The sequence below is a fragment of the Streptomyces sp. NPDC018029 genome, assembly GCF_044327655.1.
GTDB lineage: Bacteria > Actinomycetota > Actinomycetes > Streptomycetales > Streptomycetaceae > Streptomyces.
The window spans coordinates 396,700-453,108 of sequence record NZ_JBIRFV010000006.1 but is presented as its reverse complement, the minus strand read 5'-3'; the positions used below and the strand labels follow the sequence as shown (position 1 = coordinate 453,108).

The window sequence follows — 56,409 nt, the reverse complement described above, 5'->3', positions numbered from 1 at the left end:
TCCACGACTGCAGCACTCCCACCTCAACACGCCCTCGTGCCGCCCCGTAACCCACCCTCAAGCCAACCGCTCCCCCTGTGCCCGTGCCCCTCTTTTTTTTGTCCGGCGGCACCGAACCGGGCTGCCAGACAATCCCGCGGCCACTGAACTCGGAAGCAGCTGCGCACACGCCGGTCCCGGCGGCAGCTGCGGCTCCGCACCGCGCCCCGCCGTCAGACATGCGGCGGTCGGCGTCTTCACCGGCAGGGCCCGCGTGTGCCGACTCCATCCATCAGAAAGGACCAAGCAATGTCCTTGTGGACCAAGAGTGCCGCTCTGGCCGCCGGCGCAACGCTCGGCACCGTCCTCGCGCTGTCGGCCACCCCGGCCTCGGCGGACGCCGCCGGAGGCGTCGTGCACGGCGTCGGGACGTGGCGCGACGACTGGTCGGACGAAGGCCCTATCTCCGCCAACTCCTACGCCTACAGCAATACGGCCGCGATGTGGCAGGCGATCCTGTGGGCCGACAAGTCCCTCAAACCCAACGGCAAGCCCATGGACCTCTCCGACATCGACTGCCGCTTCGGAGAACAGACCACCTACACCACCAAGCGGTGGCAGAACCGGTACGGCGGAAACCTCGAAGTCGACGGCATCGTGGGCCCGGCCACGCTGACCGAGGCCATCGACAAGGTCGATTGGAACGGTGGAGGCGAGTACGAGCTCGTGTACACGGGGACGTACGGCCCCTCGTGGACCGACGAGCGCACAGGGCGGTACGTGAGCTTCGTGCGGGCCGCCGACGGCCGCTGGGGCATGTACCTCGGCAACGAGCTCAAGACCCTCTGGTACAAGGACGCCACGTTCAGCCAGTGCACGTGACCTGGCAGGCGCGGAGCGCCCTACGGCCGCGGCGGTTTGCGAGGCGATCCCGGAGGCCGCCGGGACAATGAGGAACGATGAGTGTCAACAGGCGCCGCCTGCTCGGCGGTTCGCTCGCAGCAGCCGTCGCGGGCTCGCTCGGCCCGTTGGCCGGCCAGTCCCACGCAAGGGCTCACGTCCGGCCCGGCACAGCCGACGGGCCCGCCACCGACGCCGCCGGAGCCCAAGCCGCCTTCGACCTCGCCCTGCTGGACGTCAACCGCGACAGTGTCGACATCTTCAGCAGCGGCACCCAGTTCACCGACGCCGACCGCAAATGGGGGATCCAGTCTCGCGCAGGCGACGTCCTGGAGTGCCGGCCCCGGGTCATCCCCCACGAGAATCCCGGGTACCCGCACTGTGTCGAGTACCTCGACGGCACCGGCGCCTTCGTCGTGGCCGGTTCGCGCGGCGTCATCCACCTCTTCGTGTCGGACGGCGTCCACCTGCGCTCCATCAGGCAGGTGGGCAGGCCGTATCCCCACCCCAAGGCGCACAGCGTCCTGGGGGACCCGACGATCCAGCGGCTGTGGGCATTCGGCGGCAAGGAACTCGTCCTCTATCGGGTCACCGGTCAGTACGCCGACACTCGGCTGGTCCGGGAGCGCACGTTCTGGGACAGGTTCGAGAACGGCCACGATCTGTGTAGTCACAACGGGTTGCCCGCCAGCCGCTGGCCGGGGCTGTCGGCAGGCGGGGCGCGGTGTGGGCAGCCGCGGCGACTGCGCTGGAGGCCACACGGTCACGACCGGGCCACTGACAATGGCCTGCGTATGCGCCCACCGGGGCGGCGAACGGCTCCCCGGTTCCGCCGGGCGGTCCCCGGCGCCGGAAAACGCCCTGCGGTGAGTGTGAGCGTCGCGGGGACGGGCAGGCGTCGGGTGCAGGGGTGACAACCTGACGGGCGCCGCCGATGGTCAGTGGGCGGCGCCACCTGTGAGCTGAGTGGCCGCTCCTTCGTGGGACAGGGAGCGGCCACTCACGCGGTTCACCCGGCTACCGGGCGTCGCATATCTGGTCACGTCGGGGCAGCTTGCCCGTGGCCAGGTAGTCGTTCACCTGCCCGTCCACGCAGGCGTTGCCGTAGTCACCATAGACACCGTGCTGGTTGGCCCCGGGCACGGTGATCAGCCGGGAGCGCGACCACTGCTTCCGCGCCTGCCGCGCCCCGGAGTAGGTGGTCCTGGTGTCACCCGTGGCGTTGACCAGCAGTGCGGGCACGTCGTTGTCGACCACGGTCGGCGCCTCGGCGGGGCGGTCCCAGAACTCGCACGCCGTGATGTTGTGCGTCAGGGGACTCGCGAAGGGAGCCGTGGCCCGGTCGGCCTGAATGTCGCGCCAGTAGCTCTCGGTCCCACGCCGGGTCGCGACATCCCCGCAGAGGATGGCCGCCTGGACACTGCCCTGGTGCGACCCGGCCTTGGTCGTCATCGACGCCAGCGTCCCCGCCAGCCAGGGCTTCGGCGTCACGCGCTCACGGTCGGCCGCCCGCGCGAGGGTGCGGGTCGCGCTGGCCAGCTCGGCCCGGGCCGCGTCGAGATCGCTCCCGAGGCCCCCGAAGAAGACGACCGGCAGGAAGTGCTCGTCGACGCGGAACGTCCCGACCCGCAGGGGCTTCTCAGCCGCGGCCTCCTCGATCCGGCCCACCGTGGCCAGCACGGCCTTCGGGGTGCGGCCGAGGCCGTACGTCTCGTGGCGCGCCGCGGTCCAGGCCGCCCAGTCGCGCAGGGCCCGTTCATTGGCCGCGGTGGAGTCCTCCAAGAGCGTCTGGCTGTATCTGGCGGGGTCGATGACTCCGTCGAGCACCATGCGGTCGGTGCGGCCGGGGAAGAGCTCGGTGAAGACCTGGCCGAGGTAACTGCCGTAGGAGTAACCGAAGTACGAGATCCGTTTCTCGCCCAGCGCAGCCCTGACGACATCCATGTCACGCGCGGTGTTACGGGTGGTGACGTACGGCAGCACATCACTGTTGGTGCGCCGGCACCGCTCGGCGAGCTCACGCTCACGGGTGACCGACCGCTTGAACCCCGCCCGGTCCCGGCCTGCGGAGAAGACCATCGAACCGACGTCCCAACCGCAGTCCAACGGCGTGGACCGGCCGACGAACCGCGGATCCATGCCGATCAGGTCGAACTTCCCGGCGGTCTTCCCCATGAACCCGGCCATGCCGGGCGGCATTTCGATGCTCGGCCCGCCGGGGCCGCCGTTGTTGAGCAGCATCGTGCCGACGCGGTGCGCGGGATCGGTGGCGCGCAGGCGGGAGATGGCGACGGTGATGGTCCGGCCGCCGGGATCGGAGTAGTCGAGCGGCACGGTGATGTCGGCACACCGGGCACCCGCGGCGTCGAGCTTCTTGCCTACGGTGTCATCGGGGCCGAGAGCGCAGTCCTGCCAGTCGACAGCTTGATCGTAGAACCGGCCGAGAGGCCCGGCCGTGGACGAGGTCCTGGACGAGGTCGTGGACGAGGCCGCGGCGGGCAGCGTCCCCGCTCCGACGGCCAGCATCGCCGCGGCGGCGACGACACCCCGTAAACACACGTTGATTCTCATGCACCGCACGCTAGGCGCGGCGCCACCTCCGGCTCACTGCGGTCCGCCCCCGAATCGTCCCTGGGGCCAGCCCCACCCCACAGAGCTACCTCCCCAGCTCCGCTCGGACGGTCCGCCAGTCAGACCGAGCGTGACATTCACGGCCGTGGCCTGACCAGCCGCCGCGTCCCACTCACGCCGCGTAGGCCCTTGCTATGAGCTCCTCCACCAGAGCGCTCTTGGACGCCGAGTAGGCCGCCCTGCCCTCGCTGTCGGCTGTGAACCGCTGGGCCAAGGCCACCTTCAACGCGTTGTAGCGCTGGACTTCAGCGGGCCGCTGCCTTAGGTAGTCACGGAGTAGCACGTGATCAAGGTGGGGCTTTGTGCCCGCGACCACGGCGTACAGATGGTGTTCGAAACCTGCAGGTGGGCTTTGGAACGCCTCCCGTCCCTGTATCCCGAGGTCGCCTTCGTGCTGGTAGCCCTGCCCCGCGAGCCGAAAGATCAACTCGGGCATGGCCGCTACCTCGGACACCACGATATCGAGGTCGATGATCGGCTTGGCAGCACACCCCGGTACGGCCGTACTGCCGACGTGCTCGATGGACAAAGCCAGACCCGCGACATGAGGAGCCAGCATCTGCCGTAGATCCTCGAACCGCTCGGGCCATTGGGGGGCATAACCGCTGACCACGATCCTGTCCGTCACGCCGGCAGTCTCTCAGGGGCGCCGGATCCCCATCGCATTCCTTGGAGATCTGTGGCCAGCGTCTACCGGGCGGCTGCCGGGCGGCTGGTCACTCCATGCGGTGGGCGCTGAGTGCCGTCACCAGCGGGCAACAAGAGTCTCCCTTTTGCCCCGATTCCGGTAAAGCCATGTTGCGCCCGGCGCGACGGCCCCGGCCAGATAGCTGACGATGGGCTCCCGCTGTGTTGCGCTGTCCAGTTCGCCGAGCAGCTCCAAGGCATCGGACAGGGGGAAGAAGGCGGCTTGTTCGATGTCGTCGTCCTGCGGAGCGAGGTCCCCCGACCACTGTTCGACCTCGAAGGCCGCGGCCAATGCCGAGGGGTGCTGCTCGGAGTCGACGTGCACGAGGAAAGCCGTCCGCGCCGGATCACCGATCAGCAGCCCGGTCTCCTCCTGCAGCTCACGCCGGAGAGCTTCGTGCAGGAGCTCGCCGTCCTCGACTCCGCCACCGGGCAACGACCAGAGCAGCGCGCCGTCAGCACTGAGGCTCTCTCGCACGAGCAGAATCTCGTTGCCTCGGCGGACGATGCCGATGACCAACTGCACACGAGGTATGGCGGCCTTCGTATCTTCACCTGTCATGCCGCTGACCGTACGTGATCGGCTTGACCACTCGCCGAGCCCAGGACGCTACCGACGTCGCACCGACCGGCCCACCGGCCCCTCCGGGCTCTTCTGCCCCGGAGCCTTCGGCGCTCACCAGTGACCGCTCACATCTGCTGTCCGTTCCAGGTTCTGGCCCAACTTTCTGTGGAGCTGTTGGATCATGCCCGCATGGACTTCGACCTTGCCCCACCAATCGGCGTTGGCCCGTTGCGGATCGGTATGACTCGGCAATCGGCCAACACGGCGCTGGACTCTCTCCGTGACCTCTGCACGGTCTCGGAGTCCGACCGGCCGGGTCAGCACATCTTCCGTCCCAGTGGACTGATGATCAGCATCCACTGCACGCGGGACATGCTCCAAGCCGTCGAGCTCGGGAGGCCGTCGACTGAGACGGACCGCGTCATCTTCCAGGGCCTGGACGTGTTCGCGATCCCGGCCCGTGAACTGGTGCGACGCATGGGCGAGTACACCTCGATCGAGGCAGACCCCGACGACCCAGCGTCGTTCATCGCCTCTGACCTGCTCCTGAGCTTCTGGCGCCCGTTCGCAGCCGACGACGAGCCGGAGGAAGAGCAGGGCTACTTCTTCAGCTCAGTCCTGCTGGCACGGCCCGGCTACTACGACACCCCTGTACAGGCTGCGGACCGACTCCAGCAGAGCGCGTAACGGCACCATCCTCCGGGGCTCGCGCTGCCGCCCCCGCGATGCGATCGACGGCCTCCCAGTCCCTACGGGTGAGGTCGTAGGGCGCGGCGGCGGCCAGGTGTGGCTGGGTATGGCCGTCGGCGTACGAGGGCCTGCCGAAGAGGTCACCGAATCCCCGGTCAGGGGTGGCGGATACCGGATTCCAGCAGCGCCGCGCCCAGCGGGGTCAGGGTGTGCCGGGTGGCCTTGCCGTCGCGGCCGGAGGTGATCAGGCCGACCTTGCGGAGCACGGTCGCGTGCTGGCTGGCGGAGCTGGCGGACACCCGTACCCGACGGGCCAAGTCCGTGGTGCTGCAACCGTCTGCCACCGCTTCGAGCACCGCTGCCCGGGTGCGTCCCAGCAACTCCTCCAGCGGCCTGCCCGCCGTATCACCGATGCTCCACAGGCCCGCGCCTGGCAGCTCGGCGCCAAAGGCCGGCAGGGCAAGGACCGGTGCCTGTGCCGAGTCCCCGGGACAGGTCAGCACTTCAGCCTGTTGCAAGGAGAACACGGCCGAGGAGATGACCAGGCCGCGCCCGCCCAAGTGGACATCCGCCTCGCGGCGATGGCGGACTTCGAGCACCGGCGGCCGCCAGCGCACCAGGGACGGATCGAGCGACTCCAGCATCCGCTCGGTCCCGCCCTCGCCCATCGCGCGCACATGGCCTTCTCGCACAGAGGTGAGGAATGAGCGCATCCGCGGCCAGTACGGCGCCATGGTCACCACGTGGCACGTCCGCAGCGACGCGGCCACCTGGAGCCGGGCCTCGCGGTCGCCGTCCGCCAGATTCCGGGCCCAGTTGCGGTGCGTGGGCTGGATACGTAGGTTCTCCAACTCCGCCCGCAGCAGGGCCCGCGGAGCCGCCAGGAAATTCTCCACTGCCTCGTCGAGGTCCGCCGTGTTTCCCATCAAGCTCATCGCGTCGACCACCGGTCCGTGTGCCGGCATCAACGCGGCCAACGGCCCTGCATGTTCGCCCACTCGACCGCCGACCGCGGCCCGCCATCGTAAGAACGGCGCCAGGGCCGGAGCATCCGTGCTTTCCCGAAGCAGCCTCACACTGTCGAACGTCTCCGCCGCCACCCCGAGGGAGACGGCTACCCGGGTCCGTGCAAGGTCCTCCGCAGTGAAATGAATGCGTTTCACAGCCCCCCGTCCTCCGCACCGCGCCTTCTTAGACCTCTCCAGTCTCCCCAATGGCCTTGACACCGATGCGACGGCCGGGCCTCCTCCGCACGACGCCATACCTCGTCCTCACCGGGCGGGGCCATCCTTTCAGCGGAGCCTGAAACAATGGCAACGGCCATCCGGGCCGTGCCACGGTGACAGCCGCCTGCCCCTCACAGGGGGCCAGGATGAAACCGGAAAGGAAACAAGCGATGCTCCGGAAACTCCCGATCACCGCGGCGGCGCTGGGACTGGCTCTCTCGGGCCTCCTGCTGATGCCGACATCGGCACAAGCGTTGGAGCGGCCCACAGCAGCCGCCGAGCCGCACTGTGGCTACAACGACAACTTCAACGGTCAGGCGGTGTGGAGGAACTGCGGAAACTTCAATCACCTGATCGAGACGTGGGCGCTGGGCGCCAGCAAGAGCCACCAGTGTGTAGCGGCCTACTCCACCTACAGTCTGGGGCCGACCTGGTTCATCAGCAGTTCCAAGTACGCCGGTGGGGAAGGCTGCAGGCCGTAACGCCCTCAGGCCCGCGCGGCCACGCCCGCACACAACCCCCAACCCCCTGCGGCCGCCCTCGTCCTCGCTCTTGGCACGGCCTCGGCGCAGCCCACATCGGCCGCCCCGGCAGCCGGATGGGACCGCTGCCCCAACGGTTCCTTCTGCGTCTTCGACGGGAGCAACGGAACCGGGACGATCGCCTGGTTCCGCTCCGGATCCCCGGACCTGCGAGGCCAGTCCATGGACAACCGGACCTCCTCGTACTGGAACCGCAACGGGGACCAGTGGGCCCTGTATGACGGATACAACTACGGCTCGGGCTGCTTCACCGTCCATGCCGGTGCGCGGGCCAACCTGCCCTCAAGGTAGGCCGGCTGGGCGGTGCCGGTGGTCGCCGGGCCTGGTGTCAGCTCAGGCCGCTATGGCCGCGGTCAGCGCGTCCTGCAGCAGGAATGCCGCCAGCGTGGCGAAGGTGACTGCGGCGACGACGTTCACCGTTACGGCCGTGCGGTGGCCCCGCACCAGTCCCTGGCCCAGCCGGCCGGCGCACAGGCCGATCGTGGTGTCCCAGATGAAACCCATCACCAGGAAAATCAGGCCGAGCGCCAGCAGTTGAAGCCACAGCGGACCGTGTCCGGGGCTGGTGAACCGCGGCAGGAACGCGGCGAAGAACAGCACGGTCTTCGGGTTCAGCAGATTCGTCAGGGCAGCCTGGCGCAGGACCTGACGCTCGGGCGGCACCCCAGGAGCCTCCGTCGGCGGCTTCCTGGCCGAGCGGGTCGTGGACACCGCGAGCCATCCCAGGTAGAGGCCGCCGATCAGTTCCACCCCGATCAGCGCGCCGGGCGTCGAGCGCAGCAGGACGGCCAGGCCGAGCGCAGCGGCCGTCACGTGCACGACCATGCCCAGCGCCATTCCCGTGGCGGAGACCAGACCGGCCCGCGGGCCCCGTTCCAGTGCCACGGCCATGATGTACGCGGCGTCGGGCCCTGGGGCAACGGTGATGATCGCGACCGCCGCCAGATAGGCCGGCAGCAGTGTGAGGTCCAGCATGACATCCTCCCGGGCCCGGATGAAGTGACGCTCAACAGCTCGCTCGGTAACGCTTAACAGCTCTTCATTACGTTACCCGTCCGGTGCGGCCACGGCAACGCATAAAGGGCCGGCAACGCGTTACGCTGGGATGTATGGCGGAACGTACGGCGGTCACCTTCACGGAAATTCCCCTCCAGACGCTGACGGGCCTCGTCAACGGCTGGGGCACGCTGCCACGCGAGGGAGACGGCCGGGGGGACGCTCCGCACCGGCCCGTCTCCGATATCGCGCCACACCTCGGCCTTCCCCCGCGAGTGAGCGCCGGGCTGACCCCAGAGGCACTCGCCCACGCGGCGGACCACCTGCACCCGGCCTTCTCCGCCCAGGACGCCGAGGCGTGCGCACGGCATCTGACGCGTCTGCTGGCGGACGGCGGCGTCCGCCCCGTCGTGGGGATCGGGGACGGTGGCGCGCTGCGGGCCGTATGGAGCGTTGACGATGCCGATCACGCCTTGGTGGCGGCAGCCGCGATCACTCTGCGTCAGTACCTCGCCGCCCACGGCTTTGCCCGCATCGGCGTGTGCACCGCCGGGAACTGCGCCGACGTCTACCTCGACCAGTCCCCCGGCGGCCGGCGCCGGTTCTGCTCGGTGACCTGCCAGAACCGAACCCGCGTCGCAGCCTTCCGCAGCCGCAAGGCAGCCTCCACCTGAGTGTGGAGGTCACCTTCCGTCGTCTCTCCGCACCGCCCGCCTGCAGGCAGGCCCGCTGCACCCTGCGGGAGCAGGTTCCTGAAGAGGCCGTTCTTCTCCACTGGTTGAAGTAGTGGTAGACCGTGTTCCAGGGCCGGTGGTCGTGCGGAAAGGTAGCGCCGCGGCATGCCGGTGCGGGCCACATGGAGGACCTCGTCCAGGAGGTCGTGGCGGAGGGAGTGGCCGAGGTTGTGGCCGCGGAGCGGCGGAGCTTGTCGTCGCACCAGCTCCTCAGGAGTGCCTCGGCCAGCGCCCATCGGATGTCGGACAGATCGTTGGGATAACGACGGGATGCGCTCAAACCGGTAGAGAGGATCTCCCCTGGGGGAGCGGGCGGCAGCGCATATAAGGGGGAAAGAGCGTGCTGCGGGTTCACTTCACTGTCGAGGACTTGGCGCAGGTACGGGTCATGCCGTTGGGGCCGCTCGCAGAGACGGAGCTGAGCTTACGGACCGTGCAGCGGTGTGGCCGTCCAGCGTTGTTCGGTGGGTGGCATGCGCGTACAGGTCCGCGAGTCAGCGCCGACGGGAGGGCAACGGCACGGTTTCTCAGCCCCCTTGTCGCGGGATTCGTGGATCTGTTCACCCTGGTGGGCGCGGCGGGCCGTATGGACGAGGGGGCGGAGCGGCTGGTGAGTGCGCCGCACCGGCGGCTGCGGGCGGAATTCTCGGTGCATCCACGCAGGGCGGCGTGGAGGCCATCGTGGCTGACCGAAGCGATGGATGCCGACCCGCGGGCGGTGCGAAGGCTGGCCGCAGCGCTGCAGGACTACCACCGCGTCGCGGTGGCCCCGTACTGGGCGCGTATGGATCAGTACCTGCAGGGTGAGGTGGCCCGGCGTGGGCGGGTCATGGCGCAGGGCGGGGTGGGGGCACTGCTGGACAGCCTGCGGCCGATGGCTCTGTGGAAGCCCCCCGTCCTGGAGCTCCCGGGCTATCGGCGACTGGTTCACTCCGGAACCGACTTCCACCTGGCGGGCCGTCAACTCATCCTGGCTCCGTCGGTGTTCTGCGGGCCGGTTCCTCAAGTGTTCGCCCGCCGCCCGCAAGCAGAAACGATCATCATTGTGTATCCGGCTCTGCGCGACCCGGTCGACGCGGCAGCCATATGGGCTCCCCTCGACACCCGCCAGGGCGATGCTCCGGTGCCGCCGGCTCTGTCCGCCCTCCTCGGCCGTACCAGGGCGGTCGTGCTGTGCGTCATAGCCGACCACCCCGCCTGCACGACCACCCAGCTCGCGCAGTGGGCGGGCATATCACCGGCCAGCGCCAGCGAGCACGCCACCACTCTGCGCAGCGCCGGCCTGACCACGCTCACCCGGGAACGGAAAGCTGCCCTCCATACCCTGACCCATCTCGGCCTCACGCTGCTGAGCACCAACGGTTCGCCCCGGCCAACGTCTGAACGCCGGACGCCCCACCCCAGGTGATCCAGCCGGCCAGACCTCTGCGAGTTCCCCGGAGCCTACTGACACCGGTTGCCCGTCCGCGGACGGGCAACCGAACCGCAACGGAACCGTCGCTTATAGCCACACCCTCGGCCCACATATCCGGGGGCTCTTCTTCACGCAGACGATGTAGGAGGTCACGCGGTTGGCGGAAGTCCCCGCCCGCTCGGAACCGCAGCCGGAAGCGCTGCCGTTGGGGTCGCTGATCTCGTTCTCGGTGCCGTCCGCCCGCCGATATACGGTCTGGAACCCTGCGCCGTCCGCGTAAAGGTCACAGGCGTATGCCCACGTGTTACTGCTGTAGATGCCCCCACGCCCACACACAAACGCGCTTGCCGGTCCACACGACCGCAGCTGGTACTCGCTGTCAGCCAGAGCGCTCGGCGCCGCCCAGAGCGTGAACCCCATCATGCCGGCGACGCCGGCCCCGACTACCGCTGTCCTCTTGGCCTGCCTCTTCCGTGCTCTGGTCTCGTTCTTCACGGCGGTCTCCTTGGGTCGTCCAACCGGATTCCAGCGCGCCATCCGCACCGCACACGACCTCTTCCTGTGCGAGCGCCTCCGGCCGTAGGCCAACGGCGCGGTCGCCGCGAGGGAGGAGCAGCGCGTGGCTGTGCCAGCAGACTCTCCTGACGAATCGGTGGAGTCACCTCGTTTCGGGCCGGCCCGAAACGACCACCAGCAATCTCGGTACCGTCCGCCAGCCGTTCTACCTGTCCCCGCGGGACTGCCACAGAGCCTTCCCGGGCTCCTCCGGCTCCAGGGGGGCGGGTGGCGTGCTGCTGAGCTGCCTCTAAGCGCTCGCGCTACCCGTCGTGAAGGATCTGCCAGACCGACGAAGTGCGCTGCCGGGCCTGCGCGTCATGACGTGTGCACGGTCAACGAGTAGCATGCGGAAGCTTCTGCTTGCTCCAGGTTCGTCCGACGGAGAGGGAGAGTCATGCGCAAGCCCCTAATGGTGATGGTTGTGGCCGTGATGGCGGCCATCGGTCACACCGCGCCGGCGCAAGCGTCCGTGAATACCGTGGACATGCCCTTCGGCATGGCCTACGGCAACAGCACCACATCCGGAACGATTCACTTCACCGACGGGTACACCGCCAGCGTGTCCGGCGCCGTCCACGCAGCCAGCGGCCTCCGCCAGGTCTGCGCCCAGGGGGTGAATGGCAGCCTGACGTCGGGCCGCCCCCTCTGCAGCCCATACGCGTTCGAGGGCGGGCCGAACCAGACCATCAGCGGATCGCTGCGGATCCCGGTCGCGGGCGGCGTCCAGCGGGTCTACATCACGATGTACGACGAGTACAACGTCCCGTTGGCGCGGGAGTTCTGTACCCGCAACGGCTGTACGCGAGAACGCTGAGCCGACTGCCTCCCCCGCCGTCCTCGTCGACCCGCTCGCCCGAACCGGCCAGGAACGCCCACACCTCGGCCGCCTCCCTCGCCGGTCTCCCCCGCGAGCGCCGGGCCCACCTGCTCGTCGACCGCGCCATCGGGGAGAAGCAGGCCGGGCAACGCGGGGACGCCATCGACACGCTCCTGGAGCCGGAGGAACTCGCCCCTGAGGAGGGGGCGTGCCGACCCGCACCAGGTACCTCGTGGAGGATCTAGGCCTGTTGGGAGCCGGCAGTACCGACGGTCGCTTGCGCGGTCTCGCTGATCGCTTTGCCCTGCGCGGGTGACCAAGACACGCACCCTGTACCTGATCGGCTGCGCGGCCCCACCGGCCCGTCACCTCGATGTCCCGATCCGCGCTGCGCAGCAGGCTGGTTGGGACGTCTGCCTGATCCTCACGCCCTCCGCCCACCGGTGGCTCACCGAGGATGCCGAGGGCGAGATCCAAGCCCTGGAAGAGCTGACTGACCATCCCGCCGTCCAAGAGCACGTCGACTTCTTGCGTGAGGCCGGTGTCACCGTGCTGCTCGGCGAGGGAGGCTTCACCCCGCACAAGCCTAAACAGAGCGACCTGAACGCCTATCCGTGGCAGGTCGCACTCGAGGCACTCCCGCCCGGACGACTGACCTCCCTCACACCATCGCCGCGCCCGGCCGCACCTGTGCGGCGGGGCGCGGTGCAGGGGTGAGTTCCGCGGCGCATGATCAGTCCTCGGCGCTCAGAACCCGTCTTTGGACTCTTTGGCGGGGCCCGTGAGGTGAGTGCGCGTCTTTGTATCCGTCTGGGGATTTAGAGCCTGTCGGGTCAGTTCTCGTCAGCCTGTCCGGCGGCAGGGGTCAGCCGGTGTAGGCCCAGGACCACAACGCGAAGCCGGTGGCAACCGGGCATGCCACAACACCTGCCAGGAATAGGCGGCTTGCCCATGACCGACGACGAACACCGGGGGCGAACATCAGGGCGGTCAAGGCCGTGGCAGCACCGGCGACGATCACCACGTACTGCAGGAGCAGGGCGCCGACGTCCGCGCCCTCCGCCGCACCCCAGAGCGCGACCAAACCCACAAGCAGCGTGATCCAGGCCAGCGATGCCAGAGTAAGCGCCCACAGCACACCTGCCGCCACGGCAAGGCCCGTGTGCCCGGGGCGAGGTGCGGCCTGAGCAGAGCCGTACAAGCGCGTGTAGGTGCCGGGGTTCATCGTTGATTCCTTCCGTGATCGGTATGCACGATCCTCGCCCCGCACGCCCTGCCGGGGCATGGGCGCGGATACTCGTCTGCACCGTGGCTCGTACTCAGCTGGCGCAACCCGGCTCCCGACGCCTGAATCAGGTTCGGCACAGCCCTCACCATCGACCGCCTCCGGCTCGGCCGCCTCGTCGCCTGCAACAGCGCCCCCGCCGAGGCAGAAGAACGAGAACGGCCGAGGCAGCCGAGCCGCGCCACGCTGTCGCCCGCCGAGCGCAGCCCCTCGTACCATGCGAGGACCACCTGTACACGGTCGCCGTGTTCGAGGCCAGAGACTCGAAGCTGTGCATGGGGGGCACGCGGACTTCAGCGAGCATGACCCGGAGCTGCACGCCGACGGTCAGGACGACCCGACCGAGGTGGTGGACCTGGACGAGGCGGTGTAGCCGGCGGCGCTGGACGCGTTCGCTGAGCTGCTGCGCCCGGAGGAGGGTGCGCGGCACGTCGTCGACCTGGAAGGCCGGACCAGTGTCGGCCTGGCGCCACGTCGGCCATCTGCGATTCAGGGACCGACGGCACTCTGTAGCCATACCGGAGCCGACGGCCGCGCGGAAGGGTACAAGTACCGCTATGGCGCGGGAGCGGATCCGGTGACCGGCGGTCGTCGACCGGGCCCGAGAGATCGTGGAGAGTTACGAGGGTGGCGTCACGCTGCGCCAAGTGATGTACCGCCTGGAGTACGCCCAGAACCCCTTCCCGTCCCTACATGGCAGGTGCGCCCCGTTGGTGACGTCGTGGGCCCGTGTCGTTGTGGCTGTGTTGCCGGCCGGTGGCCGGGGGGAATCGGTTGAGATCGAGGTTGAGGAGTGCGGGGCGGTGTGTGAGCCGGCCTGATCTGCGGTGGGCGGTATGCCTGGCTGTCGATGCCGGGTGGACGGCTGTGGGATGACCGCACGGATGCCTCGGCGCGGCAGGCGGCTGCGGATGGCAGGTGACGCATACGCGCGGTCGGCCAGAACGGCCAGGGGCCGGGCCCGTGGCCTTCGCGGGCCGGCGTGGGGCAGGCGTGGGGCAGGCGGATGCGGGATATCACCGTCTCGAAAGACGAGTGTCGGCGTACTCACGCAAGTGCTCAGCAAGTACAGATGGATGTGGTCTTGCTGGGAAGCCAGCCGGTGGTCGCCGAAGCCGCGTGAAGTGATCTGCGCCTGCCGCGCGCATTTCTCTTGCGCGCAGAGTGAGAGGACGGGGAATGGTCACACGCAGAGGATTCATCGACGGGGCTTCGGCGGCCGGTGGGGCAGCGCTGTTCGGCGTCCCCTCGTCGGCCTTGGCCGCCAAGGCTGAAGAGCGGACCGGGACGGACACTGAGGTGAAGGCTCGTGACGCGATCCGAGAGGTCAATGCGGGGATGCGCGCGCATTATGCCGCACTCAAGTCCGCAATGATCCGTCGTCTGAGTCCCGTGATCGTGGTCCAAAACGATGCCACCGGCGGCACGTTCACTCTTGTCCATGGCGGAAACCCGCAGCAGTCCGTCAGGCCGGTGCCCGAGCTGTTCGAGCTGGCGAAGTCGATCAGCCACGTACCCCAGGGGATTTTCTCGATCCTTGCCGCGTACCTGAGCCACAGGGTGCCCAACCTCCCCAACGCCTGTCGCATCGACCCCCACGACCTGGACCTGGTCGCCTTTGCAGGGCCGCGGTCAGCCGGCTGGACCGGCCCGCTCCAGAGCTACGCTGCCACGCTCACCACCGCACGTCGGCAGCTGGGAAAGGCCAACCTGCCACATCAACTGGAGGTCTCTTGCGGGAAGATCCTCGACGAAGCGCTCCAATTCATCCGTGACTGCGTCAGCAGCGGAACCTTCGACATGGCCTCGCTCCAGGAGTTCTCGGCCAAGACCTACCCGAGCATCCGCACGAACATGACGTATGCGGCTGCTGCGCAGATCTCGGGTGTGGAAGGGCTCATGCGCACGTGGCGGGGCCTGATCGGAGAAAAGGCATGGGAGGACCTGTACACCGTCGTACTGTCGATCTGGACGACGTCCGAGCTGAACCAGGCGTCGATCATCATCAGGCGATGCATGAACCCGGCGAAGGTCGCCACACATCTGATCGACCTGCCGACCGCTGAAGTTCCCCGCGACCCCGTCTTCGTCGCTCTGGACAACCTCGCCCGGATCGTTCAGGACAACGTCTCGGCCGAGATGGTCCTTTCCACCGATCCGGTGATCGCGGACGCCTTCAAGGGCAAAGAGGACCTGCTCTCCGTCGAAATCCTGGATCAGCTCGGAGCAGAGACCGGGGCGTCCACACCCGCTGCTCCCTGGGCGGCGTCCGCCTGCCCAGTCGGTAAGTAGAAGACGCAACCTGCCGTGTGACGGATGCTCGGTGGATCAGCTCCAGTGGCCTGCCCGCTCGTGTTGGCCACCCGGTCGCCCACCCGCCGCCACGGGCGCAGCCGTCCGAGCCCACCTCCAAGGCCGAAGTCCGCGCCTTCACCGCGCTCTCCGCCGACCCGAAGAGGGGTCAGGAGATATCCGGAACGGATCCGAAGCTGTGGCGGTATGACGACGAGATGGAAGACGTCCACGTCATCTACTACGCGACTGCTCTACAACGATCAATGACAGCCCCGACGTCTCCCGAAGCCGACCTCAGCTACGGCATCGCACGTGTCCGATACGCCTAGTTCCCGCCGAGTTCCCCTACGCCTACTCCCCCAATGCCGCCCGCCTCCTCGCGCATGACGGGCGCCGCTCCCATGAACCGTGAACCGTGAGCCGGCGTGCAAAATCCCGGGCCGCCTTGTCGCCCGCAAGGCCCTGGAGTCAGCGCGGGCCACCGCGTGCCAGGGGTGCGGATCAGGTCAATCGATCGTCCACTCTTGACGGTTGCTTGACTGTCTCTTTACGTTCGTTGCGGAGGGGTGATCATCAACGACCGCCCCTCCGCACTTACGCGCAAGTTCCCGCCCCCTCCAGGGGTTTCACCATGGAGCAGCTCATCAAGCGCATGACGGAGGAGACTGCGTGACGCACATCGACTGCCGCCAACTTCGGCCAGACCCGAAGGACGGCCGCATCAGCGCCGCGCCGAAGAGCGACCGGGACCCGGCCGACGCGGCCGACGCGGCCGATACGCTCGACGCAGTCGTCGTCGGGGCCGGCCTCTCCGGCCTCTACCAGCTCCACCGACTGCGGCAGCTCGGCCTGGCGGCGGTAATCCTGGAGGCCGGTGCGGACCTCGGCGGAACCTGGTATTGGAACCGGTACCCCGGCGCCCGCTGCGACATCGAGAGCCTCTCCTACTCCTACTCCTTCTCCCCGGAGCTGGACCAGGAATGGGAGTGGAGCGAACGGTACGCCTCCCAGCCGGAGATCCTGCGCTACATCCACCACGTCGCGGACCGGTTCGACCTGCGCCGGGACATCGTGCTCCGCACCCGGGTCACCCGCGCCGCGTACGACGAGGACCGTCACCTGTGGCAGCTCTACACGGACACCGGACGGGCCGTCACCACCCGCTTCCTCATCCTGGCGACGGGCTGCATGTCGACTCCCCAAGCCCCCCGGATACCCGGCGCCGGCAGTTTCGCGGGCGCGATCCACCACACCGCCCGGTGGCCGCGCGAGGAGGTCTCCTTCACCGGCAAGCGGATCGCCGTGATCGGCACCGGGTCTTCGGGCGTCCAGGTCATCCCCGCGATCGCCCAGGAGGCGGCCGCGCTGACCGTCCTCCAGCGCACCCCGGCCTATGTACTGCCGGCCCACAACCGTCCCCTGCACCCCGCCGAGCTGTCCGAGTTCAAGGTCACCTACCCGGAGTTCCGGCAGGCTCAGCGGCGTTCCCGGGGCGGGACTGTCTTCGAGCCCCCGACCCGATCGGCCCTGGAAGCGGACGAGTTGGAGCGTACGGCCGCGTACGAGGCCGCCTGGGACACGGGCTTCCTCAACGGCATGCTGCGCACCTACACCGACATCCTGACCGACGAGAAGGCCAACGAGACCGCGGCGGAGTTCGTACGGTCCAAGATCCGTTCGATCGTGGCCGACCCCGTGACGGCCGAACTGCTCTGCCCACGCTTCCCGTTCGCGACCAAGCGGCCTTGCCTGGGCACCGACTATTACGCCACCTACAACCTGCCGCACGTCTCGCTGGTGGACCTGCGTACCACCCCGATCGAGCGGATCACTCCCCGGGGCATCCGCACCTCGGACAGAGAGCACGAACTCGACATGATCGTCCTCGCCACCGGCTTCGACGCCCTGACCGGCTCCCAGCTCGCCATCGACATCGTGGGCAAGGGCGGTGCGACGCTCCAAAAGCGGTGGGCGGACGGTCCCCGGAATTACCTTGGGCTCGTCTCGGCCGACTTTCCCAACCTCTTCACCATCCTGGGCCCGCTCAGCCCGTCCGTGCTCACCAACATCGCGGTGGCCCTGGAACAGCAGATCGACTGGATCACCGACTGCATCGCCCACCTGCGACACAACGGCCTCACGGAGATCGACGCAACTGCGCAGGCCGAGGCGCACTGGGTCGCAAGCACGGCGGAACTCGCCGGCCGCACGCTCTACCCGTCGGTCGACTCCTGGTACACGGGCGCGAACATCCCGGGCAAACCCCACACCTTCCTCGCCTACACGGGCGGCCTGGACCGATACCGAAAGGAATGCGACGCCGCGGCCCGCGACGGCTACACGGGCTTTACCCTGTCTGCTGCACATTGAGCGACGTCGACGGTCGATGAGACGCGGCGCCGCGACGGGGTATGCGTAAGCATGACTGCCCCCCACCAGCCGTCATCCCCACCCGCAGCGGGGAACGGACACGCGACCGCGGCGTGGCTTACGGGGTTGCGCCCCTAGCGCAAGCAATCAGTGACAGACCTAAGCACCGATAAGCCTCCCCACGCCCCACCGTGCCAGGGCTGCGCAGGCTTTCGCCCCGACGGCTCCCTCGGCATCCCCGGCACGCGACTTGGAACCTCCCGCAAACCGTGAAGTGCTGGGGCTGCGGTCGCTGCAAGCTCGGACGTCGGCCGGTCTCGGAAGTCAGGCGGTCGATCGCGGCGTGGACGTCGGTACGGCTCGGCAGCGGGCGGGTTTCTCCCAGGTCAGCGAGTAGCGGCGCAGCACATGGCGGCAGTAGCGCACGTCAGGCAGTAGCTGCCGGGCAGCAGCCCGCACCTGCCCGTAGCTCATCTGCGGGTCGGCGACCGGCATGCCCTGCGGGCCACGCGCGCGACGCAGTACCTTCGTGATCCGCACGATCGGGGCAGCCGCGATCAACGCCGCCCACTCCGTCACGCTCGCCTCGCGGGCCAGACCGACCACCACCAGCGTGCCGCCAGGCCGCAGCAGCTCACGCATGCGGACGAGTGCCGCCTCGAAGTCCATGTGATGGATTGTGGTCACCGAGCAGACGAAGTCGTACTCCGCACGGGGAAGTTCCGCGGTGAGGAAGTCTCCCTCGACGAAGGTGAGTCGCGGATCGCCGACAGCGGATTCGCGCGCACAGGCGATCATGTCCGGCGACTTGTCGATCCCGGTGACGTGTTTCGCCCGCCCGGCAAGCTTCCGTGCCAGCAGCCCGTCCCCGCAGCCAACGTCCAGGGCGTCGCCGCACCCCTCGGGTACAGACCGGAGGATGCCCGGGTGCCGGGCAACGTTGGTGTTCCAGTACGGCTCTGCGGCGGGCTGGCGCATCGGATCAGTGTAGAGGCCGGTCATGGCCTGCCGAGTTCACACCGACGGATTCGCTGCCCCATGGGGAGTCGTGACCGCAGGGGTGGGGAACTGCACACCCTTACCTCCAGCTACACGTACACCGAGGCGCTCGAGCCCACCGACCTGGCCGCCCTCTTCGCTGCATATGTCGATGACTTCACCAAACGGCGCAACTGCACCCATGTGACTTTCCCTGACGCCAGGGACTTCGCCGCCCCCTGACACCGTCCACGGACAGGGCACCCCTTCCGCACCGGCTCGGCTGGGCGAGCACCCCGCTACGAATACGTGACGGATATCAGCACTCAGGGACGACAACTCGCCGGCGCGGAGATCATGTACCGCGGGCGCATCCCGACCTTCTCCTCGCCGCGGACCTGGTGCCACCTGGCGCCCGCCCCGCGGCCCGGCCGCCGTATCGCGGCCAGTAATGCCCCCTGTGCTGGATAACGTTGAACTGAGCGACGCCATAGCGGACTTAGCAGTTCTCTTTGAACGCTGGTCGTTAGGCAGAGACGGCTGGACGATCTGCGGTGTGGGGTCCGGCGGGGCGGTCCGGCGGCATCGCCGGGGAGTGTGGTGACCCGTTGCCGGTTGATGGCAGCGGCCCCGGTGTTCTGCTCAAGTCGGTGCAGGCCGCGGCGGTGGCGGAGGGTAAACCGGGCACACTCACCGCCATCGCAGCAACCCTCCCATGCCACCGCCGAATGGCCAAGTGATGGCGTCTTAGCAGGTCAGCCGACGTTCGGCGCTTTCGTAGGTGGCGAGGTTGTAGTCGACGCTCACGACAGTCTTGTAGGTGTAGGTGCCGGAACCTGTGCAGGTCCACCACGCCATCTGGGTACCGCTCTTAAGCGCGGTCCAGTCCACTTCCTCCCAGCCGTACCAGCGGTGACGCTGCAGGGAGATGGTGGCATTCGTGCAGCCGCTGCGGGTCTTGCCAGCCTTACCGATGATCTCGCTGATGCCCTTGTAGGGGGCCGAGATGCTGTAGCAGTTCCGGTCCCAGTCCGAGGCGGCGGCCGGAGTGGCCGGCATCAACAGCGTGGCTGCGCAGGCCAGTGCCACGGCGACGGATGACTTTCCGGCGATTCCGAGAGTGCTCATGACAAATGTTCCCGTCTGCGAAAACGTGCGGGGTGCAAGATCCGGGAACACTCTTTCACCGGGGTCGAGACAAGATCAAGCCAGAGCCTGGGGGCCGTCAAACTCATGCGTACTGCGGCGACTTGGCGTCCTGCATCGACGCCTCGCCGCGAACTGCCGCTCGCTCGTATGCGCCGCCAGGTCCGCCACCGCCCGCCGCGAACCGAGCCGCCGCGCTGCTGAGGCTGGTGCCTGGTACAGAGCGAGGGGCCATGCCGACTCTCGCACGGGCTCCTCGCGTCATGGGCAAGGCTGAACGCCCCACTTCAGAGTTCAACGACAGCTACTTCGCGGGTCTCGTCGGTCGCGTCGAGGAGACCAGGGAGCGGATGTGTGTCATCGACGGCGGCAAGCCGACGAGTGTGCCCCGGCCCGCGGCGGAGCTCGCCGAGCTGGAACACTTCGCCCAACGGGCCCCCGGCGGCACGCGGCACCGGCCCAGATCCGGTGTGGGGCAGGGGCACCCGTTCGGCCCGGACCAGCAGGGCCCGTACATCCTGTACGTGCACGCTGACGGGGGGGCGGATGACCTTCGTGCGAGACCGGGTGGTCGCGGCCGAACTGAGGTCCGTGGCGGAACTCGACTGGCTCGAGGACAGGGCGCGCACGGCCCGCCAGAGCTACATGCCCCCGAAACAGGCGGCCGCGTTCGAGGAGTTCCTCGCCCGCCAGGGCCCGGGCCTGGTGGCCCAAGACCGGGCCCTGGCATCGGGCATGGACGGATGCCGGGGAGGAGTACATGACGACCGGGTCCGGGCTGGTAGGGCGGGGCTCGGTGGGGCGGGTGGTGGCTGTGTGGGATGCGCGGCGGAGGGGCCGCCGGTCTCCGTGTATTGTCCGCCACGCTTGTGGCACGAGAGGGGCGAAGCCCCGCAGATCCTAGGCTCTTGCCGGCAGGGTGCACCCGGCTGCTTTGTGTGCGTGACTTGCGGCGCTGACCGTCAGGTCGATAAGGCTTTTCCGCGCCTGAGCCTCAGTTAATTCTCCGCGCTGTTTGAGATCTACCACCACACTGAGGTTGTAGCTTCCACCAGGAATTTCCCCTTCGGGTACGCAAGGAACAAAAGCTGCAGCCTTGTCAGCAGATGCCGCTCCTCGGATGCCCGCCTCGAAGCGGGTCACACGCCCCTCCTCGCTGACGTCTCCCTCGAATACCGTGCTCTCCCATGTCTTGCGCGGTTCGGCCATCATCATGCGCGCCCTGGCGCTGAGGAGCAGGTTGTCGTCATCACGGACGAAGCAACTGGTCGAGAAGCTGTCGCTGGCTTCCGCCGAGCGGCTCCCCACGGGACCTTCATCGAATGAATAAGCAGACTGACCTGGGAGCACCCTGTTCAACGCGGAAATGGCCGGTTTCGACTGCAGCAAATTACAGGCCTCAGCAGATCGGACGGTGCCGGAATCGTCTGACTGGGATGCACTCGCTAGGTAGACGATGCCTGCAGCAAGGCCCACTGTGATGGCGAGAGCGCCGGGAACGAGATATCGCTTGGGGATGGTGATCACGTACTCGAGCTTTCAGCAGCGACAGGCAATGATCAGGGATACCACCCCGCCGTTCATCCGCGGCCCCCTCTCCTCCGCACCAAGTGTGACCGCAGGCGTGCAGTCGGCGTGCACGCGAGCGAGTTCGGCAGGCAACTGCTCGGGGGCCGGCGGTTCGTTGTCCTGGCCGATGTCGAGCATCGCGTCACGCAGGCGACCGACGAGGACTTGCCCCACCGGGACGCTGGCTGGGATCTCGCGGCGGCATTTCCATCGGAGCGGGCGGCTACCTGACCGCAACCCAAACTGCTGAGTCCGAGTCCCAGCGACACAACACGGTCGTACCCCGGAGGTCGACCCCGGCAAGTAGCCATTGCCCTTCATTCCAGAGGAGTCGAGGTGTCGGGTAGTCGTCGACTTCCGGGGTGGGAGCTTGGTGGAGGTCGAGCAGTTGCGCAATGGCTTCTGCCGGGAGATCGGCATGGACCACTACAGTCCATCCCTGTTCACTGCGCAGCTCAACTGCGCGCATCGGCTCCGTTCCACGGCCCGATGGGCTGGGCAGCTCTCGGTTGAGGAAGCGGCGTAACGCCCCCTCTTGTCGCCTCATCGATCGCACCCGCAAGTCGCGTGCCAAAGTGCGAGGCGACTGCCTGCAAGAAGGGTGCTGCAGCCATCCCAACCAGGATGCTGGTAAGTAACTCGTCGCGTCCCGCTTGGTAAACCCGGCCACCGCCCGAGACGGATGCGGTCAACCGCACTTCTCCCGCAAACCCGTTTCGTTTCTCCTCCGGCATTGCCCTCCCCTCCGCCAACTCAGTCTGGCAGCAATCCCGTTGACTCGCTCCTCGAACCACCATGAACGACAGAAACGACAGAGGTGACCGGTGCCGATCCATCCAGGCATGGTGGAAGACCTCGCCGAGGGTGGTTCGAGTGGACGCTCGCCGTGGCCCGGCCCGGTGGGCGGCGGGGCGCCGCCCACCGGGCAGTGCTGGTTCAGCGGGTGGTGTAGCCGCCGTTGAGGAAAATGGTCTGGCCGTTGGCCCACCAGCCGTCGGTGAGCAGATGCGTCACCCAGGGCACGATGTCCTCGATCTTGGTGAGGTCACCGTTCATCGCGGACGACTTGTGGTAGGCGATGGAGTCGTCGTCCTCGGCGGGGTAGAAGAACGAGGTGTCCATCGGTCCCGGGGCGATGTTGTTGACCGCGATGTTGCGGCCGAACAGTTCCTTCGACAGGGCGCGGGTGAAGTGCTCGACCGGGGCTTTGCTGCCCGCGTAGGTGGAGTACAGGCCGGTGTACGCGGCCAGCAGCGAGGTGACAATGGTGATGATCTTCCCGCCGTCCTCGATGCGGCGGGCTGCCTCGCGCATGACGAAGAACGCGGCCTTGGAGTTGACCGCGAACATCCGGTCGTACTCCTCCTCCGTGATGTCGGTGAGCGGCTTCTTCAGCACCATGCCGGCGGTGTTGATGCTGTAGTCGAGCTTCCCGAACCGGTTCACGACGTCGTCGAAGACCCGCTCCACCTCGGAGACCTGGGTCAGGTCGCCCTGGATCGCGAACGCCTCACCCGGGCCGGCGTTGATCTCCTCCACGACGGCCTCGGCCTTGGCCCGGGAGGAGTCGCTGTTGTAGTGCACCGCGACCCGGGCGCCCTGCGCTCCGAGGGTGGTGCTGATCAGCCCGCCGAGGTTACGGGACGCGCCGCCGACGAAGGCGACCTTGCCGTTGAGTGTCTTGTCCGGGGTGGTGACCATGACTGCCTCCTGCGATGTGCTCGGGTGGGACGGCATGACCCCGGCGAACACCGCGGGCCAAGCCATACTCACCAGACTCATCGCAGAGGCGCATGTGGATCTTGAACGATCCGATCAGAGGTGGAACAAACCGCTCACGACTTCCCGCCGGCCTTCAGCGTCCGCCGCTGCCGTCCCGCAGCAGCCGTGGAGTTGCACCGACGTAGCGCCGCATCATCCGCGTCAGATGGCTCTGGTCCGCGAAACCTGCCTCCGTCGCGATCTCCGCAATCGGCCTGCTGGTACGGGTGAGCTCCCCTCGTGCGTACTCCAGACGCTGCTGCATCACGTACTGGTGCGGGGATTCGCCGGTCGATGCTTTGAAGACTCGGGTGAAGTGGGATTCGCTGACCTGGGCCACGGTGGCCAGTTCCGCCAGCGTGACCCGCTGCGAGAGGTTCGCGTGGATGTAGTCCATGACTTCGGCCAACCGGCGCGGCGGCAACCCGCCCTCTCGGCCAGGCAGCGTCCGGCCCTCGGCGGCCACCCGCAGTATCACCGCGGCGGCCGCCTGGACCAGTGACTGCGCGTACAGGGAGTCCGCGGGGCCGGGGCCGGAGTACTCCGACACCAGACGCTCCAACAGCATCTTCAGCAGCGGATCGCTGAAGTGGAACCGCGGAACCAGCTCTACCTGGCCGGCGGCGCCGCTCTCGGCCGTCAGCTGCTCCAGCCACGCCGGATCGATCCCCAGAAGCAGCAGCTCCACGTCGTCCTGCCAGCGAGGCCGCGACGCCCATCCGGCGGGATTGACCAGCGCCTCCCCGGCATGAAACCGCTCCTGGCGCGGTGTCCCATCCGCTGACCAGCGCAGATTCGCCGACCGCCCCGTGTGCACCACCAGCACATGCACCGGAGGGCCCACGGACAGCGGGGCGACGTCCGATCTGCCCGCGGCGCGCTCGATCGACCGCTCGGCCACCGCATGGCCGAGATCGGACCCGCTGCCGTCCAGACACCGCAGATGAGGCTTGATGCGTGAAACACCCACCACACCAGTATTCACCCTCATCACAACACCAGCCTGCTAGCTGCCGGAGGCGGCACGCCTGGAATGCGCGCGGCCCCGGCCCCTACGGGGTGTACGGCCCGGCCGGGTGGGTCGGGCCGGCTGTCTGCGCTTGGGGCGCAACGATGGCCGAGCGGGTTCGCGTCACATCCGCTCCGGGCGACCCGGCACATGCGTGCCGTCCAGGGCCAGGCGAGCGATCTTGTGCCCCACCCGCAGGGGCGGGGGTGCTGGCCGCCGCACGGATGGCGCCGGAGCGGATCGGGGAAACGGCGATGGTGGCCCCATCTCCCTGCTACATCGATGACGACGGTTACCGCGGCGGCTTCACCGCGGACGACATCGAGGAACTGCTGGGGTCGCTGGATCCGAACTATCTGGGCTGGTCCTCGGCGATGGTTCCAGTGATCATGGAGAATCCGGAGCGGCCGGAAATGGGTAAGGAGCTGACCAACAGTTTCTGTGCCACTGACCCCGACATGGCGGCAGTCTTCGCCCGCACGACATTCCTGTCAGACAAGCGTCTGCTCCAGCAGTCCCAGGCTACGGCGGACGCGGCGGGTGAGATCGGCTGGGACGTCTTGGTCGACTCCACCGTCGTGCGGGCGCACCAGCATGCGGCGGGTGCTCGCACCGACCCGCCGCCGACGCCCGCCTCAAAGGCAGCCGAAGGCCACGGCAGTCTCGACGCCGTTGGGGTGCAGCAGACAGCGCATACGGGAGGTGTCGGCGTAAGCGCCGTCAAAGGGGTGCGCGAGAAGACGCGACAGCGCAGTGGCGTGCTTGGCCATCGAGCTCTTGCCCGGCATGAAGATCGACAGCTCGTCACGGGACCCGAACGTCTCCACCTCGATGTCGGCAGGCAGAGACGCCAACGCCTCCTCATCCGCCGCGACGGGGACTTTGACCAGCCAATGCGGTCCCTCGCCGGCGTTGATTCGGCTCTTCTGCTCCGGCGTCTCGGTGGCCAGGGTCCGCCACGGCGTCCCGGCCACCACGCCTCCGTACGACTCCACGGTCCTCACCACGTGCTGAACAGCGGCAGCGACCGCGGCGTCGGCCGCATTCCAGTCGTACCGGTTGCGCCCAGCGGGCGGGCACGGCACCAGCTTCGACGCCACGGTCATCTCGTCCACGTGGCGCAGGACCGCTTCGGGAGGCGACGCGAGCAACTCGCGTGCGTCCCTGATGGCCTCGTCCTGGATTCGGCGCTGCCGTCGCACCTCCGTCACGTGCTGCCGCAGGAGGATCAGTGCCTCGTCAGGTTGGTCGAGAGCGCGTCGGACGAGCGTCAAGCTCATACCGGTGCCGCGCAGTACGGCGATCAGCATGGCCCGTTCGACCTGCCCGAACGTGTAGGAGCGGTATCCGGTCCACTCGTCGACATCGGCCGGAACGAGCAGGCCTTCGGCGTGGTAGTACCGAAGTGTCTGCGGCGGCAGGTCACACATCTCGCTGAACTCACTGATCGACAACATGCTGCCATCCTCGGCCTTGCAGCGACCGCAAGGTCCAGTCCCGAGCCCGTGCCACGTGGAAGTGGCACGGGCCTGTCAGCCCGCGCTACGTCGAGGCCCCACGGCGAACGGTCCTGCCATGCAGCAGCGGGGGTACGGCTCAGCTTCCCGCCCGGCGCGTGACCGGCCGCTTGCCCTCTCGCGTCAGGTGAGGCGTCGGCCGCTGGTCACTTGGCGAGGAACGCGAGGAGGGCGTCGGTGACTTCCCGAGCATGGGTCCACAGCAGGCCGTGGGGTGCGCCGTCGATGACGACGTAGTCGGCCTGCGGGAGTGCCTGGTGGAAGCGCTCCCCGGTGGCCTCGATGGGCAGGATGCGGTCGGCGGTGCCGTGCAGGATCAGTGCCGGAACGTCGATCTTGGACACGTCGGCACGGAAGTCGGTGGACCAGGTGGCCACGCAGGCCAGGGAGGCGTACGAGGAGGCACCGGCGGCCACGTTCCAGCTGTTGCGGACGGCTTCCTCGCTGATGCGCGTGCCGAGGTTCTCGTCGAGGTTGTAGAAGTTCTCGTAGAAATCCGTGAAGTAGGCGTAGCGGTCGGCGGTGACGGCACCTTCGATGTCCTTGAAGATGGTGCCGTCGACGCCGCCGGGGTTGTCGTCGGTCTTGAGGAGGAAGGGCTCCAGCGAGGCGAGGAAGGCGGCCTTGGCGATCCGGTCGGAGCCGTAGGTGCCCAGGTAACGGCCGACTTCACCGGTGCCCATGGAGAAGCCCACCAGAACGGCGTCGTTGAGGTCGAGGGTCTCCAGGACCACGTTCAGGTCGGCGGCGAAGGTGTCGTAGTCGTAGCCGGTGGTGGGCTGGCTGGAGCGGCCGAAACCGCGCCGGTCGTACGTGATCACGCGATAGCCGGCCGACAGGAGTGCGGCGGACTGCTTCTCCCAGGAGTGGCCGTCGAGCGGGTAGCCGTGGATCAGCACGACCGGCTGCCCCGCGCTGTGGTCCTCGTAGTACAGCTCGATGCTGGTGGAGTTTTCCTGGTCGACGGTGATGAACGCCATGGTGGTTGCTGCCTTCCGGTGTGAATACGTCTGAGGGTGAAGTGCCCGGTCGGGCACGGCTGTGCGGGTGCGGTGAGGCGTGACGGGCGACAGGGCGGGCCCGTCGGTCATCGGACCGTGCGGGCTGCTTGCTCGACGATGCGGGTGACGGCGTCGGGGCGGGACACGGATACCGCGTGCGACGCGTCGACGGTCGTCGTGCGGGCCTTGGCACGGGCCGACATGTAGCGCTGGGCGGCCACGGGGATGTTGCGGTCCCCCGTGGTGACCAGCGACCAGGAGGGGATCGTCTTCCAGGCGGCCTCGGTGGACTTCTCCTCCAGTGCGGCGGCGGCGATCGGCCGCTGTCCGGTTGCCATGAGCCTGGCCTTGGCCGCCGGCACGTCCGCGGCGAACTGGCTGCGGAACTTCTCGGGCTTGATGTACACGTCCGCGCCTTGACCGCCGCCGGGCAGGGAGTAGTTGACGGACTCGACGGCCTGGCCGAGGGTGCTCCCGGGGAACTTGTTCGTCAGCCCGATCGAACTCTCGCCCGTGTCGGGGAGGAACGCCGCGATGTAGACCAGAGCCTTCACCTTGTTCTCCATGCCAGCGGCGGCCTGGCTGATGACGGTGCCGCCGTAGGAGTGGCCGACCAGGACCACGGGCCCGTCGACGTGTTCGAGGACGCTGCGCAGGTAGGCGGCATCGCTCGCCGGACCGCGCAGCGGGTTGGCGGCCGACACCACCGGATAGCCGGCGCGCTGCAGCCGGGCGACGACACCGTCCCAGCTCGCGGCGTCGGCGAACGCTCCGTGCTCCAGCACGATCGTCGGACGTACCGCGGGGTGGGGCGCCGCGCCGGCCGTACCGGGCAGGGTGACGGCGGCGACGGACAGACCTACGGCCGCGGTGACACCGAGCAGTGCGGTGCTGCGGCTCGGGCGGACGTGGCGGGTGATGCGCATGCGTGAAATCCCTCTTGGTTGGTTGATGGCCCTCGACGGACCGGACAGGCGAAGCAGGCCGGCGCCTATTACGACTCGTATTACGACGGGACGGCCGGGCCGGTTCACTCGGAAATGAGCTGCTCGTTCGCGGACAGTGGATGGGCTGTGCGGGGCACGGCGATGAGCGGCTTCACGGCGATTGCCGCTTCGCACCGGCTGCCGCGTTCCGGCCGAGGGCGCGGGTACACCTCAGCCGGCGGACTCCAAGACTTCGTAGACACGTCTGAGGTAGCTGTACGTACGCTCCGAGCCGAGGATGCCGTCGCCCACCCGGTTCATCGCGTACGAGAACGTGACGCGCCGGTCGAGGTCCATCACGACGATCGAACCGCCCCGACCGACCCAGAAGCAGATCCGTCCGGTGGGCATGTGCGGCATCGTCCTCGGATCGGCGAGTGCGTAGCCCATGCCCCAGCGGACGGGGACGCCCAGGAACAGGTCGACTCCGTCGGCCTGGACGTCGAACACCTTGTCCACCGTCTCCGCGGAGAGAAGCCGGAGGCCGTTGACCCGGCCGCGCCGTGAGATGACGGAGAGCGCTCGGGCCATGCCTCGTGCGTTGCCGTGACCGTTGACGGCACCGAGTTCGGCGGAGCGCCACCGCGGAGTGTCGACGTGCTCGTCACGCGCGGGACTTCCGAACAGCGTCTTGGTGAAGATCCCGTCGGGGTCGAGGCCGGTGGGTATACCGGAGAGCTGCGAGGGCGCCACCAGATCGGCGATGCGCGGCCAGTCGGCTTCGCGCGCACCGATCTGGACATCGGCTCGCGCCGGCTCGGCGATCTCGGTGTCGACGAACTCCCTCAGGGTACGGCCACTGACCCGCCGGACGAGTTCCCCCACCAACTGTCCTTGCGTCTGCACGTGGTAACCCGAAGCGGAGCCCGGCTCCCACCAGGGTGCCTGCGCGGCCAGCCGGGCACTCGCCGTGGGCCAGTCGTACAGGTCCTCCACGGAGAAGGGCTGCTCCCAGCCGGAAAGTCCCGAGGTGTGGGCCAGGACGTGCCGCACCTCGATGTGCTCCTTTCCCCGGGCGGCGAACTCGGGCCAGTAGTGCGCGACCGGGCGGCGCAGATCCAGTGCGCCCCGGTCGACGAGGATGAGGGCCGCGAGACTGGTGAGGGTCTTCGTGGTCGACCACATGCTCACCAACGTGTCCCGTTGCCACAGAACGGTCCGCGCTTCGTCCGCGTGGCCACCCCACAGATCGACTTCCATGACCCCGTCCACATCGACGGCGATCGATGCCCCCAACTCCTCGCCGGCTTCGAGATGCGCTGTGAGCGCCGCTCGTACCGGTTCGAACCGGTCGGTGCTCGTTCCCTCGACGACCATGTTCTTCTCCGCTCTGGACGACAACCGTTCGCTCACTCAACGGGCTGTACGTCGCAGCGGTTCACGCGTCGCCGCAGGTCATGACGCATGGCGTCTGTTCACGTGCCGCGCCCGAGGGGGCCGGTGACGGAGCCGTCCGCCGACGCGCCGGTGCGCTCGCCTTCTCCGCGGAGGTGATGGTTGACGAACCCTGCCGCCGGATGACGTCCTGCTATTGTCCTGTCCGATATGCGGGAAGCGGACAACGGGGTCCTCATCGCTCCTGTGCCCTGAGCCGCCGCCACACCCTTCCTGTGGTGCCCGGTGGAGCCGAGGCCGGTTTCCGTCACCGCGCGAACACGTTGTCCGTGTGCCGGATCCTGGTCAGGTGTGCCTCCCAGGGGTGACGCCGCCGGTGGAGATTCTGTTGGGTACGGTGACAGCTGTGGTTCAAGGTCTCGACTTCGGACTGCTGGGTCCGCTGGAGGTGCGGCGGGCGGGGGCGGTACTCGACCCGGGTCGGCGCAGGCAGCGACTCCTGCTGATTCGTCTGCTGCTCGCCGACGGCCGGGCGGTCTCTCTGCAGACTCTGTTCGAGGAACTGTGGCCGCAGCAGCCGGGGCGGGCACCGAGCGCGGCCATGGGTTCCCTGCACGCCCACATCAGCAAGGTACGCGCGACGCTGGAACCCCGGCGTCTGCGCCGCCAGGGGGCGTTCGAGGTGTTGGTCACCGAACCCTTGGGCTATGCCCTGCGTGTGCCGCCCGAGAACCGTGACACCGTACGCTTCGAGCGGTCCGCCGCCCAAGCACACCAGTACTTGGACCAAGGCCGGCCCGATCGCGTCGTGGAGGAGGCCCAGAAGGCCCTGGGCATGTGGCGCGGCACGGCGTTCGCCGACGCAGCGCACCACCTGTTCGCCGTCCAGGAGACAGCACGTCTGGAAGAGCTGCGGCAGAACACTCGCGAGATCCACACCACTGGGCTGCTCCTGCAAGGCCGGATCACCGAAGCCCTCAACGCGGCAGAGGAGATAACCGCGCAGCACCCGCTGGGTGAAACCGGCTGGGCCCTGCTGCTGCGAGCGCTGTACCTCGCCGGCCGGCACCCCGAAGCGCTGCAGCGCTACACCGACGTGCGCCGGCATTTGGCCGAAGAACTCGGCCTCGAACCAGGTCCGGCCCTACGCGCGCTGCACCAGGGCATCCTCCACCACGACCTCCCGCCTCTGCACCCGGCCGAGCTGACGAATGACACGGTGATCCAGCACGACCGCCGTCCGAGAGGCACCACCACGACCGGGGCACCGGACGGGGGCGAGGCGGCCTCGTCGACCGGCCCGGCCGTCGACCGACCCGACGACACGGAAGCCGAGTCCGACACATGTGGTACCCCGGTCGCGGACGGCGGGAGAGCAGCGTCCCTTCCTTTGTCCTTGGCACGCCCGGCGCAACTGCCGCGCGGCCTGCCGGCGTTCGCGGGGCGGGCGACCGAAGGCGCGTGGCTGTCCACAGCCATCGGTGCGACGGGCCGCCCCGGACCCACCACTGCCCCCGCCGTGGTCATCAGCGGTGCTCCCGGTGTCGGCAAGACCACCTTCGCGATGCACCACGCGCACCGCATCGCCGCCTCGTTCCCCGACGGGCAGCTCTTCGTCAACCTGTGCGGATTCCACCCGCACGCACCCGCCGTCGAACCCGGTAGCGCCCTGCACGGCTTCCTCACCGCCCTGGGCGTCCCCGCCCCGCGCATCCCCGAAGACACCGCCGGCCGGAGCACACTCTTCCGCAGTCTCCTCGCCGACCGGCGGGTCCTCCTCGTCCTGGACAACGCCCGCGACGAGCAGCAGGTGCGCCCACTCCTTCCCGCAGGAGCGGGCTGCCTCACCCTGATCACCAGCCGTAACCAGCTTCTCGGCCTCGTCACCACCGACGGCGCCAAGCCCCTCCGGCTCGCGCTGCCCACACCGACCGAGGCGCACGAGGCCCTCGAACGACGTCTGGGGCCCGAACGACTCGCCGCCGAGCCCGCCGCCGCAGCCGACATCATCCGGCTGTGCGGACGGCTTCCCCTGGCCATGGCCGTGGTCGCGGCCCGCGCCGAACTCGACCCCGCGCTCCCCCTCCACGCCGTGGTCGACGACCTGCGACACACCCACGGCGGACTCGAGGCATTCACCGGCTCCGACACCACCACAGACGTGCGCACCGTCTTCTCCTGGTCCTACCAGTCACTGGATGAGCACGCCGCCCGGCTCTTCCGCCTGCTGGCCCTGCATCCCGGCCCCCACATCACCGCCCACGCCGCGGCCAGCCTCGCCGGCCTTCCCCTCTCCCGGACCCGCCGTGCACTCGCCGAACTGCTCAGCTCCTGCCTCGTGGAACAACCTCTGCCCGGTCGCTACAGCCTGCACGACCTCCTCCGCGGCTACGCCACCGAGCTCGCTCACGCCCACGAGACCGGCCAGGGTCGTCATCGCGCCACTCTCCGGATCCTGGACCACTACATGTTCACCGCCTGCGAGGCAAACCGGTTCCTCAAACAGGACACATCGCACGACCTCGAACTCGGCACACCCCGCTCGGGCGTCACTCCGGAGGAACTCACCACCGTCAAGCAGGCGACCCGATGGCTCACCGCCGAACACCACGTGCTGACGGGCCTGCTCCACACCGCCGTCAGCCAGCAGCTCGACCCTCACATCACGGGGCTCGCCTGGTCGCTCAAGGAATACCTCAACCGTCAGGAGTTCTGGCCAGAAGCCATCGCCGCGCTGACCCCCGCCCTCGAAGTGGCCCGGCGTCGGAACGACCTCCTCGAAGAGGGCCGCTGCCTACGGCACCTGGGCGGGATCCACGGCTACCTCGGCCATCAGGAGCAGGCCCTGCAGCAGCTGCAACACGCGACAGCGATCTTCGCAGAGCTCGACGACATCGGTGAACAGGCACGAGCCCACTACGTCACGGCCTGTGCGCTGTTCCTGTTCGGGCGGACGGGGGAAGCCGTGGCGGCCTCCGAGCGGGGACTGGAACTCTCCCGGATGACAGGCGAAGAGTTGTGGTTGGCCGAGTGCCTCCTCGAGCTCGCCTGGTTCCATTCCAACCTCGGGAACCTCGAGAAGAGCCTCGTGTACAGCGAGGAAGGCATCGCCTTGTTCCACCGCCTCGACGCGCCCTGGCAACTCGCCCAGGGGTGGGACATCCTGGGCCACAACCTTCGCCTGCTCGGCCGCTACGAGGAATCGGTGACCACTTACCAGCGGGCGTCGAGGGCGTTCGGTGAACTGGGAGACCACAGGAACGCCCTCGGCACATTGATGCGGCTCGGCGACACCCGGCTGGCCATGGGCGACCGGGAAGGCGCACGGGCGGACTGGGTCAACGCCCTCCAAGACGCTGAAGCGCGGGCGATGGCACACAGCGCTCAGCAGGTCCGCGACCGGCTCGCCGCCCTCGACATGAATGAGGACCCCGCGCCCACCGTGCCCGAGAGGGCGGTCGGGAAGCACAAGCTTCCTGTTCCGAGGCGTACTTGAGACCTGTCAGGCCTCCCAGCCTGGATCACAGGACCCGTTGACGACCGTGTGACCGGGGCCGCGCCATGGTCATACCCCTAGGATCCCCTGCTTTTCCAGTGCTTTGCGCAACGCCCGCACGGCGTAGAAGGCGCGGCTCTTGACGGTGCCTGCCGGTATGCCGAGGTGCTCGGCCGCTTGGGCAACGCTGCATTCTAAGTAGTACATGAGGCAGATGACGGTTCGCTGCTGCTCGTTCAGCTCCCCCAGCGCCTGCGACACCACATGGGAATCGATCGTGGATGCCGTGTTGTCGCTGGAGACGTCCAACTCCTCGACGGACATGTGCTCCAACGGCCGCACCTGCCGCGCCCGGTGATGGTCGATCGCGAGATTCCTGGTCACGGTGAACAACCACGGTCTGAGGCTGTCGCCGCGGCTGCCCAGGAAACGGGCGTGTTTCCAGGCTCGGGCCGCAGTCTCCTGGAAGACGTCCTCCCCCTTGTGCCAGTCGCCGTCCAGCAGTCGCGCGGCGTACCGGACGAGCAGCAGGCCGTACTGGTCGTAGATGTCTCTGATGAAGGCGTCACAGTCAGCGTCGGAGGTGAGGTTCCGATCATGCGACCAGGTCGGAGCGGAGGCAGTGGTCCGCGTTTCCGTGATTCCGTTCATGCGTGGTGCTCGATCCTGTCCAAGTGTTCCGTGGCGTGCTCAGCCGCATGCGCGGACGAACGGCTCACACACTCGCCGGAAGCCCTTCGCGGGACCTTGTCGCTTTCTTGCCGTTCCGTAGGGGGTGAACGGGAGTGCCCTTTCTCCCGTTGCGTTGATGGGACGTGCATGCGTCCCTGCGATGCCGCCGTGCGCTGTGTCCCTCGGCGGCACCGCACCACCATGGAAGGAACAACTCACCAGTGAAGCGCTTCATCACACGCCTCGCAGTAGTAGCGGCGGCCGGAGCCGTAGCCGTGGTTCTGCCTGCTTCGTCGGCGTCCGCCATCAACCGCGTCGGTTGCTCCGAAATGGGTTACCTGACGCTTCACAACGCAGGCGGCTCCCTCTGCTTCGCCAACGCGGGCGCGGTAAGCGTGGCGATCTACGGCGTCGACCAGATCTGGACCGGCAACAACAAGGTCACGTTGGAGTACGTGCCGAGGCTGGGCGCGCCGGCGACCAGCGGAACCGTGGAGAAGTGGAGTTACGGGAAGATCACCGGCGAGCCCCTCCACAAGATCACGAAGATCAGGATCTGGTAGCACCCTTCCGCGCTCGCCGCGTCCGTCGCACGACGCCGGTGGCATGTCCGTAGGCGGTGCCCATGGTGTGCCCGGCTGGGCGACGATCCGCGCGAGGGCGACGAGGGCGCGCTTGTGCGGCGGTAGTTCCCCGCGGCGGTCGCCCTCACGCCGACAAGCATCGTGACCCGGTCGACCAGCTCATACGGCAGGGCGAGTGCGGCAGGACAGGGCCCCCAGGGCTCTCGGGCCGGCAGGTTGAGACTTCGAAGACCTCACCCAACGGCACGGGAGCCCTGCCCGCTGCATACGCTTCTCATGGGTCGCAGAGGCTCGCCCCGCTCGACAAGATCGCGAGCGAGGCATACGCCCGGTGACCGCTAACTCGGCCGACCCCCGGCACCGGCCGACGTATCAGCCGCACCGTCCACACAGTCGTTGTCCTCTTGGCCGGTGACTACGCAGACGGAAAGGCTCAATGGGTGTACGTAGTGACCAGCGGCTTCGTCTCGTCGACGACGTAGGTGGACAGCATCATGGTCGTTACCTTCCCAATGTTGCGGGCGTTGTGGATGGTGTCGGAGGGGATGAAGAAGGGGTCACCCGTACGAAGCCGCAGGGTGGTCCCGTCGTCGAACTCCATCGACACATCGCCGCGGACGATGTATCCGACTTCCACTCCCGGGTGGCTGTGGCGGCCCGATTCCCTGCGCCGCGGTATCTCGACGAGGGTCTGCACGGTCTTCCAGCCCTTGGCGGGCGAGGGGTTCTCCTGGAGCAAGGTGCGCGTCACGCCGTCGGTCGGGGCGTGAACGGACGAGTGATGACCACGGGATGGCGTAGAAGCTGCCTCAGCGGTCGAGGCAGAAGCGACGGCGCCGAGCGCGCCGGCTGCCGCCACGCCACTGGTCCGCAGAAGAGAGCGACGATCCAACATGATGAACTCCCCTATCGACAGGCGGAATTGCCTTTCTCCCCTGTGAACGCCCGCGACAGCGTGACGGTTCAGGCCCACCTTGTTCTTTCTGGTCCGAGAACCGTCGCGCTGCGCTGACGCACGCCCTGCCATATCGGAGAAAGTGGGGGCAGCACAGCCGCGATGTCTCGGCGCTTGGTCCGGACCCGGTCCCGCCGGCCGAACCGCGTCGGTCGCCACCAGACGTACGTTCCACAGGCGTTTGCTGACTCCATAGAAGGGGCTGGCCAGCGCGGTGTCCTGTCCGTGGACGAGTACGCCGGTCAGCGGATCCAGCGGCCCGGACAGCGCCGCGCGCCCGGATCACGCCCCTGACGGTGCCGAGGAAGGTGGCGTGGGTCGACAGACTCAGGTGTGACCACCTCGTGCACGGTCCATGTCCGTTGCTCCTCACGTGAACGCGGGCGGGCCCGGGGTGATGTCCCAGCCATGACCCGTGTTGCCGCGAGAAGCGATCGAGTCGCGTGCGTGTTCTGCGTCACACAGCGCGAGAGGCGAGGTCCCCTCAGAGGCCCATGGGGTCACAGTGTTCGGAGTCGAGAAAACGAGGTGGGGCCGTGGTGGCACGTCGTACGGTGGTCAAGGCAGCGGGCGGTGGCGCGCTCGCCGGCGGTCTCTCGGTGTCCGCCGCGAGGGCTTCCGGGACCGCCGCCCGGAGTGACGTGCTGCTGGTGGTGGAGAAGAGCAGCCACGCGGTCAGCTTCTACGACGTCGCGTCGGGCCGGCGCCTGGGGACCGTCCAACTGCCCGACCATCCCCATGAGATGGTCGTCGATTCGCGGTGGCGCTTCGCCTACGTCGGGCACTACGGCGTCCGCATGGCCTCCACTGTCGGCGAGGGCGGCGCCGCCGTCTTCGTCATCGACCTCGACGAGCGGGCCCTGTCCCGGACCATCGACATCCGCCCCTACAACCGCGTCCACGGTATGGGCATCGACGACCGGGACCGGTTGTACGCGCTCAGCGAGGAGAAGGCGGTACTGCTCGGTTTCGACGACCCGGCCACCGACCGGGCGCCCACCAGGGCGGTGCCGACGCATGGGGTGAAAACCCACCTCTTCTCCCTCACCCGCGACGGTGAACGGGCCTATGTCACCGGCCTGTTGTCGCACACGGTGAGCCTGGTGAGGCCGTACGACGCTTCGGTAGCCCCGGTCCTCATGACCCCGGGGCAACTGCCGGAGAGCAGCTGCCTGAGCACGGACGAGAGGACGCTGTTCGTCGGCGCCCGCAGGAGTTCCACCCTGGTCGCCGTCGACGCGCGCACCATGAAGGTGCGGCGGAGCCGGAAGGTCGGCGGCGACCCGCTGCGGGTGTATACCCTCGATGAGGACCGGTTGCTCGTGACGGACATCGTCGGCAACACCCTCACGGTGTGCGCTACCGCCGACCTGCGGCCCCTGCGCACCCTGCGGCTCGACGGAATCCCGGCCGCGGTCTCGTTCCACCCCGACGAGGCGGTGGCGTACGTATCCCTGCTCGACCGCGACCGGATCACCGTCGTCGACCTCGACCGCCTGACCGTCACCGGCGGCTTCGCCACCCGGTCGGAGCCGGACGTCTCGGTACTTCTGCCCGCCACCCGGGCTTACTGAGGCTGTGGCGTGTGTCGTGAGGGTGAGGGCGGTTCCGACACGGCATGCATGGACGAATTCGGGGTCGTACTGCATCTCACGGGGCCGCGCGGTGGATGGACTGGATCAGGTGGTTCGGGTCGCTGAGCTGCTGGCCGGCCGCGCCATCGACAACCCGGCCTCGTCTTCAAAGAAGATGAAAGCGTCGAGCGCCGCTGAGGTACTTCCACCCTCGGACACGCGTCCTTGACCCAGCCGGTCACCTCGCCCCTGTCCCGCTCCAGGGCACGCTCGCGCTTCGGCCGCGCGGACAGGTGAGGTAAGAAGACATGCGTGACCGAACCGCCCCAGCACGCGTTCATCGCCCTCTCCTCGCCCGACCATGCGAAGAACGAGCTGGCGCATGTCCTGAACCCGGCCTACGCCACCTACCCCGACCTGCTGGAGCCGCATCGAGGGCTGGCACATCACCCTCGCGTTCTTGGCCGCGTTGCCGGTGCAGGTCGTACGACTACGCGTCCATAACGGCGGCGGCCGCCTGTCTCGACGGCTTCACTGCGGGGTGACCGTCCGGCCGGGTTCAGGACGCGTGGGTCCGGGTCCAAGCCGGCGTCATCGCGGGGACCGAATCGTCTTGGCACCCATGCGCGGAAGCCTGTGGCGGTTTCTCCGGGTCGGCTGCACAATGCACCTCGCCACGGTCCGGACCAGGCGCGGACCAACTCGGCTCAGCCGGAATCGATTCCCTCCCCGTAGGGCTTTGCGGGCCAGACACATGACCCCAGTTCAGCGCACCCGCCCCCGCGGCTTCAGCGGCACGTTCGGCAGTTCGGGGGCGGGGAGTGGGTCCCCGTCGTATCCCTTCACGACGCCGAAGCGGTTGCCGGTCATCCAGTCCTCGCGGGCCCGCGCGATGTCCGCATGCGTGCGGCCGATGAAGTTCCACCACATGATGATCTCCTCGCCGAACGGCGGGCCGCCCAGGAGGATCAGTCTCGCTGCGGTGTCCGTTTCGTTCGTGAGCGTCAGGATGTCGTGGCCCGGAGCGAGGTAGCCGAGTTCCGACGGGTTCAGGAGGGTTCCGGCCATGGTGACCCGGCCCTGGTCGACCAGGAGGCCGTGTTCGAACCCGGCATCCACGGTGAGCGTGGTCGTCGCGTGCGGTTCGAGGACGAGTTCGGCGCCGAGCAGCGGCGTGAAGGTTCGCACCGGGGATGTGTCGCCCGCCAGCTCTCCCAGGAACACCCGGACTTCGACGCCGTCCACCTGGACCGGGGTCGGCGCGTAGTGCTGGAAGTCCCGGTCGGCGTGCCGGTGTTCGTCGGGGAGCGCCACCCACAGCTGGACGCCGTGGAGCACGGTGGTGCTCGGCGTGGAGACCTCCGTGTGGCTGATGCCGTGCCCACCGGTCATGAGGTTCAGTTCGCCGGGGCGGACGAACGCGTGGCTGCCCAGGCTGTCGCGGTGTTCGATCTCCCCGGTGAACAGCCAGCTCACCGTCTGCAGGCCGGTGTGCGGGTGGGGCGCCACGTCCATGCCACCGGTGTCGGCGACGTCGTCGGGGCCGTAGTGGTCGACGAAGCACCAGGCGCCGATCAGGGTCCGGGCCCGCTGCGGCAGCGTGCGACGCACCGTCATCGAGCGCGGGCCGCCCAGTGGGACGTCACGGGCGGACAGGACCTCGGCCTGCACGGCATTGCTCATCGGGCTCCCCATAGTTACTAGTTACTGCACCCCACCAAGGTGCGACAGTATTTTTACTTTCAACAATCGTGGTTGATGATACGGCCACGGTGTCCACGTTGAGCGACACGTCAGCAGGCCACGCCCGGCGACGCCGACGCGCTGGAGAGGGCCTGCGGCGCCGCCCAGCACCCGGTACGGGAAGCCCCCGTATAGAGGCCCACATGGCGAGCGGGTGAGGCGGCGCCGCCGTCACTTCACAGGACCCGCCCAGCTCGCCTTCGGTGACGACACGCGTCGGGCGGTCAGGGCCGTCACCACGAGCGCGGCCAGGATCAGCCCCAGGGTGAGGGTGAGTTCGTCGTGCGCCAGGAGTGCGGCTCCGGCCAGCGCCCCGACGAAGATGGCCAGGACGGACAGGATCCGCCGGCCGGGCCGGGGGGCCGCGCCGCCGGCCGGTGCGGAGTCTGCGGCGAGGCCCGTCAGGGTCAGGGTCAGTACCGTCGTCGTCAGGTCCGGGACGCCCAGGCGGCGGGCGACCGCGTTCTGCAGCCCCATGGCGAGGCCGAGAAGCACGATCAGGGTGTACTGGACCGGCGTCGTCACCCGGCCGTGCGAGACCGCGGCCGCGACGAGGGCCGCGGCGACCAGCACCGCCTGCAGCGCCGCGGTGAGGGCCAGCAGCCGCCCGCGGTGCGCCGCGAAGCGAGTGCCGAGCCGCCCTCCCCCGAGCGCGCCCGCGAGGAACGCCGCCATCGAGACCACGGAGGCGAGTGCCGACAGGCCGTCGGCGCCCGCCAGGGCGAACCCCAGGAAGACGACGTTGCCCGTCATGTTGGCGACGAAGACGTGCCCGAGCGCCAGGTAGCTCACGGCGTCCACCAGGCCGGTCACCACGGTCAGCGCCAGCAGGAGCGGCGGCAGCGGGCCGTGCCGGTCGTCCTTCGGCGGCACCAGGGTGTGGGCCGCGTCAGTCAGCAGCGCGCGCATACGAACTCCTCCTGTCGGCCCCGGCGTCGGACGAGCGGTGCAGCACCGCGCGGGTGAGCAGTCCGCTCACCGGGCCGACCACGAGAGCCGCGGCCCGCACCCAGGGCGGCCAAGGGGTCAGCCCCAGGGCGTGGTCGGCCGACCAGCGGCCGGGCCCGGTGAGCACCAGGACCGCCGCGGCCGCCACGAGTACCAGGGGGTACTCGTAGCCGTCGTTCTGCACCCAGAGGCCGTTGCGCCACTTGACGGTGGCCGCGACCGTCATCACGCCCATGGCGGCCATCGCCGCCGCGGGCGTGAGGCCCCCGGCCGCCAGGAACAGGCCGGCGCCGATCTGGCTGCCGCCCGCGGCGAGCGCGGTGAGCCGGCCGCCGCGGAAGCCGTCGTGGCGGAACTCCTCCGTGCCGCCGGCCAGGCCGTTGCCGCCCAGCCGGAAGCTCACCTTCTGTACTCCGTGTCCGGCGATGAGGAGGCCCACCACCAGCCGGAGGACCAACAGTCCGTTGTCCATCGGGTTCGGATCAGCCCGCCGCGTGGGCGCCGATGACGGCCTGGGCGTACACCACGCCGAGGCCATAGGCGCCGGCGTGCTCCTTCACGACCTCGGTGACGGGGACGTACGTGTCCGTCCGCGCCCAGTCGCGCTGGAGTTCGAGGAGCACCTGCACCCAGGTCACCGGGATGGCACCGCCCTGCACCATCCGCTGGACGGCGTGCTCGTGCGCCTGGGGGCTGACGCCGCCGGAGGCGTCCGTGACGACGTACACCTCGTAGCCCTGGGCGATGGCGGAGAGCGTGGGGAGCACGACGCAGACCTCGGTCCACAGCCCGGCGATGACGAGCTTCTTGCGGCCGGTGGCCTTCACCGCCTCGACGAAGGGGGCATCCTCCCAGGCGTTCATGGAGGTGCGGTCGACGACCTCCTGGTCCGGGAAGACCTCGGTCAGCTGCGGCAGGATCGGACCGGAGAAGGACTCGGCGGCCACCGTGCTGAGCACGACCGGGACGTCGAAGACCTTGGCGGCCTTCGCGAGTCCCACGGTCGAGTTGATGATCGCGGTGCGGTCACCGCTGCCGGTGCCGAAGAACATCTGCGGCTGGTGGTCGATGAACAGGACGGCGCAGTTGTCGGGGGTGAGCAGGTCGGGGCCGGGCGCCGGGGTGACCTGGGAGATGTCCATCATGAGGGTGCCTTTCTGGGCGTGATGTGACCGCGGACGGGCGTCCGCGACGGATTGGATCGAGGTGAGGTGCCCCGTAGCGGCAGGAGGCCGCAGCAAGGGTCGGGGTCAGAGGTTGAAGCAGGGGTCGAAGACGGGGTTCTCGGTCTCCGGGGTCAGGCCGCGCCGCGCACGCCACTGCCGGTGCTGCTCGGACTCGGCGACGGCCTGGCCGAGCAGCTCGGCCTGCCGGGCACCCGACCGGCCCGTACGGGGCACGGCCTGGTAGCCGCCGAAGTGCGCGACCGGGCTCCACTCCGGGCTGACCGGCGGCAGTTCCTCGTCGATGCCCTCGTACTCCCGGGCGGCGTAGACGATCCGCCCGCCGACGACGGTCAGCAGGGACTCGATGTGGGCGATGTCCTGCTCGGGAACGGTGAAGTAGTCCTCGGACAGGACGGCGAAGTCGCCGAGGCAGCCCGGTCGCCAGGACTCCCTTGATGTCCTGTTCACCGGTGAGGGCGGCGCCCGCCTCCGTGAACATCGCCAGCGCGGTGCGCCGGTCGACGCGGTTGTGGGGCGGGCGGACCACCAGGTCGCCGATCGTGCGGCCGGTGATCAGCCAGTGCAGGGCGATCCAGGGGTTGTAGCTGGAGACACGGGTGGCGTCGGTGCCGGCGCCGACGGTCAGGCCGCGCTCCAGCATCGCCCGGATCGGCGGGGCGTCCGCGGCGGCACCGGGGCCGTAACGGCTGAGGAACGCCTCGCCCTGGAACGACAGCCGGTTCTGCACCGACATGGCTCCGCCGAGGGCGGCGACGCGGTCGAGGCTGTCGGCGGAGACCGTCTCCGCGTGGTCGAACAGCCACTGGTTCCCGGCCGGGAAGAGCCCTTCCGCGGCGAGCTTCTCGAACACCGCGAGGTCGCGCCTGATCGTCTCGTCATAGGTGGCGTGCAGCCGGAATCCCCAGCCGTGCGCCATGAGAAGGCGTACGGCGGTCTCGAATTCCCCTTCGTAGTCGGGGGCGAGTTCCGGACGCGGCTGGGCGAAGTTCTCGAAATCGGCCGCCGCCCAGGTGAGGTTCTCACCCGCGCCGTTGAGCCGAAGCCATTCGTCCCCGTCTTCCGGGCGGGCCATCTCGATCCAGCGTTTCAGGTCGGCGATTTCCTGCCCGGCCGTCTGCGGAAACAGGTGATAGGCGATGCGGAGCGACAACTCGCCGGCTTCGGCGAGTTCGACGACCGTGCTGTAGTTGTCCGGGAAATTCTGGAATCCGCCGGCCGCGTCGATCGCGGAGGTGAGGCCGAACCGGTTCAGTTCGCGCAGGAAGTGACGGGTCGACGTCCTCTTGTCCGCGCCCTCCAGGACCGGCGCCTTGGCCAGGGTCGAGTAGAGGACGAGGGCGCTGGGCGCGGCGAGCAGCATGCCGGTGGGCTCGCCGTCCCGTGCCCGTACGATCTGGCCGCCCCTCGGGTCGGGAGTGTCCCTGGTGTAGCCGGCGGCCTTGACCGCGGCGCGGTTCAGGACCGCCGCCTGGTAGAGGTGCAGGACGAACACCGGGGTGTCCGGAGCGGCGGCGTTGAGCTCGGCGACGGTCGGCAGCCGCCGCTCGGCGAACTGCTCGGCCGACCAGCCCCCGACCACCCGCACCCACTGGCCCTTCGGGGTGCGGGCCGCCTGCTCGCGCAGCATCGCGAGACCCTGGCGCAGGGTGGGGACGCCGTCCCAGCGCAGCTCCAGTACGTAGTTGAGGCCGCCCCGGATCACATGCAGATGCGAGTCGTTCAGGCCCGGGATCATCCGGCGGCCGAGGGCGTCGACCACCCTCGTGGCCGGGCCGACCAGGGCCGCCATGTCCTTGTCGTCCCCGACGGCCGTGATGACGCCGTTCCGTACGGCCAGGGCCTCGGCCCGGGGACGGCCGGGGTCCCCGGTGTGGATATTCGCGTTCCGGACGACGAGATCCGCGGTGTCGCCCGCGGCATGGTCCGTCGCGTTGGCCGTGGTGCTGGGGACCAGCCCACCGACCGGCATCGTGGACACCTTTCGACAACCTCCTGATGTGTCGGAACCGCTCCGTCGCTTGCTCCATCGCTTCGCCGCAACGCTATGGCGGGCCGAATCCGCCGTGTTTTCCAGCAGTGCACTGTTCTCGGTCCGACAGTGCACTCACTCCAGCTCTTGCCGTTCTCGCCGTCCTTGCCGTTCTTGCCGTGCGCTGTCGGGTCAGCGTCGGTGCGCTGGTGGTCAATCGGCGGCACCCGGCCGCTTTTAGCGTGGCGACCCACAGCCCCACAGCGCTTTTCCTCGGGGCTTCCGCCGGAAAACCGGCGCATCGCATCACATGACACTCAGGAGAACCACATGTCCGACGTCGTCGAGTCGCCCCAGCCGGTCGAATCTCCCCAGCCGGTCCAGCCGGTGCAGCCGGTCCTGGAACCTGCGGCCGCCGCCTTCGCCGAAGCGACCGCCCAGTCGCCCTACCTCTTCGAACTGCCGCCCGCCGAAGGCCGCAAGGCGGTCGACGAGGTGCAGTCCGGCGACATCGAGAAGCCTGCGATCGATGAGGAGTGGATCACCGTCCCTGGCGGCCTCACCGGCGGCGTCCGGGCCCGCATCGTCAAGCCGGCCGGCGCCCGGGGGACGCTGCCGGTGATCCTCTACATCCACGGCGCGGGCTGGGTGTTCGGCAACGCCCACACGCACGACCGGCTGGTCCGTGAGCTCGCGGTCGGAGCGCACGCCGCGGTCGTCTTCCCCGAGTACGACCTCTCCCCCGAGGCCCGCTACCCGGTGGCCATCGAGCAGAACTACACCGTCGCCCGGTGGATCGTCCAGGAGGGTGCGGCCAAGGGCCTGGACGGCGACCGGCTCGCCGTGGCCGGTGACTCCGTCGGCGGCAACATGACCGCGGCGCTGACACTGATGGCGAAGCAGCGCGGTGATGTGCCGCTGGTCCAGCAGGTGCTTTTCTACCCGGTCACCGACGCGCGCTTCGACACCGGTTCCTACCACCAGTTCGCCACGGGGTACTTCCTGCGCCGCGACGGCATGCAGTGGTTCTGGGACCAGTACACGACCGACGAGTCCGAGCGCGCCCAGATCACCGCGTCACCGCTGCGGGCCTCCACCGAGCAGCTGGCCGGGCTGCCGCCGGCGCTGGTCATCACCGGTGAGGCCGACGTGCTGCGCGACGAGGGCGAGGCCTACGCCAACAAGCTGCGCGAGGCGGGCGTTCCGGTCACCGCCGTCCGCTTCCAGGGCATCATCCACGACTTCGTCATGCTCAACGCCCTGCGCGAGACCCACGCCGCGGAAGCCGCGATCACGCTGGCCACGGGCACCCTGCGGGCGGCTCTCCACCGCGCCGACGCCTGACGGCACCCGAGACGCAACCGACTTACTGACTTATCGACTACCGACTACCGACTACCGACAAAGAGAACCCATCATGACCGCTCAGCCCACCCCCACCGTCGTGCTCGTCCACGGCGCGTTCGCCGACGCGTCCAGCTGGACCGGCGTCATCAAGGAACTCAAGAACGACGGCATCTCCGTCATCGCTCCGCCCAACCCGCTGCGCGGCCTCGCGTCCGACGCCGCGTACATCGCTTCCGTGGCGGGCCAGACGGACGGCCCGGTCGTGCTCGTCGGCCACTCCTACGGCGGCGCGGTCATCTCCGTGGCCGGTGCCGCCGAGAACGTGGCCGGTCTGGTCTACGTCGCGGCCTACGTCACCGAAGAGGGCGAGAGCCTGGGCGAGTTGCAGGACCGCTACCCCCTCTCGCCGCTCGGCAGCAACCTGACGGAGTGGACGTACCCCGTCGAAGGCGCCGAGCCCGCGGTCGAGTTCACCGTCGAGGCCGAGGCTTTCCCGGAGATCTTCGCCGCCGACGTTCCGGCCGCCGTCACCGAGGTGCTCGCCGTCGCGCAGCGCCCGCTGGCCGCCGTCGCGTTCACGGAGAAGGCCGCGACCGCCGCGTGGCACACGAAGCCCTCCTGGGCGCTCGTCGCCGGCGCGGACCAGGCGATCAACCCCGACGTCCAGCGTTTCGGCGCGGAGCGGGCCGGTGCGGCGGTCGTCGAGCTCGACGGTGCGTCGCACGCCGTCGCCGTGTCCCGGCCCAAGGAGGTCGCCGATCTGATCCGTGACGCGGTGCGCGCCACGGTCTGACGCACGGCGGAACGCCCCGACGGTGTCCGGACAGACGGACACGGTCGGGGCGTTCTCGCGTTGGTCACCGACGCGGCGCCGGAGCCGAGGCCGATGCCGAGGCCGAGGCCGAGGCCGTAATGAGTACGACGAGCACCGCACCGGTCGCCAGAGCGGGCGCCGGGGACCAGGTGGCCCCGAGAACGCCGAGCACGGCGAGCGGGTACGGAGCGCACTCGGCCACGGACTTGAGGTGGGGCCGCAGGTGTACGGCCCAGACGGTGGTCAGGAAGACCGCCGCGGGGACGGTGACCGCCGCGCCGGCCGCCGTGGGCGAGGTCTGCGCGTGGCCGGTGAGGTGGTCGGCGTACGCGGCGAGACCGGCGCCCTCGGCGGCTGCCGAGGCGAAGACCAGGTAGTGGCCGTAGGCCCACACGAAGCGGCGGCGGTGCGCGCGGTGCGTGGTGGCCAGCAGTGTGTGCGCGGGCCTTGCGAAGTACAGCCACCACAGGGCGAAGGCCGTCAGGAGGCCGCCCGCCGCCGTCGCGTACAGCTCTCCCGTGCTCTGGTGCCGTTCGAACGCGGTCCGGACGGCGACGGTGGCGGCCGCGACGGATTCGCCGAGGACGATGAGGGTGAACAGCTCGTAGCGCTCGGCGATGTGGCGGGGGTGCCACGGCGTCATCCCGGCGGACTGGGCCCACACCGGTACGGAGACCTCGGCGGCGATCAGCACGACGATGCCGGGCAGCCGGGCCGCGTCCGGCAGGACGAGCAGCCCCACCCAGCCGGCCTGGCACGCCGTCACTCCGGCGGCGAAGCGCAGGGCGGTGGTCCGGCGTGCGGGGTCGGCGCGTGCCGCGCGCAGCCACAGGGCGGCCAGCGCGGTGCGCAGCACGACGTATCCGATGGTGATGACCCGCAGGTCCCCCTCCGCGAACGCGTGGGGGACACCTGCGGCGAGCACGAGGGACCCCGTGATCTGGACGAACACCGTCAGCCGGTACGGGACGTCGTCCGGGTCGTAGGCGGAGGCGAACCACGTGAAGTTCATCCACGCCCACCAGACGGTGAAGAAGACCAGCGCGAAGCGCAGGACCCCGGTGGCGGACGCCCCGTGGGTCAGCGCCTCGTGCAGGCTCGCGGAGGCCTGCGCCACCGCGATGACGAAGCACAGGTCGAAGAGGAGTTCCAGCGAAGTGGCGGCCCGGTGCCGCTCTTCCGGGTCGCGCCCCCGCATGCCGCTCAGCGGAGCGCTCCGAGCGCGGCCTCGACCGTGCGGTGGAAGGTGGGGTAGGTGTAGATCATGTGCCGGAGCGTGTGGACGGGCACTTCGGCGTGGACGGCGACGTTCAGTCCGTAGAGCACCTCGCCGCCCGCCGGGCCCGCCGAGGTGGCGCCGACGAGCACGCCCCGGTCCGCGTCCTCGACGAGTTTGACGAAGCCCTCGTTGCCCGGTCCGTGGATCCAGCCCCGGGTGGAGGAGGCGAGGGGGAGCACGCTGGTGCGCACCCGCAGCCCCTGTTCCCGCGCCTGGCGTTCCGTCAGGCCGACGGCCCCTATCTCCGGGTCGGTGAAGGTGACGCGCGGCAGTGCCCGGTAGTCGGCGTCGGGGCCGGGCTCACCGAGGATGTCCCGTACGGCTATCTGCGCCTGGTACATCGAGACGTGGGTGAAGGCGCCGCGGCCGGTGATGTCACCGACGGCCCACAGCCCTTCCGCCGCCCGCAGTTGCCCGTCCGTGGGCACGGCCGGGGCCGTGGGGTCGATCCCCACGGTGTGGACGGCGAGCGCGCCCAGGTCCGCCATGCGGCCGGTGGCCACCAGGAGCCGTGCGACGCGCAGCGGCTCGGCGCCGCCTTCCAGGTGGACGGTGAACAGGTCGTCGCCGTGGCCGACTTCCCGCACGCGGGTGCCCGTCAGCACGGTGACGCCGTCCGCCCGCAGTGCCGCGGCGGCCAGTTCCCCGGCCTCGGGCTCCTCCTGTGAAAGGAGTCGGTCCTGCCCCTCGATCACGGTGACCGCACAGCCGAACCGGGCGAAGACCTGGGCGAGTTCGACGCCGATGGCGCCGCCGCCGAGCACGGCCATCGACTCGGGCAGTTCTTTCGCCGCCATGGCGTCGCGGTTCGTCCAGTAGGGGGTTTCCCGCAGGCCGGGCACCGACGGGATGCGGGGCCGGGTGCCGGTGGCGAGGACGATGCCGCGCCGGGCCTCGATCGTACGGTCGCCGACGGTCACGCGGCGCGGTCCGGCGAGACGGCCGATGCCGCGAACGAGGCGGCCGCCCTTCGCCGTGAGGCGGTCGGCCGCCACCTGGTCGTGCCAGTCGTCGGTGGCCTCGTCACGGATGCGTGCGGCGACCCGGTTCCAGTCCGGCGTCACGGCCGCCCTCCCGGCCAGGGCGGGTACCCGGCCCGCCTCGGCGAGCAGATCGCCGGCCCGGATCATCATCTTGCTGGGGACACATCCCCAGTACGGGCACTCCCCTCCGACGAGCTCCGCCTCGACCCCCACCACGTCGAGTCCCGCTTCGGCGAGTGTCCCCGCGACGTGTTCGCCGCCCGGTCCCAGCCCGACGACCACGACGTCCGCCCGTTCGTGCGCGTTCATGTCTGCCTCTTCTCCGCTCGGTCCGCCCCACGGTCGGGGCGGTGCGGCCGACGCTAGGTCGGGCGGCGTCGGCTCCCCTGCCCGTCAGTGCACGGGTGCTGGCCCGAGAGCGAACGACAGAACTGCAGGTCACCGCCAGTGCACTGATCGGCAGCACGGCGTGCGCTGCCGGTCAAGAAGGGCCGTGCGGACGCGCCTAGCGTTCCTCCGGCACACACAGCACAGCGCCGCAGGAGGCACACATGACCGACAAGACCCGGACCGCGAGCAGCAGTTCCCATCCGGCGGTGGACGGCAGCAGCCAGCCGTGGCTGCACCAGAAGGGCGAGGTGATCCAGGAGTACGGCACGGTCAAGCAGTTCCCGATCGGCCTTTCGTACGAGGCGAGGATGTACTCCTGCCAGCGGCTGAACCGGATCCTCGCGGACACGCAGATCCTCTACGGCCTCTACAAGAAGCACCACTGGCTCATGCGCGGCGCGACGTTCTACCAACTGCACCTGGTCCTGGACAAGCACGCCGGTGACCAGCTCGACATCGTCGACACGGTCGCCGAGCGCGTCCAGTCCCTCGGCGGCGTCGCAGTGGGCGATCCGCGGCACGTCGCGGAACTGACGTCGATTCCGCGCCCGCCGGACGGCGTCGAGGAGGTGCCCGCCATGCTGTCGCGACTCCTCGAGGCCCACGAGGCGATCCTCGTCCAGGCGCACGACGCGGCCGCACGGACCGCCGAGCTGGGCGACGACGGCACGAACGACCTGCTGGTGTCGCAGGTGATCAGGACCGGTGAACTGCAGTCGTGGTTCCTGGCCGAGCACCTGGTCGACACCCCGCTCGTCCGCGCCTGAGCGCTCCCCGGAGGCGGTGACGGAGCCGGCGCGTCACCGCCGCCACACGGTCGCGTGTGCCGCGGCGAAGGCGGCGAATGAGCGGGGCGCGCGGCCCGTGACGCGTTCCACCGCCGTGCTCGTACGGTCCTCCGCGCCCGCCGCGATCGACTCGTCCATGCCCGCGAGGAGGTCCGCGAACCGGACCGGCATGCCGGTGGCGGCCAGCCGGTCCCGCATCGCCGTGCGCGAGACGGGCCGGTGGCGGACCTGCCGGCCCGCGACACGGGAGATGACCTCTGCGACGTCGGCGTAACTCAGCGCCCGGGGGCCGGTGATGAGGTGGTCCGTGTTGTGCGGACGCTCGTCCGTCAGGGCCCGCGCGCCGACCTCGGCGATGTCCTCGGCGTCGACGAACGCGACGCGGCCGTCGCCGGTGGCCGTGACGATCTCACCGCTTTCCCGGACGCTGTGGGCGTGGGGGTGGTCGCCGGTGAAGTTCTGCATGAACCACGAGGGCCGGAGCACCGCCCACTGCGGAAACCGCTCGCGGATCGCGCGGTACACCTCGCCGAGCCCGTCGTCCGTCTCCGCGATGGCCGACGAGCCGAGCAGCACGACCCGGTCGACCCCCGCACGGCGCGCCCGGTCGAGGAACGGGAACAGGTGGGCGGCGGGGTCGGGGGCGGCGGTCGGCGGGACGAGATAGAGGCGGCGCACGCCGTCGAGGGCCGGGTCGTGGGTCGCGGTGTCGTCCCAGTCGAAGCGGGCGGTCTCGTAGCGGGCCGTGACGTCCGCTCGTGGCTCAGGGCATCGGCTCGCCGCCCGCGTCCGGTGGCCCCACGCGGTGAGGCGCGCGGCGATGCGGCGGCCGGTGTTGCCGGTGCCGCCGGTCACCAGGATCGGCTCGCCCGTCGGCGCGTCCGCCCGGGCGGCGCTCATCGCGCACCGCCCGCGAACGGGGCGTCGGAACCGCCGGCGATCTCCAGGGCGGTCAGCGGGTTCCAGTAGTCGCGGTAGTGGGTGAACCGCCCGTTCTTGACGGTGACGACGACGATGTACGACATCTCGAAGTCCCGGCCCGTACGCACCGAACGCCCCTCGGCACGCATCTCGACGATGACGACATCAGGGTCCTCGGTCCGGTGGATCTCCACGTGCGGGACGGCGACGAGGTCGATGTGGTCGGGATACGCGGTCATGTAGGCGCGGACGGCCGGCTTGCCGTCGAGACGGCGCGGGGCGCCCGGCGGGGCGAAGGGGAATTCGCAGACTCCGTCCTCGGCCCAGAGGTCGATCCACCCCGCGAAATCCTTGGCGAGGAGCAGTTCGATTCCGCGCAGGAAGACGCCCGCGGGCGTGCTGTCGAGTGGTGTCACGTCCGGCATGGAGGTGCCTGGCATGGTGGTGCCCTTCCACGGCTGTGGTCCGGCCCGCGCTAATATGCGGACCGGCGGTCCGGATCGACGATACGGACTACTGGTCCGTTTTTCCAGTGGAGGCACGATGACACCACCCCAGCGCAAGGAACCGCACAAGGAGCCGCGCAAGGAGCGGGCCGACGCCCAGCGCAACCGCGAGGCCGTACTGGCCGCCGCGGAGCGGCTGTTCACCGAGCGCGGCGACCCCGACCGCGTCTCCATGGACGACATCGCGGCGGCCGCCGGGGTCGGCAAGGGCACGCTCTTCCGCCGCTTCGGCGACCGCGTCGGGCTCGTCAAAGCGCTCGTCGAGCAGCGCACCGAACAGCTGCGCGCCGACGTGGTCTCCGGTCCCCCTCCCCTCGGCCCCGGCGCCCCCGCCGGCGAACGCGCCCTCGCCCTCCTCGACGCCCTGCTGTGCCTGAAACTGGACACCCGCCCGCTGATGCTCGCCCTGGAGAGCGCCGGCAGCGGCAGCCCGTACCGCAACGACACCTACGCGCTGTGGCACGCCGAACTCACCGCGCTGCTCACCGAGGCCCGCGGCGAGCAGGACGCCGATTTCCTCGCGCACGCCCTGCTCGCCGCCGTGCGCAGCGACCTCATCGAGCACCTGTGCGCGAACGGCGTTCCGCCGCGCCGGATCCACGACGGGGTGGCCGCCCTCGCGCGCGCGACGCTGGCGGACGGCACCGCGCGCTGAGCCCCCGGTCAGCCCTTGAACGCGAGCTTGGTCTCCGGCGACGTGTTCCCGTACGCGTCGACCGCGCGCACTCGCGCCACGTAGCGCGCGCCGTCCCGGGTGGCGGGCAGCGGGATGTCCAGGGAGTTGGGGCGCGGCATGAAGTAGTACTCGGCGAGGACCTTCGTCGAGAGCAGCTTCGCGCCGCTCGCCGTGTCCTCGATGTCGACTCGGTAGTGGTGCACCATCTGGTCGTCGCGGGCCTGCTGGACGCGCAGTGCAGGACGCGCTCCTACCAGGCCGAGCGGGCGGCGGGTGGTGAACCGGGGTGCGGTCGTGTTGCGCCGGGCGTCCGTGTACGTGAAGCCGTCCTTGATCTGCTGGGGCGTGCTGCCCTTCAGGCGTACGGTCCACGTCGGTCCGCTGAGCGTGCCCGCGCTGGCGTACGGGGGCTGCCAGTTGGCGGACCACTTGCCTCCGGTGTAGATGTCGTGCTTGTCCGCGGCCATGTTGACGCGCGCGATCTCCGTGCGGTCGCGGTACACCTCGACGAACAGGGCCTGCGCCGTCGGGGCCTCGAAGCGGTCGGCCAGGCCCGTCTCCGTGACCGCTTGGTAGCCGTGGTCCATCTCGACGTACGACATCGATCCGTCGTTGACGGCGGTGAAGTCACGCTGGTGGACGGAGCGTTCGTCGTTGATGTTCAGATGCGAGTGGCCGGAGAAGTAGATCACCTGCGGGTGGGCGCTCAGGTCCTCGGTGAGCCGCGGGTTCGAGGCCTGCTGGCCGTCCATCGCGGTGCCGGGCGCGGGGCGGTGGCCCTGCACGAGGATCGGCGTGCGCGCGTTCGCCGGGTCGGCGGTGAGGTCGGCGAGCCGCTTCTTCAGCCAGGAGCGCTGTGCGGCGCTGGAGTCGTACGTCTCCGTGTTCACGGTGAACAGGTGCAGGCCCCGCACCGTCGACTCGTAGTAACCGCCGCCGGAGTCGGGGAACCAGTCACGCGGGTAGTGGGCGCGGATGTCGGCGAGGCTCGCGTCGTGGTTGCCGTTGGAGAGCAGGACCTGTGTGTCGTCCATGCCCTTGCGCTCCAGGTTGGCGCGGAAGATCTCTGAGACGATGCGGTGGTCGGCGCCGCGGCCGTCGCCGTTGTCGTTGATCATGTCGCCGTTGGAGAGGATCGCGTCCGGTTCGGGGAAGACCGACGCGATGGTGTCGAAGAAGCTCTCGTACTTCTTGTCGTTGTTCTTGTGGTCCCCGATGTGCACGTCGGACATGACGACGAGACGCGCCAAGGGCTTCTCCGCGGTCCTGACGAGGTATCCGGCCGACACCGGAGCACTCGCCCGGCCGCCGCGGAACGCGACAGCCGTGACGTTGGCGTCCTTCGCGATGCGCAGCGGACGGCCCGGCACGAACACACGGCTCGCACGCGTGGGTGTCGTGCCGTCCAGGGTGTAGCGGATCACGCTGCCGCGCTCGGCCCGCAGGGTCAGCGAAACGGGACGCTCATAGCGGCCGCCCGCGCTGCTGAAGGAGGGTGCCGCCGCTCCGGCCGTCGTCGGGGCCGACGCCTCGGCGGCGGCCGGGAGCAGCAGTGCCACACACGCGGCAGTGATCACAAAGGGGGTGCGTCTCACGGGGGGGGATCCTTGCCTCTGGCCGGGGCTGCGGTGCGCGCCGCCCGGCGTGAACTCGCGTGAACTCCCGCGACGCTAGATCCCCTTGATGAGGAACAAGGCCAGACCAGTTACCTTTTGGTGACTCGCCCGTGAACCACTTCCACCGCTACTCCTGCGCCAGCAGGCCCGTGCGCAGACGGGCCAGGGTGCGGGCGAGCAGCCGTGACACGTGCATCTGCGAGATCCCCAGCACGGTGCCGATCTCGGCCTGGGTCATCTCCTGCCCGAAGCGCATCTCGATGATGCGGCGCTCGCGTTCGTCGAGCTCGGCCAGGAGCGGTGCCAGGGCGTGCACGTTCTCGAAGACCTCGATGGCGGAGTCCGGCTCCCCCATGACGTCGGCGAGTGAGCGGCTGCTCCGGTGCGCGTCGCCGTCGTCGCTCCCGCCGTGCTGGGACTCCAGGGACCCGGCCGCGTAACCGTTGGCGGCCACGAGCACTTCGAGGATCTGCTCCTGGGTCACGTCGAGGTCCGCCGCGAGTTCGTTGACCGTCGGCTCGCGGCCGAGTTCGGCGAACAGCTGCTCCCTGGACTTCACGAGTTCGGAGCGCAGCTCCTTCAGTCTGCGCGGCACGTGCACGGCCCAGCTGGTGTCGCGGAAGTGGCGCTTGATCTCCCCGAGGATGCAGGGGACGGCGAACGACACGAACTCGAACCCGCGGCTCGGGTCGAACCGGTCGATCGCCTTGATCAGGCCGACGGTCCCGACCTGGACGATGTCCTCCATGTGACCGTTGCCGCGGTTGCGGAACCGGCCCGCCACATAGTGCACCAGCGAGAGGTTCATCTCGATCAGGGTGTTGCGCGCGTACAAGAAGTCCGGCGAGCCCTCCTCAAGGGTCTCCAGCCGCTCGAAGAAGAGCTTCGACAGCTCCCGCGCGTCCTTCGGCGCGACCTGGTCGGCCTCGATCCGCGGCAGTCCGACGACCTCGTCCCGCGACGGCTGGGTCGGCAGGGCGGGCCCGTCCTGCCGGGCGGGCGGGACCGGCTCGGCCGGCCGGGTCGGCTCAACGGTCGCGTCCACGCCCATTGCCCCAAGAAACATCGTCAGACTCCCCATGCTCTCGACTTGCCCGCGACTTGCCTGCGCCGGCGATGACTCCACTCGCGAGCTCAGCTCGCGACCACCGTGAAGGGGATGCCTTCGCGGTCCTCCAGCACGGCCTCACGCCGGTGGGAGGGCCCTTGCGGCGGCGCGACGACCCGCCCGCCCCAGACCGGGGCAGCGGCGGCGGCCGCGTCGACGTCGGCCACGCGGAAGCACGCGTGCCAGCGGTGGCGGCCCTCGAAGCCCGGCGGTGTTCCGTCACTGAGCGCGGCGACCGTGCGCAGCCCGTCACGCACCAGGATCTGCCCGTGGGCGTACTCCACCTCGCAGCTGTCGCCCGACCCGTCGGCCCAGCCGAGCGCGCCCCCGTAGAAGAGGGCCGCGGCGAAGATGTCCCGGGTGTGCAGTTCGAGCCGGGCGATCGGGCCGTCCCCCACCCTCCAGTTCTGGTCGGGAGCCTCCTGGCGCAGACCGAACACCGCGCCCTCGGGACCCGCCACCACGGCGATCCGCCCGGCGCCGGTCAGCAGCGGGCCCACCGCCACGGTGGCGCCGCGCTCACGGAGCCGGGTCACCGCGACGTCCACGTCGTCGACGGCGAAGTACGGCGTCCAGGCCGCGTGGCCGCCCAGGTCGCACGTCGTCTCGCTGATGGTGCCCACCGGCGCGCCCGCCCGCACGGCCAGCGAGCGCGGCTTGCGCGGCGACCCGAGCAGCGGGACGTGGCACCAGCCGAGGACCCGGCCGTAGAACTCCTCGGCGGCCCGCAGGTCCCGGGAGGCCAGGCTCAGCCAGCAGGGCGCACCACGCGCTTTCCGCAGGGCCTCCGGGGGCAGGCTCCCGGCGGACGCGGCCGGCTTCCGGTCGCCGACGGGTATCAGCCGCGTTCCGCCGCCCCTCCGCAAGGTGCTCTCCCCGGCCCATACGCGTCGTGTGTCCCTAGGCACTGTCACGGCACCCTCATCTCGCTTCCCCCACGCGGTTCGTGCGGTCTCGCGAGTGGTGATTCCGCAGACGGAAGCCCGCATACCGGGACTTTCCTCACTCACGTGAGGGGCCAAAGACCTGCCTTCGCTCCGGTCTGGCAAGGTCACCCCATGACTGCCTTCTCCGCGCCGGACGGGACCCAGCTCGCCTACCACGTACTCGGAGACGGTGGAGGGGCCGCCTCGGACGCCCGCGGCCTCCCTCCCGTGGTCTGTCTGCCCGGAGGTCCCATGCAGGCCTCCGCCTACCTCGGTGACCTCGGCGGACTCGCCGCGCACCGCCCGCTGATCATGCTGGACCTGCGCGGCACCGGCGGCTCAGCGGTGCCGGAGGACCCCGCCTCGTACCGCTGCGACCGGCTCGTGGATGACGTGGAGGCGCTGCGCCGGCACCTCGGTCTCGGCACGATGGACCTGCTCGCGCACTCCGCCGGCACCAATCTCGCGGTGCTGTACGCGGCCCGCCACCCCGAGCGTGTCGGCAAGCTGGCGCTGATCACGCCGAGCGTCATGGCGGTGGCAGTCTCCGTCGACGGCGCCGTGCGGCGGGAGGCGGCGCTGCTGCGGCGGGACGAGCCGTGGTTCCCGACGGCTTTCGCGGCCCTGGAGGAGATCGTGGCGGGGCGGGCGACGGCTGCCTCCTTCGAGGCCATCGCTCCGTTCGCGTACGGCCGCTGGGACGCGGCGGCGCGGGCCCATCGGGCGGCCGAGGGCCGGCAGCGCAACGACGAGGCCGCGGCCGCCTACGGCGCCGAGGGCGCCTACGACCCGCAGGCCACCCGCGCCGCGCTCGCACGCCACGAGGCCCCGGTGCTGGTACTGGCCGGGGAGGCCGACCTCAACTCACCGCCCGCCGCGGTGGCCGAAGTCGCGGAGCTGTTCCCGGACGCCGAGCTCGTCGTGCAGCCCGGCGCAGGACACTTCCCCTGGCTGTACGACCCGGCCGGGTTCGTGGCGGCCACGGCGGCGTTCCTCGCCTGACCGCCGCACCGCCTCTCCCCGGCCGGGTCGCCGGGCGTCACCAGATCCGGACGCGCTCCGACGGGTCGAGCCACAGCCCGTCGCCCTCGGCCGTGGCGAACGCCTCGTGGAACTCGTCGAGGTTGCGGACGATGTTGGCGCGGAACTCCGGCGGCGAGTGCGGGTCGATGGTGAGGTACTGCTGCTCCTGCTCCTTGCGGCGCTTGGTGCGCCAGCAGTACGCCCAGTTCATGAAGAGCCGCTGCGAGCCGGTCAGGCCGTCGCTCTCGGGCATCGGCGCACCGTCGAGCGCGATGAGGTAGGCGGTGTGCCCGATGGTCAGGCCGCCCAGGTCGCCGATGTTCTCGCCGACGGTCAGCGAGCCGTTGACGAACTCGCCGGGGAGGTTGCGGGGCGAGAACGCGTCGTACTGCTTGATGAGCGCCTTCGACTTGCCCTCGAAGGCGGTCTTGTCGGCGGCGGTCCACCAGTCGTTGAGGTTGCCCGCGCCGTCGTACTGCGCGCCCTGGTCGTCGAAGCCGTGGCCGATCTCGTGGCCGATGACCGCGCCGATGCCGCCGTAGTTCTCCGCCGGGTCGGCGTCGGGCGAGAAGAACGGCTTCTGCAGGATGCCCGCGGGGAAGCAGATCTCGTTGGTGCCCGGGTTGTAGTAGGCGTTGACGGTCTGCGGCAGCATGAACCACTCGTCGCGGTCGACCGGCGCGCCGATCTTGGCGAGCTCCCGGTCGGACTCGAACGCGGCCGCCGCCTGCGCGTTGCCGAGGAGGTCGTCGGGCGAGACCTGGAGCGCGGAGTAGTCGCGGAAGGTGTCGGGGTAGCCGATCTTCGGGCGGAACGTGGCGAGCTTCTCGTACGCCCGCTCCTTCGTCTCGTCGGTCATCCAGTCGAGGCGCGCGATCGACTGACGGTAGGCCTCCAGGAGGTTGGCGACCAGGTCGTCCATCATCGCCTTGGACGACGGCGGGAAGTGCCGTGCGACGTACTCCTTGCCGACGGCCTCGCCGATGGAACCCTCCACGAACGCGACCGCGCGCTTCCAGCGGGCGCGCAGCTCCGGGGTGCCGTTGAGGGTGCGGCCGTAGAACTCGAAGTTGTTCCGCACGAATTCGTCCGGCAGGTACGGCGAGCAGGCGCGCAGCACGCGGGTCAGCGCCCAGTCGCGCCACTGCTCGATCGGCACCTCCGCGAGGACCGCGGAGAGGTGGGTGAGGTAGGACGGCTGGCGGACGCAGGTCTCGGCGATGGTGGCGTCCGAGCCGCCGAGCGCGGCGGCGTAGCCGCGCCAGTCGAACTCCGGTGCCAGCGCGGTCAGTTCGTCCAGGGTGGTGAGGTTGTAGGTCTTCAGGACGTCGCGGGTCTCGGCCCGCTCCCAGTGGCCCGCCGCGAGCTTCGTCTCCAGCGCGAGGACGGTCCGTGCGGCACCTGCCGGGTCCGCGTGCTTGCCGAGCGTGAGCAGCTCGGTGAGGTGGGCGACGTACTTCTCGCGGATCTCGGCGAACTTCTCGTCGCGGTAGTACGACTCGTCGGGCAGGCCGAGTCCGCCCTGGAGGATGTTGAAGAGGTAGCGGTCGGAGTCGCGGTCGTCCGAGTCGATGTACGAGCCGAAGAGGCCGGAGCCGCCGATTCGCTCGAAGCGGCCGAGGAAGGCGGCGAGCTCCCGGGTGTCGCGCAGGCCGGCGACCTCGTCGATCAGGGGCTGGGCGGGGGCGAGGCCGCGGGCGGCGATGGTCTCCTCGTCCATGAAGGAGGCGTACAGGGCGGCGATCTTCCGGGCGTCCTCGGAGGTCGCGCCCGGATCGGCGGCGGCCCGCTCCGCCAGCTCCTGGATGATCGTCTTGACCTGCTGCTCCGCGGTGTCGGCCAGCTGCACGAAGGGGCCCCAGCTGGAGCGGTCCTCGGGAATCTTCTCGGTGTCGAGCCAGGCGCCGTTGACG

At 69.4% G+C, this 56,409-nt stretch carries 50 protein-coding genes and 4 pseudogenes (1 of these 54 only partly in view); 22 read left to right on the top strand and 32 right to left on the bottom strand.

Features of this window, described 5'->3' with window-relative positions; translation table 11 throughout:
• Positions 1-288 precede the first annotated feature (288 nt).
• Both ACH4D5_RS21165 and ACH4D5_RS21160 read left to right on the top strand, forming a co-directional pair.
• On the top strand, positions 289-861 hold the full coding sequence (locus ACH4D5_RS21165; protein WP_398304563.1) for a peptidoglycan-binding protein: 573 nt from the start codon (positions 289-291) through the stop codon (positions 859-861).
• Positions 862-938: 77 nt separating this feature from the next.
• Entirely contained in the window at positions 939-1,793 is an 855-nt protein-coding gene (locus ACH4D5_RS21160) for a hypothetical protein (RefSeq protein ID WP_398304560.1), read from the top strand.
• Positions 1,794-1,896: 103 nt separating this feature from the next.
• Here ACH4D5_RS21160 and ACH4D5_RS21155 read toward each other — a convergent pair whose 3' ends face one another.
• The 3 genes from ACH4D5_RS21155 to ACH4D5_RS21145 form a co-directional block, all read right to left on the bottom strand.
• Positions 1,897-3,450, bottom strand: a complete 1,554-nt coding sequence (locus ACH4D5_RS21155) for an alpha/beta hydrolase (protein WP_398304557.1) — start codon at positions 3,448-3,450, stop codon at positions 1,897-1,899.
• A gap of 172 nt (positions 3,451-3,622) precedes the next feature.
• The gene (locus ACH4D5_RS21150; protein WP_398304554.1) at positions 3,623-4,138 is read right to left on the bottom strand and encodes a GrpB family protein; all 516 of its coding nucleotides are present in this window, start codon (positions 4,136-4,138) and stop codon (positions 3,623-3,625) included.
• Positions 4,139-4,255: 117 nt separating this feature from the next.
• Entirely contained in the window at positions 4,256-4,759 is a 504-nt protein-coding gene (locus ACH4D5_RS21145; RefSeq protein ID WP_398304551.1) for an NUDIX hydrolase, read from the bottom strand.
• A gap of 192 nt (positions 4,760-4,951) precedes the next feature.
• Between ACH4D5_RS21145 and ACH4D5_RS21140 the strand changes: the two genes are divergently transcribed.
• A complete protein-coding gene (locus ACH4D5_RS21140) occupies positions 4,952-5,449 on the top strand; it encodes a hypothetical protein (protein ID WP_398304548.1) in 498 nt (165 codons plus the stop codon).
• Positions 5,450-5,607: 158 nt separating this feature from the next.
• Here the strand turns inward: ACH4D5_RS21140 and ACH4D5_RS21135 are convergent, their stop codons facing one another.
• Positions 5,608-6,615 (bottom strand): ArsR/SmtB family transcription factor, encoded by a 1,008-nt coding sequence (locus ACH4D5_RS21135; RefSeq protein ID WP_398304545.1) that lies wholly within the window; start codon positions 6,613-6,615, stop codon positions 5,608-5,610.
• A 233-nt stretch (positions 6,616-6,848) separates the two neighbouring features.
• Here ACH4D5_RS21135 and ACH4D5_RS21130 point away from each other — a divergent pair, with 233 nt between their 5' ends.
• Both ACH4D5_RS21130 and ACH4D5_RS21125 read left to right on the top strand, forming a co-directional pair.
• The gene (locus ACH4D5_RS21130) at positions 6,849-7,160 is read left to right on the top strand and encodes a hypothetical protein (RefSeq protein ID WP_398304542.1); all 312 of its coding nucleotides are present in this window, start codon (positions 6,849-6,851) and stop codon (positions 7,158-7,160) included.
• A gap of 120 nt (positions 7,161-7,280) precedes the next feature.
• Positions 7,281-7,511: pseudogene (locus ACH4D5_RS21125) on the top strand (peptidase inhibitor family I36 protein); the annotation flags it as partial.
• 42 nt (positions 7,512-7,553) lie between these two features.
• Here ACH4D5_RS21125 and ACH4D5_RS21120 read toward each other — a convergent pair.
• On the bottom strand, positions 7,554-8,195 hold the full coding sequence (locus tag ACH4D5_RS21120) for a LysE family translocator (RefSeq protein WP_398304540.1): 642 nt from the start codon (positions 8,193-8,195) through the stop codon (positions 7,554-7,556).
• 134 nt (positions 8,196-8,329) lie between these two features.
• Here ACH4D5_RS21120 and ACH4D5_RS21115 point away from each other — a divergent pair, with 134 nt between their 5' ends.
• A complete protein-coding gene (locus ACH4D5_RS21115) occupies positions 8,330-8,890 on the top strand; it encodes a CGNR zinc finger domain-containing protein (protein WP_398304537.1) in 561 nt (186 codons plus the stop codon).
• Positions 8,891-9,500: 610 nt separating this feature from the next.
• Positions 9,501-10,358 (top strand): winged helix-turn-helix domain-containing protein, encoded by an 858-nt coding sequence (locus ACH4D5_RS21110; protein ID WP_398304534.1) that lies wholly within the window; start codon positions 9,501-9,503, stop codon positions 10,356-10,358.
• A gap of 93 nt (positions 10,359-10,451) precedes the next feature.
• On the opposite strand, the gene ACH4D5_RS21105 is transcribed toward ACH4D5_RS21110, so the two are convergent.
• Positions 10,452-10,859, bottom strand: a complete 408-nt coding sequence (locus ACH4D5_RS21105; RefSeq protein ID WP_398304531.1) for a hypothetical protein — start codon at positions 10,857-10,859, stop codon at positions 10,452-10,454.
• 457 nt (positions 10,860-11,316) lie between these two features.
• On the opposite strand from ACH4D5_RS21105, the gene ACH4D5_RS21100 reads away from it, so the two are divergent.
• Positions 11,317-11,736: a hypothetical protein gene (locus ACH4D5_RS21100; RefSeq protein WP_398304528.1), complete on the top strand. Its 420-nt coding sequence runs from the start codon at positions 11,317-11,319 to the stop codon at positions 11,734-11,736.
• Between the two features lie 315 nt (positions 11,737-12,051).
• Entirely contained in the window at positions 12,052-12,456 is a 405-nt protein-coding gene (locus ACH4D5_RS21095) for a hypothetical protein (RefSeq protein ID WP_398304525.1), read from the top strand.
• 148 nt (positions 12,457-12,604) lie between these two features.
• Here ACH4D5_RS21095 and ACH4D5_RS21090 read toward each other — a convergent pair whose 3' ends face one another.
• Positions 12,605-12,964, bottom strand: coding sequence for a hypothetical protein (locus tag ACH4D5_RS21090; protein ID WP_398304523.1), 360 nt, complete (start codon positions 12,962-12,964; stop codon positions 12,605-12,607).
• Between the two features lie 925 nt (positions 12,965-13,889).
• Positions 13,890-14,018, bottom strand: a pseudogene (locus ACH4D5_RS21085) (IS5/IS1182 family transposase); the annotation flags it as partial.
• 185 nt (positions 14,019-14,203) lie between these two features.
• Between ACH4D5_RS21085 and ACH4D5_RS21080 the strand changes: the two are divergent.
• The 3 genes from ACH4D5_RS21080 to ACH4D5_RS21070 all read left to right on the top strand — a co-directional run bounded on the left by ACH4D5_RS21080 (position 14,204) and on the right by ACH4D5_RS21070 (position 17,689).
• Positions 14,204-15,316 (top strand): twin-arginine translocation signal domain-containing protein, encoded by a 1,113-nt coding sequence (locus ACH4D5_RS21080; protein WP_398304520.1) that lies wholly within the window; start codon positions 14,204-14,206, stop codon positions 15,314-15,316.
• 17 nt (positions 15,317-15,333) lie between these two features.
• On the top strand, positions 15,334-15,648 hold the full coding sequence (locus tag ACH4D5_RS21075; RefSeq protein ID WP_398304517.1) for a hypothetical protein: 315 nt from the start codon (positions 15,334-15,336) through the stop codon (positions 15,646-15,648).
• A 340-nt stretch (positions 15,649-15,988) separates the two neighbouring features.
• Positions 15,989-17,689, top strand: coding sequence for a flavin-containing monooxygenase (locus ACH4D5_RS21070; RefSeq protein ID WP_398304514.1), 1,701 nt, complete (start codon positions 15,989-15,991; stop codon positions 17,687-17,689).
• A 324-nt stretch (positions 17,690-18,013) separates the two neighbouring features.
• Here ACH4D5_RS21070 and ACH4D5_RS21065 read toward each other — a convergent pair whose 3' ends face one another.
• Positions 18,014-18,667, bottom strand: a complete 654-nt coding sequence (locus tag ACH4D5_RS21065; protein WP_398304511.1) for a class I SAM-dependent methyltransferase — start codon at positions 18,665-18,667, stop codon at positions 18,014-18,016.
• Positions 18,668-18,727: 60 nt separating this feature from the next.
• On the opposite strand from ACH4D5_RS21065, the gene ACH4D5_RS21060 reads away from it, so the two are divergent.
• Positions 18,728-18,910, top strand: a complete 183-nt coding sequence (locus tag ACH4D5_RS21060) for a hypothetical protein (protein WP_398304508.1) — start codon at positions 18,728-18,730, stop codon at positions 18,908-18,910.
• Positions 18,911-19,414: 504 nt separating this feature from the next.
• Here ACH4D5_RS21060 and ACH4D5_RS21055 read toward each other — a convergent pair.
• The 4 genes from ACH4D5_RS21055 to ACH4D5_RS21040 all read right to left on the bottom strand — a co-directional run bounded on the left by ACH4D5_RS21055 (position 19,415) and on the right by ACH4D5_RS21040 (position 24,134).
• Positions 19,415-19,795, bottom strand: a complete 381-nt coding sequence (locus tag ACH4D5_RS21055; protein ID WP_398304506.1) for a hypothetical protein — start codon at positions 19,793-19,795, stop codon at positions 19,415-19,417.
• A gap of 918 nt (positions 19,796-20,713) precedes the next feature.
• A complete protein-coding gene (locus tag ACH4D5_RS21050) occupies positions 20,714-21,340 on the bottom strand; it encodes a hypothetical protein (RefSeq protein WP_398304504.1) in 627 nt (208 codons plus the stop codon).
• A 978-nt stretch (positions 21,341-22,318) separates the two neighbouring features.
• Positions 22,319-23,083, bottom strand: coding sequence for an SDR family oxidoreductase (locus tag ACH4D5_RS21045; RefSeq protein WP_398304501.1), 765 nt, complete (start codon positions 23,081-23,083; stop codon positions 22,319-22,321).
• Positions 23,084-23,237: 154 nt separating this feature from the next.
• Entirely contained in the window at positions 23,238-24,134 is an 897-nt protein-coding gene (locus ACH4D5_RS21040) for a helix-turn-helix domain-containing protein (protein WP_398304895.1), read from the bottom strand.
• A 212-nt stretch (positions 24,135-24,346) separates the two neighbouring features.
• Between ACH4D5_RS21040 and ACH4D5_RS21035 the strand changes: the two are divergent.
• Positions 24,347-24,655: pseudogene (locus ACH4D5_RS21035) on the top strand (alpha/beta hydrolase); the annotation flags it as partial.
• Between the two features lie 132 nt (positions 24,656-24,787).
• Here the strand turns inward: ACH4D5_RS21035 and ACH4D5_RS21030 are convergent.
• The 4 genes from ACH4D5_RS21030 to ACH4D5_RS21015 all read right to left on the bottom strand — a co-directional run bounded on the left by ACH4D5_RS21030 (position 24,788) and on the right by ACH4D5_RS21015 (position 29,009).
• Entirely contained in the window at positions 24,788-25,606 is an 819-nt protein-coding gene (locus ACH4D5_RS21030; protein ID WP_398304499.1) for a MerR family transcriptional regulator, read from the bottom strand.
• Between the two features lie 209 nt (positions 25,607-25,815).
• Positions 25,816-26,649 carry an alpha/beta fold hydrolase gene (locus ACH4D5_RS21025; RefSeq protein ID WP_398304496.1) on the bottom strand — a complete coding sequence of 278 codons (834 nt, stop codon included), beginning with the start codon at positions 26,647-26,649 and terminating at the stop codon, positions 25,816-25,818.
• 107 nt (positions 26,650-26,756) lie between these two features.
• The gene (locus tag ACH4D5_RS21020) at positions 26,757-27,596 is read right to left on the bottom strand and encodes an alpha/beta fold hydrolase (protein ID WP_398304494.1); all 840 of its coding nucleotides are present in this window, start codon (positions 27,594-27,596) and stop codon (positions 26,757-26,759) included.
• 231 nt (positions 27,597-27,827) lie between these two features.
• The gene (locus ACH4D5_RS21015) at positions 27,828-29,009 is read right to left on the bottom strand and encodes a serine hydrolase domain-containing protein (RefSeq protein ID WP_398304491.1); all 1,182 of its coding nucleotides are present in this window, start codon (positions 29,007-29,009) and stop codon (positions 27,828-27,830) included.
• 388 nt (positions 29,010-29,397) lie between these two features.
• On the opposite strand from ACH4D5_RS21015, the gene ACH4D5_RS21010 reads away from it, so the two are divergent.
• A complete protein-coding gene (locus tag ACH4D5_RS21010; RefSeq protein ID WP_398304488.1) occupies positions 29,398-32,487 on the top strand; it encodes an AfsR/SARP family transcriptional regulator in 3,090 nt (1,029 codons plus the stop codon).
• 69 nt (positions 32,488-32,556) lie between these two features.
• Here ACH4D5_RS21010 and ACH4D5_RS21005 read toward each other — a convergent pair whose 3' ends face one another.
• Positions 32,557-33,138, bottom strand: coding sequence for a sigma-70 family RNA polymerase sigma factor (locus ACH4D5_RS21005; RefSeq protein WP_398304485.1), 582 nt, complete (start codon positions 33,136-33,138; stop codon positions 32,557-32,559).
• Between the two features lie 242 nt (positions 33,139-33,380).
• Here ACH4D5_RS21005 and ACH4D5_RS21000 point away from each other — a divergent pair, with 242 nt between their 5' ends.
• Positions 33,381-33,722: a beta/gamma crystallin domain-containing protein gene (locus ACH4D5_RS21000; RefSeq protein WP_398304482.1), complete on the top strand. Its 342-nt coding sequence runs from the start codon at positions 33,381-33,383 to the stop codon at positions 33,720-33,722.
• 454 nt (positions 33,723-34,176) lie between these two features.
• Here ACH4D5_RS21000 and ACH4D5_RS20995 read toward each other — a convergent pair whose 3' ends face one another.
• Complete coding sequence (locus tag ACH4D5_RS20995; protein ID WP_358583354.1) at positions 34,177-34,494, bottom strand: cupin domain-containing protein; 318 nt, start codon at positions 34,492-34,494, stop codon at positions 34,177-34,179.
• A 743-nt stretch (positions 34,495-35,237) separates the two neighbouring features.
• Between ACH4D5_RS20995 and ACH4D5_RS20990 the strand changes: the two genes are divergently transcribed.
• Entirely contained in the window at positions 35,238-36,272 is a 1,035-nt protein-coding gene (locus tag ACH4D5_RS20990; protein WP_398304479.1) for a YncE family protein, read from the top strand.
• 765 nt (positions 36,273-37,037) lie between these two features.
• On the opposite strand, the gene ACH4D5_RS20985 is transcribed toward ACH4D5_RS20990, so the two are convergent.
• From ACH4D5_RS20985 to ACH4D5_RS20965, 5 genes and pseudogenes are all read right to left on the bottom strand, one after another.
• Complete coding sequence (locus ACH4D5_RS20985) at positions 37,038-37,955, bottom strand: pirin family protein (protein WP_398304476.1); 918 nt, start codon at positions 37,953-37,955, stop codon at positions 37,038-37,040.
• A gap of 231 nt (positions 37,956-38,186) precedes the next feature.
• On the bottom strand, positions 38,187-38,924 hold the full coding sequence (locus ACH4D5_RS20980; RefSeq protein WP_398304473.1) for a YoaK family protein: 738 nt from the start codon (positions 38,922-38,924) through the stop codon (positions 38,187-38,189).
• Positions 38,905-39,435 carry a DoxX family protein gene (locus ACH4D5_RS20975; RefSeq protein WP_398304470.1) on the bottom strand — a complete coding sequence of 177 codons (531 nt, stop codon included), beginning with the start codon at positions 39,433-39,435 and terminating at the stop codon, positions 38,905-38,907. Before ACH4D5_RS20975 ends, ACH4D5_RS20980 begins: the two co-directional genes overlap by 20 nt.
• A 10-nt stretch (positions 39,436-39,445) precedes the next feature.
• Positions 39,446-40,108 carry a hydrolase gene (locus ACH4D5_RS20970; RefSeq protein WP_398304468.1) on the bottom strand — a complete coding sequence of 221 codons (663 nt, stop codon included), beginning with the start codon at positions 40,106-40,108 and terminating at the stop codon, positions 39,446-39,448.
• A 105-nt stretch (positions 40,109-40,213) separates the two neighbouring features.
• Positions 40,214-42,128: pseudogene (locus tag ACH4D5_RS20965) on the bottom strand (amidohydrolase).
• 321 nt (positions 42,129-42,449) lie between these two features.
• On the opposite strand from ACH4D5_RS20965, the gene ACH4D5_RS20960 reads away from it, so the two are divergent.
• Complete coding sequence (locus tag ACH4D5_RS20960) at positions 42,450-43,463, top strand: alpha/beta hydrolase (RefSeq protein ID WP_398304465.1); 1,014 nt, start codon at positions 42,450-42,452, stop codon at positions 43,461-43,463.
• A gap of 73 nt (positions 43,464-43,536) precedes the next feature.
• On the top strand, positions 43,537-44,259 hold the full coding sequence (locus ACH4D5_RS20955; protein ID WP_398304462.1) for an alpha/beta fold hydrolase: 723 nt from the start codon (positions 43,537-43,539) through the stop codon (positions 44,257-44,259).
• 64 nt (positions 44,260-44,323) lie between these two features.
• Here ACH4D5_RS20955 and ACH4D5_RS20950 read toward each other — a convergent pair whose 3' ends face one another.
• Positions 44,324-45,478, bottom strand: coding sequence for a low temperature requirement protein A (locus tag ACH4D5_RS20950; protein WP_398304460.1), 1,155 nt, complete (start codon positions 45,476-45,478; stop codon positions 44,324-44,326).
• Positions 45,479-45,483: 5 nt separating this feature from the next.
• On the bottom strand, positions 45,484-46,851 hold the full coding sequence (locus ACH4D5_RS20945) for a dihydrolipoyl dehydrogenase family protein (RefSeq protein WP_398304457.1): 1,368 nt from the start codon (positions 46,849-46,851) through the stop codon (positions 45,484-45,486).
• A gap of 242 nt (positions 46,852-47,093) precedes the next feature.
• On the opposite strand from ACH4D5_RS20945, the gene ACH4D5_RS20940 reads away from it, so the two are divergent.
• Positions 47,094-47,699: a Dps family protein gene (locus ACH4D5_RS20940; RefSeq protein WP_398304454.1), complete on the top strand. Its 606-nt coding sequence runs from the start codon at positions 47,094-47,096 to the stop codon at positions 47,697-47,699.
• Between the two features lie 33 nt (positions 47,700-47,732).
• Here the strand turns inward: ACH4D5_RS20940 and ACH4D5_RS20935 are convergent, their stop codons facing one another.
• Entirely contained in the window at positions 47,733-48,620 is an 888-nt protein-coding gene (locus ACH4D5_RS20935; RefSeq protein WP_398304452.1) for an SDR family oxidoreductase, read from the bottom strand.
• Positions 48,617-49,081, bottom strand: a complete 465-nt coding sequence (locus ACH4D5_RS20930; RefSeq protein WP_398304449.1) for a nuclear transport factor 2 family protein — start codon at positions 49,079-49,081, stop codon at positions 48,617-48,619. Before ACH4D5_RS20930 ends, ACH4D5_RS20935 begins: the two co-directional genes overlap by 4 nt.
• Positions 49,082-49,184: 103 nt before the next feature.
• On the opposite strand from ACH4D5_RS20930, the gene ACH4D5_RS20925 reads away from it, so the two are divergent.
• Positions 49,185-49,802 (top strand): TetR/AcrR family transcriptional regulator, encoded by a 618-nt coding sequence (locus ACH4D5_RS20925; RefSeq protein WP_398304446.1) that lies wholly within the window; start codon positions 49,185-49,187, stop codon positions 49,800-49,802.
• Between the two features lie 8 nt (positions 49,803-49,810).
• Here ACH4D5_RS20925 and ACH4D5_RS20920 read toward each other — a convergent pair whose 3' ends face one another.
• From ACH4D5_RS20920 to ACH4D5_RS20910, 3 genes are all read right to left on the bottom strand, one after another.
• Positions 49,811-51,418: a metallophosphoesterase gene (locus ACH4D5_RS20920; protein WP_398304443.1), complete on the bottom strand. Its 1,608-nt coding sequence runs from the start codon at positions 51,416-51,418 to the stop codon at positions 49,811-49,813.
• Positions 51,419-51,566: 148 nt separating this feature from the next.
• Positions 51,567-52,490: a SigB/SigF/SigG family RNA polymerase sigma factor gene (locus tag ACH4D5_RS20915; protein ID WP_398304892.1), complete on the bottom strand. Its 924-nt coding sequence runs from the start codon at positions 52,488-52,490 to the stop codon at positions 51,567-51,569.
• An 83-nt stretch (positions 52,491-52,573) separates the two neighbouring features.
• Positions 52,574-53,413 carry a VOC family protein gene (locus ACH4D5_RS20910; RefSeq protein WP_398304440.1) on the bottom strand — a complete coding sequence of 280 codons (840 nt, stop codon included), beginning with the start codon at positions 53,411-53,413 and terminating at the stop codon, positions 52,574-52,576.
• 192 nt (positions 53,414-53,605) lie between these two features.
• Here ACH4D5_RS20910 and ACH4D5_RS20905 point away from each other — a divergent pair, with 192 nt between their 5' ends.
• Positions 53,606-54,475 carry an alpha/beta fold hydrolase gene (locus tag ACH4D5_RS20905; protein ID WP_398304438.1) on the top strand — a complete coding sequence of 290 codons (870 nt, stop codon included), beginning with the start codon at positions 53,606-53,608 and terminating at the stop codon, positions 54,473-54,475.
• Positions 54,476-54,512: 37 nt separating this feature from the next.
• Here ACH4D5_RS20905 and ACH4D5_RS20900 read toward each other — a convergent pair whose 3' ends face one another.
• Positions 54,513-56,409: the 3' portion of a M13 family metallopeptidase gene (locus ACH4D5_RS20900; protein WP_398304435.1), read on the bottom strand. The gene runs 71 nt beyond the window's last position; only the last 1,897 of its 1,968 coding nucleotides appear in the window; its start codon lies off the right edge, out of view; it ends in the stop codon at positions 54,513-54,515.

Excerpts from the sequence above, each read along its gene's own strand:
- ACH4D5_RS21165 (WP_398304563.1), top strand. The coding sequence starts at position 289 with ATGTCCTTGTGGACCAAGAGTGCCGCTCTGGCCGCCGGCGCAACGCTC.
- ACH4D5_RS21160 (WP_398304560.1), top strand. The coding sequence starts at position 939 with ATGAGTGTCAACAGGCGCCGCCTGCTCGGCGGTTCGCTCGCAGCAGCC.
- ACH4D5_RS21155 (WP_398304557.1), bottom strand. The coding sequence starts at position 3,450 with ATGAGAATCAACGTGTGTTTACGGGGTGTCGTCGCCGCCGCGGCGATG.
- ACH4D5_RS21145 (WP_398304551.1), bottom strand. The coding sequence starts at position 4,759 with ATGACAGGTGAAGATACGAAGGCCGCCATACCTCGTGTGCAGTTGGTC.
- ACH4D5_RS21140 (WP_398304548.1), top strand. The coding sequence starts at position 4,952 with ATGGACTTCGACCTTGCCCCACCAATCGGCGTTGGCCCGTTGCGGATC.
- ACH4D5_RS21130 (WP_398304542.1), top strand. The coding sequence starts at position 6,849 with ATGCTCCGGAAACTCCCGATCACCGCGGCGGCGCTGGGACTGGCTCTC.
- ACH4D5_RS21120 (WP_398304540.1), bottom strand. The coding sequence starts at position 8,195 with ATGCTGGACCTCACACTGCTGCCGGCCTATCTGGCGGCGGTCGCGATC.
- ACH4D5_RS21115 (WP_398304537.1), top strand. The coding sequence starts at position 8,330 with ATGGCGGAACGTACGGCGGTCACCTTCACGGAAATTCCCCTCCAGACG.
- ACH4D5_RS21100 (WP_398304528.1), top strand. The coding sequence starts at position 11,317 with ATGCGCAAGCCCCTAATGGTGATGGTTGTGGCCGTGATGGCGGCCATC.
- ACH4D5_RS21090 (WP_398304523.1), bottom strand. The coding sequence starts at position 12,964 with ATGAACCCCGGCACCTACACGCGCTTGTACGGCTCTGCTCAGGCCGCA.
- ACH4D5_RS21080 (WP_398304520.1), top strand. The coding sequence starts at position 14,204 with ATGGTCACACGCAGAGGATTCATCGACGGGGCTTCGGCGGCCGGTGGG.
- ACH4D5_RS21065 (WP_398304511.1), bottom strand. The coding sequence starts at position 18,667 with ATGCGCCAGCCCGCCGCAGAGCCGTACTGGAACACCAACGTTGCCCGG.
- ACH4D5_RS21060 (WP_398304508.1), top strand. The coding sequence starts at position 18,728 with ATGGGGAGTCGTGACCGCAGGGGTGGGGAACTGCACACCCTTACCTCC.
- ACH4D5_RS21055 (WP_398304506.1), bottom strand. The coding sequence starts at position 19,795 with ATGAGCACTCTCGGAATCGCCGGAAAGTCATCCGTCGCCGTGGCACTG.
- ACH4D5_RS21045 (WP_398304501.1), bottom strand. The coding sequence starts at position 23,083 with ATGGTCACCACCCCGGACAAGACACTCAACGGCAAGGTCGCCTTCGTC.
- ACH4D5_RS21040 (WP_398304895.1), bottom strand. The coding sequence starts at position 24,134 with ATGAGGGTGAATACTGGTGTGGTGGGTGTTTCACGCATCAAGCCTCAT.
- ACH4D5_RS21025 (WP_398304496.1), bottom strand. The coding sequence starts at position 26,649 with ATGGCGTTCATCACCGTCGACCAGGAAAACTCCACCAGCATCGAGCTG.
- ACH4D5_RS21020 (WP_398304494.1), bottom strand. The coding sequence starts at position 27,596 with ATGCGCATCACCCGCCACGTCCGCCCGAGCCGCAGCACCGCACTGCTC.
- ACH4D5_RS21005 (WP_398304485.1), bottom strand. The coding sequence starts at position 33,138 with ATGAACGGAATCACGGAAACGCGGACCACTGCCTCCGCTCCGACCTGG.
- ACH4D5_RS20985 (WP_398304476.1), bottom strand. The coding sequence starts at position 37,955 with ATGAGCAATGCCGTGCAGGCCGAGGTCCTGTCCGCCCGTGACGTCCCA.
- ACH4D5_RS20980 (WP_398304473.1), bottom strand. The coding sequence starts at position 38,924 with ATGCGCGCGCTGCTGACTGACGCGGCCCACACCCTGGTGCCGCCGAAG.
- ACH4D5_RS20975 (WP_398304470.1), bottom strand. The coding sequence starts at position 39,435 with ATGGACAACGGACTGTTGGTCCTCCGGCTGGTGGTGGGCCTCCTCATC.
- ACH4D5_RS20970 (WP_398304468.1), bottom strand. The coding sequence starts at position 40,108 with ATGATGGACATCTCCCAGGTCACCCCGGCGCCCGGCCCCGACCTGCTC.
- ACH4D5_RS20960 (WP_398304465.1), top strand. The coding sequence starts at position 42,450 with ATGTCCGACGTCGTCGAGTCGCCCCAGCCGGTCGAATCTCCCCAGCCG.
- ACH4D5_RS20955 (WP_398304462.1), top strand. The coding sequence starts at position 43,537 with ATGACCGCTCAGCCCACCCCCACCGTCGTGCTCGTCCACGGCGCGTTC.
- ACH4D5_RS20950 (WP_398304460.1), bottom strand. The coding sequence starts at position 45,478 with ATGCGGGGGCGCGACCCGGAAGAGCGGCACCGGGCCGCCACTTCGCTG.
- ACH4D5_RS20945 (WP_398304457.1), bottom strand. The coding sequence starts at position 46,851 with ATGAACGCGCACGAACGGGCGGACGTCGTGGTCGTCGGGCTGGGACCG.
- ACH4D5_RS20940 (WP_398304454.1), top strand. The coding sequence starts at position 47,094 with ATGACCGACAAGACCCGGACCGCGAGCAGCAGTTCCCATCCGGCGGTG.
- ACH4D5_RS20935 (WP_398304452.1), bottom strand. The coding sequence starts at position 48,620 with ATGAGCGCCGCCCGGGCGGACGCGCCGACGGGCGAGCCGATCCTGGTG.
- ACH4D5_RS20930 (WP_398304449.1), bottom strand. The coding sequence starts at position 49,081 with ATGCCAGGCACCTCCATGCCGGACGTGACACCACTCGACAGCACGCCC.
- ACH4D5_RS20925 (WP_398304446.1), top strand. The coding sequence starts at position 49,185 with ATGACACCACCCCAGCGCAAGGAACCGCACAAGGAGCCGCGCAAGGAG.
- ACH4D5_RS20915 (WP_398304892.1), bottom strand. The coding sequence starts at position 52,490 with ATGGGCGTGGACGCGACCGTTGAGCCGACCCGGCCGGCCGAGCCGGTC.
- ACH4D5_RS20905 (WP_398304438.1), top strand. The coding sequence starts at position 53,606 with ATGACTGCCTTCTCCGCGCCGGACGGGACCCAGCTCGCCTACCACGTA.